The sequence below is a fragment of the Streptomyces sp. NPDC005784 genome, from assembly GCF_042871525.1.
GTDB lineage: Bacteria > Actinomycetota > Actinomycetes > Streptomycetales > Streptomycetaceae > Streptomyces.
The window spans coordinates 147,943-205,149 of record NZ_JBIAIQ010000013.1 but is presented as its reverse complement, the minus strand read 5'-3'; the positions used below and the strand labels follow the sequence as shown (position 1 = coordinate 205,149).

The 57,207-nt window shown below is 71.6% G+C and carries 46 protein-coding genes (1 of these 46 only partly in view); 20 read left to right on the top strand and 26 right to left on the bottom strand.

The genetic code is table 11. The annotated features are described in order from the left end of the window. Positions 1–2,645, bottom strand: a 2,645-nt coding sequence (locus ACFYR3_RS22305) for a nitrate- and nitrite sensing domain-containing protein (RefSeq protein ID WP_389284466.1), incomplete at its 3' end; no start/stop codon positions are given. Positions 2,646–3,013: 368 nt separating this feature from the next. On the opposite strand from ACFYR3_RS22305, the gene ACFYR3_RS22300 reads away from it, so the two are divergent. Next, the gene (locus ACFYR3_RS22300) at positions 3,014–3,802 is read left to right on the top strand and encodes a protein phosphatase 2C domain-containing protein (protein WP_389284464.1); all 789 of its coding nucleotides are present in this window, start codon (positions 3,014–3,016) and stop codon (positions 3,800–3,802) included. A 64-nt stretch (positions 3,803–3,866) separates the two neighbouring features. Here the strand turns inward: ACFYR3_RS22300 and ACFYR3_RS22295 are convergent, their stop codons facing one another. Beyond that, positions 3,867–4,385: a MarR family transcriptional regulator gene (locus ACFYR3_RS22295; RefSeq protein ID WP_355844478.1), complete on the bottom strand. Its 519-nt coding sequence runs from the start codon at positions 4,383–4,385 to the stop codon at positions 3,867–3,869. Positions 4,386–4,683: 298 nt separating this feature from the next. Here ACFYR3_RS22295 and ACFYR3_RS22290 point away from each other — a divergent pair, with 298 nt between their 5' ends. Next, positions 4,684–5,502 carry a lysozyme gene (locus ACFYR3_RS22290; RefSeq protein ID WP_355844481.1) on the top strand — a complete coding sequence of 273 codons (819 nt, stop codon included), beginning with the start codon at positions 4,684–4,686 and terminating at the stop codon, positions 5,500–5,502. A 130-nt stretch (positions 5,503–5,632) separates the two neighbouring features. Here ACFYR3_RS22290 and lon read toward each other — a convergent pair whose 3' ends face one another. Then, complete coding sequence (lon, locus tag ACFYR3_RS22285) at positions 5,633–8,047, bottom strand: endopeptidase La (RefSeq protein ID WP_355844484.1); 2,415 nt, start codon at positions 8,045–8,047, stop codon at positions 5,633–5,635. A gap of 336 nt (positions 8,048–8,383) precedes the next feature. Here lon and ACFYR3_RS22280 point away from each other — a divergent pair, with 336 nt between their 5' ends. Then, the gene (locus tag ACFYR3_RS22280) at positions 8,384–8,662 is read left to right on the top strand and encodes a hypothetical protein (protein WP_355844487.1); all 279 of its coding nucleotides are present in this window, start codon (positions 8,384–8,386) and stop codon (positions 8,660–8,662) included. Between the two features lie 307 nt (positions 8,663–8,969). On the opposite strand, the gene ACFYR3_RS22275 is transcribed toward ACFYR3_RS22280, so the two are convergent. Next, the gene (locus ACFYR3_RS22275) at positions 8,970–9,968 is read right to left on the bottom strand and encodes a rhomboid-like protein (RefSeq protein ID WP_389284461.1); all 999 of its coding nucleotides are present in this window, start codon (positions 9,966–9,968) and stop codon (positions 8,970–8,972) included. Between the two features lie 346 nt (positions 9,969–10,314). On the opposite strand from ACFYR3_RS22275, the gene ACFYR3_RS22270 reads away from it, so the two are divergent. From ACFYR3_RS22270 to ACFYR3_RS22255, 4 genes are all read left to right on the top strand, one after another. Further along, positions 10,315–10,992: a spermidine synthase gene (locus tag ACFYR3_RS22270; RefSeq protein WP_389284493.1), complete on the top strand. Its 678-nt coding sequence runs from the start codon at positions 10,315–10,317 to the stop codon at positions 10,990–10,992. Positions 10,993–11,105: 113 nt separating this feature from the next. Continuing rightward, entirely contained in the window at positions 11,106–11,843 is a 738-nt protein-coding gene (locus tag ACFYR3_RS22265; RefSeq protein ID WP_356785375.1) for a response regulator transcription factor, read from the top strand. A gap of 62 nt (positions 11,844–11,905) precedes the next feature. Then, positions 11,906–13,066: a HAMP domain-containing sensor histidine kinase gene (locus tag ACFYR3_RS22260; protein ID WP_355844494.1), complete on the top strand. Its 1,161-nt coding sequence runs from the start codon at positions 11,906–11,908 to the stop codon at positions 13,064–13,066. 281 nt (positions 13,067–13,347) lie between these two features. Continuing rightward, the gene (locus tag ACFYR3_RS22255; protein ID WP_389284459.1) at positions 13,348–17,139 is read left to right on the top strand and encodes a multifunctional oxoglutarate decarboxylase/oxoglutarate dehydrogenase thiamine pyrophosphate-binding subunit/dihydrolipoyllysine-residue succinyltransferase subunit; all 3,792 of its coding nucleotides are present in this window, start codon (positions 13,348–13,350) and stop codon (positions 17,137–17,139) included. Between the two features lie 102 nt (positions 17,140–17,241). On the opposite strand, the gene fxsT (ACFYR3_RS22250) is transcribed toward ACFYR3_RS22255, so the two are convergent. The 13 genes from fxsT (ACFYR3_RS22250) to ACFYR3_RS22190 all read right to left on the bottom strand — a co-directional run bounded on the left by fxsT (ACFYR3_RS22250) (position 17,242) and on the right by ACFYR3_RS22190 (position 39,216). Then, positions 17,242–20,718, bottom strand: coding sequence for an FxSxx-COOH system tetratricopeptide repeat protein (gene fxsT / locus ACFYR3_RS22250; protein ID WP_389284457.1), 3,477 nt, complete (start codon positions 20,716–20,718; stop codon positions 17,242–17,244). Next, on the bottom strand, positions 20,715–22,022 hold the full coding sequence (locus ACFYR3_RS22245; protein WP_389284455.1) for a CHAT domain-containing protein: 1,308 nt from the start codon (positions 22,020–22,022) through the stop codon (positions 20,715–20,717). Before ACFYR3_RS22245 ends, fxsT (ACFYR3_RS22250) begins: the two co-directional genes overlap by 4 nt. Then, a complete protein-coding gene (locus ACFYR3_RS22240; RefSeq protein WP_389284453.1) occupies positions 22,012–23,784 on the bottom strand; it encodes a magnesium chelatase in 1,773 nt (590 codons plus the stop codon). The genes ACFYR3_RS22245 and ACFYR3_RS22240 overlap by 11 nt, the downstream gene beginning before the upstream one ends. A gap of 9 nt (positions 23,785–23,793) precedes the next feature. Then, on the bottom strand, positions 23,794–24,690 hold the full coding sequence (locus tag ACFYR3_RS22235) for an AAA family ATPase (RefSeq protein ID WP_355844509.1): 897 nt from the start codon (positions 24,688–24,690) through the stop codon (positions 23,794–23,796). A 59-nt stretch (positions 24,691–24,749) separates the two neighbouring features. Beyond that, a complete protein-coding gene (locus ACFYR3_RS22230) occupies positions 24,750–25,145 on the bottom strand; it encodes a CU044_2847 family protein (RefSeq protein WP_355844512.1) in 396 nt (131 codons plus the stop codon). Between the two features lie 106 nt (positions 25,146–25,251). Further along, complete coding sequence (gene fxsT, locus ACFYR3_RS22225) at positions 25,252–28,263, bottom strand: FxSxx-COOH system tetratricopeptide repeat protein (protein WP_355844515.1); 3,012 nt, start codon at positions 28,261–28,263, stop codon at positions 25,252–25,254. A 273-nt stretch (positions 28,264–28,536) separates the two neighbouring features. After that, positions 28,537–30,240 (bottom strand): aKG-HExxH-type peptide beta-hydroxylase, encoded by a 1,704-nt coding sequence (locus ACFYR3_RS22220; protein WP_389284450.1) that lies wholly within the window; start codon positions 30,238–30,240, stop codon positions 28,537–28,539. Then, the gene (locus ACFYR3_RS22215; RefSeq protein ID WP_389284491.1) at positions 30,237–31,349 is read right to left on the bottom strand and encodes an FxsB family cyclophane-forming radical SAM/SPASM peptide maturase; all 1,113 of its coding nucleotides are present in this window, start codon (positions 31,347–31,349) and stop codon (positions 30,237–30,239) included. Before ACFYR3_RS22215 ends, ACFYR3_RS22220 begins: the two co-directional genes overlap by 4 nt. 405 nt (positions 31,350–31,754) lie before the next feature. Then, on the bottom strand, positions 31,755–32,090 hold the full coding sequence (gene fxsA, locus ACFYR3_RS22210) for an FxSxx-COOH cyclophane-containing RiPP peptide (RefSeq protein WP_355844521.1): 336 nt from the start codon (positions 32,088–32,090) through the stop codon (positions 31,755–31,757). A 54-nt stretch (positions 32,091–32,144) separates the two neighbouring features. Further along, positions 32,145–35,456, bottom strand: a complete 3,312-nt coding sequence (locus ACFYR3_RS22205; protein ID WP_389284448.1) for an SAV_2336 N-terminal domain-related protein — start codon at positions 35,454–35,456, stop codon at positions 32,145–32,147. A 7-nt stretch (positions 35,457–35,463) separates the two neighbouring features. Then, positions 35,464–36,492 (bottom strand): MoxR family ATPase, encoded by a 1,029-nt coding sequence (locus tag ACFYR3_RS22200; protein WP_355844527.1) that lies wholly within the window; start codon positions 36,490–36,492, stop codon positions 35,464–35,466. A gap of 157 nt (positions 36,493–36,649) precedes the next feature. After that, complete coding sequence (locus ACFYR3_RS22195) at positions 36,650–38,773, bottom strand: trypsin-like peptidase domain-containing protein (protein ID WP_389284445.1); 2,124 nt, start codon at positions 38,771–38,773, stop codon at positions 36,650–36,652. Continuing rightward, entirely contained in the window at positions 38,770–39,216 is a 447-nt protein-coding gene (locus tag ACFYR3_RS22190; RefSeq protein WP_355844533.1) for a CU044_2847 family protein, read from the bottom strand. The genes ACFYR3_RS22195 and ACFYR3_RS22190 overlap by 4 nt, the downstream gene beginning before the upstream one ends. A gap of 153 nt (positions 39,217–39,369) precedes the next feature. Between ACFYR3_RS22190 and ACFYR3_RS22185 the strand changes: the two genes are divergently transcribed. Continuing rightward, positions 39,370–39,555 (top strand): DUF6104 family protein, encoded by a 186-nt coding sequence (locus tag ACFYR3_RS22185; protein ID WP_010061466.1) that lies wholly within the window; start codon positions 39,370–39,372, stop codon positions 39,553–39,555. A gap of 262 nt (positions 39,556–39,817) precedes the next feature. Here the strand turns inward: ACFYR3_RS22185 and ACFYR3_RS22180 are convergent, their stop codons facing one another. Beyond that, positions 39,818–40,657, bottom strand: a complete 840-nt coding sequence (locus ACFYR3_RS22180; protein ID WP_355844536.1) for a hypothetical protein — start codon at positions 40,655–40,657, stop codon at positions 39,818–39,820. A gap of 165 nt (positions 40,658–40,822) precedes the next feature. On the opposite strand from ACFYR3_RS22180, the gene ACFYR3_RS22175 reads away from it, so the two are divergent. Beyond that, positions 40,823–41,830, top strand: coding sequence for a DUF4097 domain-containing protein (locus tag ACFYR3_RS22175; protein ID WP_389284443.1), 1,008 nt, complete (start codon positions 40,823–40,825; stop codon positions 41,828–41,830). A gap of 1 nt (position 41,831) precedes the next feature. Further along, the gene (locus ACFYR3_RS22170; RefSeq protein WP_355844542.1) at positions 41,832–42,911 is read left to right on the top strand and encodes a helix-turn-helix transcriptional regulator; all 1,080 of its coding nucleotides are present in this window, start codon (positions 41,832–41,834) and stop codon (positions 42,909–42,911) included. A gap of 78 nt (positions 42,912–42,989) precedes the next feature. On the opposite strand, the gene ACFYR3_RS22165 is transcribed toward ACFYR3_RS22170, so the two are convergent. The 4 genes from ACFYR3_RS22165 to ACFYR3_RS22150 all read right to left on the bottom strand — a co-directional run bounded on the left by ACFYR3_RS22165 (position 42,990) and on the right by ACFYR3_RS22150 (position 46,419). Further along, positions 42,990–43,559, bottom strand: a complete 570-nt coding sequence (locus ACFYR3_RS22165) for a Clp protease N-terminal domain-containing protein (RefSeq protein ID WP_355844545.1) — start codon at positions 43,557–43,559, stop codon at positions 42,990–42,992. Then, positions 43,559–43,768, bottom strand: coding sequence for a helix-turn-helix domain-containing protein (locus ACFYR3_RS22160; protein WP_010984411.1), 210 nt, complete (start codon positions 43,766–43,768; stop codon positions 43,559–43,561). The genes ACFYR3_RS22165 and ACFYR3_RS22160 overlap by 1 nt, the downstream gene beginning before the upstream one ends. A 126-nt stretch (positions 43,769–43,894) precedes the next feature. Continuing rightward, positions 43,895–44,860, bottom strand: coding sequence for a zinc-binding dehydrogenase (locus ACFYR3_RS22155; protein WP_355844547.1), 966 nt, complete (start codon positions 44,858–44,860; stop codon positions 43,895–43,897). Between the two features lie 335 nt (positions 44,861–45,195). Continuing rightward, positions 45,196–46,419 (bottom strand): NADP-dependent malic enzyme, encoded by a 1,224-nt coding sequence (locus ACFYR3_RS22150; protein ID WP_389284440.1) that lies wholly within the window; start codon positions 46,417–46,419, stop codon positions 45,196–45,198. A gap of 539 nt (positions 46,420–46,958) precedes the next feature. Between ACFYR3_RS22150 and ACFYR3_RS22145 the strand changes: the two genes are divergently transcribed. From ACFYR3_RS22145 to ACFYR3_RS22135, 3 genes are read left to right on the top strand one after another with little or no spacing between them, the layout of a single operon-like run. Beyond that, entirely contained in the window at positions 46,959–47,924 is a 966-nt protein-coding gene (locus tag ACFYR3_RS22145) for an ABC transporter substrate-binding protein (protein ID WP_355844553.1), read from the top strand. A 33-nt stretch (positions 47,925–47,957) separates the two neighbouring features. After that, the gene (locus tag ACFYR3_RS22140; protein WP_355844556.1) at positions 47,958–48,887 is read left to right on the top strand and encodes an amino acid ABC transporter permease; all 930 of its coding nucleotides are present in this window, start codon (positions 47,958–47,960) and stop codon (positions 48,885–48,887) included. Continuing rightward, positions 48,884–49,684, top strand: a complete 801-nt coding sequence (locus ACFYR3_RS22135) for an amino acid ABC transporter ATP-binding protein (RefSeq protein ID WP_355844559.1) — start codon at positions 48,884–48,886, stop codon at positions 49,682–49,684. The genes ACFYR3_RS22140 and ACFYR3_RS22135 overlap by 4 nt, the downstream gene beginning before the upstream one ends. A 95-nt stretch (positions 49,685–49,779) precedes the next feature. Here ACFYR3_RS22135 and ACFYR3_RS22130 read toward each other — a convergent pair whose 3' ends face one another. Continuing rightward, complete coding sequence (locus tag ACFYR3_RS22130; protein WP_355844562.1) at positions 49,780–49,968, bottom strand: hypothetical protein; 189 nt, start codon at positions 49,966–49,968, stop codon at positions 49,780–49,782. Positions 49,969–50,053: 85 nt separating this feature from the next. Then, positions 50,054–50,812, bottom strand: coding sequence for a class I SAM-dependent methyltransferase (locus tag ACFYR3_RS22125; protein WP_389284437.1), 759 nt, complete (start codon positions 50,810–50,812; stop codon positions 50,054–50,056). A gap of 100 nt (positions 50,813–50,912) precedes the next feature. Between ACFYR3_RS22125 and ACFYR3_RS22120 the strand changes: the two genes are divergently transcribed. Further along, entirely contained in the window at positions 50,913–51,542 is a 630-nt protein-coding gene (locus ACFYR3_RS22120; protein ID WP_355844568.1) for a CGNR zinc finger domain-containing protein, read from the top strand. Here the strand turns inward: ACFYR3_RS22120 and sodX are convergent. Next, a complete protein-coding gene (gene sodX / locus ACFYR3_RS22115; RefSeq protein WP_355844571.1) occupies positions 51,446–51,880 on the bottom strand; it encodes a nickel-type superoxide dismutase maturation protease in 435 nt (144 codons plus the stop codon). The genes ACFYR3_RS22120 and sodX overlap by 97 nt on opposite strands. A 145-nt stretch (positions 51,881–52,025) precedes the next feature. Between sodX and sodN the strand changes: the two genes are divergently transcribed. Beyond that, entirely contained in the window at positions 52,026–52,421 is a 396-nt protein-coding gene (gene sodN, locus ACFYR3_RS22110; RefSeq protein ID WP_261707948.1) for a superoxide dismutase, Ni, read from the top strand. Positions 52,422–52,559: 138 nt separating this feature from the next. Here sodN and ACFYR3_RS22105 read toward each other — a convergent pair whose 3' ends face one another. Next, on the bottom strand, positions 52,560–52,757 hold the full coding sequence (locus tag ACFYR3_RS22105; RefSeq protein WP_261707949.1) for a hypothetical protein: 198 nt from the start codon (positions 52,755–52,757) through the stop codon (positions 52,560–52,562). A 327-nt stretch (positions 52,758–53,084) separates the two neighbouring features. On the opposite strand from ACFYR3_RS22105, the gene ACFYR3_RS22100 reads away from it, so the two are divergent. The 5 genes from ACFYR3_RS22100 to ACFYR3_RS22080 all read left to right on the top strand — a co-directional run. Then, a complete protein-coding gene (locus ACFYR3_RS22100; protein WP_355844575.1) occupies positions 53,085–54,371 on the top strand; it encodes a DUF2254 family protein in 1,287 nt (428 codons plus the stop codon). Positions 54,372–55,003: 632 nt separating this feature from the next. Further along, complete coding sequence (locus ACFYR3_RS22095; protein ID WP_355844578.1) at positions 55,004–55,417, top strand: PLDc N-terminal domain-containing protein; 414 nt, start codon at positions 55,004–55,006, stop codon at positions 55,415–55,417. A 185-nt stretch (positions 55,418–55,602) separates the two neighbouring features. Continuing rightward, entirely contained in the window at positions 55,603–55,983 is a 381-nt protein-coding gene (locus ACFYR3_RS22090) for a helix-turn-helix transcriptional regulator (protein WP_355844739.1), read from the top strand. Positions 55,984–56,045: 62 nt separating this feature from the next. Then, positions 56,046–56,465, top strand: coding sequence for a VOC family protein (locus tag ACFYR3_RS22085; protein ID WP_355844581.1), 420 nt, complete (start codon positions 56,046–56,048; stop codon positions 56,463–56,465). A 341-nt stretch (positions 56,466–56,806) separates the two neighbouring features. Next, positions 56,807–57,207 carry the 5' end (the start) of a hypothetical protein gene (locus ACFYR3_RS22080; protein WP_355844584.1) on the top strand. Its footprint extends 472 nt past the window's final position, so only the first 401 of its 873 coding nucleotides appear in the window; the start codon lies at positions 56,807–56,809; its stop codon lies off the right edge, out of view.

Genomic DNA, 57,207 nt, shown 5'->3' with positions numbered 1-57,207 from the left:
GGTGAGACGACCGCCGGTGCGGAGGATCCCTGTGCGGCGGCCGCCGGTGCGGGGGCTGCCAGTTCGAAGTCCTCCGGTGCGGGGGCCGTCGGTCCGAAGGACTCCCGTGCGGGGGCCGGCAGCTCGAAGGACTCCGCTGCGGAGGATCCCGGTGAGACGACCGCCGGTGCGGAGGATCCCTGTGCGGCGGCCGCCGGTGCGGGGGCTGCCAGTTCGAAGTCCTCCGGTGCGGGGGCCGTCGGTCCGGAAGTGTCCGGAGCGAGCTCCGGGAGCAACAGCTCCATCGTCGTCTCGGACGTGAGTTCCGGCTCGGGCCCGCGGGGGGCCGGGATGACCGGGGTCTGCGCGGCCGGCTCGGGCGTGGCGTCCCGTACGGCCGCCTGGGCCGCCGCGATCAGCGGGTCCTCGTCGTCGGCCGAGGCCGATGCCGAGGCCCTGAGGATCGAACGGCCGCGCAGGACATTGGAGTTGGCCTCGGCGTCGGCGCCGGGCAGGGTCACCGCGGGGGCCGCGCCGGCGAGCCGGGTGGCGGCGGGGACGGTGGACGAGGGCGCGGCAGCGAGCAGTGCCTTCGGGAGGACGACCACGGCGGCCACCCCGCCCTGCTTCTGCTCACGCAGCTTCACCCGTACGCCATGCCGGTGGGCGAGCCGGGCCACCACGTACAGGCCGAGCCCGAGCCCCTCGCCGCTCTCCTGGTCGTACGAATCCTCCGGGTCGAACTCGGAGAGGCGGGCGTTGAGATGACGCATCCGCTCGTCGGTCATGCCGATGCCCTCGTCCTGCACGGAGAGCATCACGTCACCGCTCTCCAGCAGCCAGCCGGAGACCTCGACGGGCACGTCGGGCGGCGAGAACGAGGTGGCGTTCTCCAGGAGTTCGGCCACCAGGTGGCTGATGTCGTCGGCGGCGAACCCGGCGAGGTGCGCGTGCGGGGGCAGCGCGGCGATCCGCACCCGTTCGTACCGTTCGATCTCGCTGACCGAGGCACGGGCGACATCGACGAGCGGGACCGGACCCGCGTGGTGCTGGACGTGCTCGGCGCCCGCGAGAACGAGGAGGTTCTCGCTGTGCCGCCGCATGACGGTGGCGAAGTGGTCGAGCTTGAAGAGGGTGGAGAGGCGGTCGGGGTCCTGCTCGCGCTCCTCCAGGCCCTCGATGACGCCGAGCTGGCGCTCGACGAGGCCGAGGGTGCGCAGCGCGAGGTTGACGAAGGTGCTGTGGATCGTGCCGCGCACCTGCTCCAAGTGGGCTACGGACTCGGCGAGTTCGCCGCGCAGCTTGTCGCGCTCGTCGGCCATCAGCTGGCGCTGGCCGATGAGGTGCTTGCGGTCGCCTTCGAGGGTGGCGAGCCGCTCGTGCAGCGTGGCCGCGTGCGCGTGCAGCGCGTTGACGGAGCGGACGACCTGGGCGAACTCGTCGTTGCGGCCGGTGAACTTGACCGGTTCCTGGGAGCCCGGGTCGGCGGCGAGCCGGGCCGAGCCGAGGCGCAGGACGGCGAGCGGCCGGGTGAGGGTGCGGGCCATGGCCATCGTGACGCCGGCCGCGACGAGCAGCAGGACGCCGAGGAGGGTGATGCGGATCTCCAGTGCGGTGACGTCGTCGTCCCGCAGCTGTTCGAGGCTCTTGGTGCGGTGGTCGTTGAGGGAGGCCTCCGCGCCGCGCATCAGGTCGATCCGGGCGGACAGGGCGGCGTCCAGCTTCTTGGCGCTGGTGCCGAGCGCGGAGTCGGAGAGCTTCGGCTGGCCGGTGAGGTTCGCCAGGTACCGGTCGGCGGAGCCGACGTCGGGGCCGGTGACCGTGGAGTCGTAGGACGCCACGGCCTGCTTGGGCGCGTTCTCGCGGAAGTCGGCGAGGAGCGCGTCGGAGCGGACGCGGGCCTGCTGGGCAGCGGCGCTCAGCACGTCGCGCTGCTTGGTGTCGGCGTCCGACGACGTGCTCGTGGTCGTCATCAGACCCGTGACCGGGTTGTAGACGGTCTGGGTCGTACGCGGGATGCCGAGGGCCGCCAGGAGCAGTCCGCGGGCGGCGGCGGACTGCTGGACGGCGGTGTCCAGCTCGGCGAGGGCGTGCGCGCCGGAACCCGCGCGCGGCGGCATCCGGTCGGCCAGGTCCTCGGCGAGGGCGTGGAGTTCGGTGATGGCCCCGGAGTACGCCCGGTGCGCTTCGAAGGCGGAGCTCTTCCCGGTGAGCGCCGCTCGCCTGAGGGCCGCGATGCCGTCGAGGTCCTTGAGCAGCGCGGAGGGGGCGTCCGCGTCCGCGCGCAGCTCGTCGACCTGCCGGTCGACCAGGGCGCTGCGCTGCTCGGAGGGCGCCTTGGCCTTGGGCCTGCCCGCGGCGACGTACGAGGTGACCTCGTCGCGCTCGTCGGCCAGCGAGTGCGCGAGGGTCAGCGCCTGCTGGGTGCGCTGCGCGAGCGTCACCAGGTTCTGGGAATCGTTCAGTTGTTGCGAGGCGGACAGCACCGTGGGCGCCCCGGCTCCGGCGATGGCGGCCGCGACGACCGCCACGGCCACGATCAGCCGGTTGCGTACGTGGGCGGTCCTGCCCCGGCCTGTGGAGTCGGTGGCGTCGCCGACGGCGCCACCCTCTGTGGAGTTGGAGGCCGTCTTCTTGCCTGTGCGCCTCGGCCGCGTCTTCTGCACCGGTGCTCGCATTCCTGACTCGTGTACCCATTTGGGGCCCGGGTGACGTCCCGTCAATCGCGGCGTCCGCCCGGTACGGCTCCCGACCCTCCCAGTGCCGGTGGGCAGTGGTCCCGCATCATCCGACCCGCCACCCGAAGGAGTGAACATCGGAGGGGAGTTGGCGGGCAAGTCCCTGGCCGCCCGCCGCGGGCGCCCGCGGCGGGCCGGTTGGACGTCCGGGACGCGCTTTGGCAGTATTCGCCGCCACGCGTTGCCGGAGTCGATCATTCCTTGCCAAACCGGGCGCCTGAGCTGCTGGTCCGCATATCGAGCGTTCCCTGCCGACCTTTCGGGGACCTTGTGAAGGGCTCGTGCAGACTGACGGAATGCGCACTGAACTCGTATCGGAGCCCGGGGACCCTGGCCGCCCCAATGAGGACTTCGCATCGGTCGGGCTTCCCGCTTCAGGACAGGGCGGTTCACTGGTCGTGCTCGACGGGGTGACACCTCCTCGGGGCGACTACGGCTGCGTGCATTCGGTCCCCTGGTTCTCCGCTCGACTCGGCGGAGTGCTGACCGAACTGTCCGTTTCGCAGGGGGATTTACCCCTGTCCGAGGTCCTGGCGCAGGCGATTCGCCGCGTCGCCGACGCACACGCCGCCACCTGTGACCTTTCTCACCCGCGCACACCCCAGGCAACCGTGGTCCTCGCGCGGTGGTCCGCGCCGGAGGTCGAATACCTGGTCCTCTCGGACTCGGCCCTGCTGGTGGAATCCCCGGCCGGCGAGGTCACCGTCCTGCTGGACGACCGCCTTTCCCGCCTCCCTCGTGGCACGCTCACCACGGACGCCGTCGCCGACACCGTCGCCCGCAACAAGGAGGGCGGCTTCTTCACGGCGGCCGCGGACCCGTCGGTGGCCTCGCGCGCGGTGACGGGCAGACTCCCCCGCTCCTCCGTCCGCGCCCTGGCGGCCCTCACGGACGGCGCCACCCGCTGGGTGGAGAGGTTCCACGCGGGCGACTGGGCCGAGCTGTTCGCCCTCGTGCGCGAAGAGGGCTCCCTGTCGCTCGTCGAGCGCGTACGGGCGCTGGAGCGCGAGGACGCGCGGGAGCGGTCGCGTCCTCGGCGGGGCAAGACGCACGACGACGCGACGGTGGTGTTCGCGGAGCTGTGAGGAGAGGTGGACGGCGGAGGGGCGGTGGACGGTGGAGGAGCTGCGGACGGCCGTCGGGCGGGAGCTACTTCTCCATGCCGCGGTTCAGCTGATGCAGCAGCCGGGCGAGTTCCGCGACCTCGTTCTGGTCCCAGTGGGCGAGTTGGCGGACATAGCGGGCGCGGCGGGCCTCGCGGACGCTGCTGACGCGGCCGCGGCCCTCTTCCGTGAGATGGACGAGCCAGGCGCGGCCGTCGGCGGGGTCGGGTTCGCGCGCGACCAGGCCCAACTCCTCCAGGGCGCGCAGCTGCCGGGACATGGTGGCCTTGCCGACGCCGATGTAGGCGGCGAGTTCCGTGGCGCGCTGCCGGCCGCACTCCTCCAGACGGACGAGGAGTCCGTACGCGGCGGACTCCAGGTCCGGATGGACCTCGCGGGCCATCTCCCCCTGGCTGGCACGGGCGCGGCGCAGGAACACGGTCAACTCGCGCTCCAGGGAGAGGAACTCGCGCTCCACGCCGCCGTGCGTCGCGCGCCGGTCCACACCATTTCCCGACACACCGGATTCGACCGGACTTCCGCCGTCGTTTCCGCCCTCGTGCACGTCAGCACCCCTGACTCGGTTTCCCGATCCTGAAAGTTTCTGCCAGAACTCGCCGTTGTCGCAGCTCCGCCAGTATTTCGCAGGCGTAGACCAACGGCAGCCTCCGGCCCCTCTTCCACGTCGCCGTCTACGTGCGTAGCTTCTTTATCAGACACTTATCTGCTGGCATGCGCACGCCACCCCAGGCCAAGGACGACCTGATCCCCCCTACGGCACGCGTGCCCGCGCTCTCCCCCCACCGAGTTCCATCGGGCTCCCCCGGGCCCCCGGAGCTCCATCGCCCTTCGGAGGCACGCACATGCCCGTGCACAGATCCGGAACGGCCCACCGCCTGCGAGCGCTCGCGGTAGGAACCCTGCTCGCCGCCTTCTCCCTCCTCTCCACCCTCCCCTCCTCCGCCGCCGACACCCCCGCCCGGGGCTCCGCCCGGATGGGCATGGGGGTCATCGCCCACGACGGTCAGGACGGGACGCCGTCCACCGGTGACGCCACCCAGACGGAAGGCGTGGACGTCTCCGGCTACCAGGGCAACGTCGCCTGGTCGACGCTGTGGAGCAGCGGGGTCAGGTGGGCCTACACCAAGGCGACCGAGGGGACGTACTACACGAACCCGTACTTCGCCCAGCAGTACAACGGCGCGTACAACATCGGCATGATCCGCGGCTCGTACCACTTCGCGACCCCGGACACGACGACCGGTGCCACCCAGGCCAACTACTTCGTCGACCACGGCGGCGGCTGGTCGGGCGACGGCAAGACGCTGCCCGGCACCCTCGACATCGAGTGGAACCCGTACGGGGCCGCCTGCTACGGCAAGACGCAGAGCGCGATGGTCAGCTGGATCAGCAGCTTCCTCACCCAGTACAGGGCCCGTACCGGCCGTGACGCGGTGATCTACACGGCCGCCAGCTGGTGGACCCAGTGCACGGGCGACTACAGCGGTTTCGCCTCCGCCAACCCGCTGTGGATCGCGCGCTACGCCTCCGATCCCGGGACGCTCCCGGCCGGCTGGGGGTACTACACGATCTGGCAGTACACGTCGTCCGGCCCGACGGTCGGGGACCACGACAAGTTCAACGGCGCCCTGGACCGCGTCAAGGCGCTCGCCACCGGCTGAGGCCCGGCACCTCACTGCCGTACGGGATGCCGTACGGCAGTGACGTACCGCGCTGACGTGCACAACTGTCGTACGGCGAAGGCCCGGGCCTCCCTCACGGGACCCGGGCCTTCCCTTCCGGCAGCGTCCGTCACGCCGCTACCGGAACCTCCGGCACAGCGCCGTTCGTAGCCGGCGCCAGTGCCAGCTCCAGGACCTGGCGGACGTCCGTGACGGCGTGGACGTCGAGCTTCTCCAGGACCTCGGCCGGTACATCGTCCAGATCGGCCTCGTTGCGCTTCGGGATGATCACGGTCGTGACACCCGCCCGGTGCGCGGCGAGCAGCTTCTGCTTCACGCCGCCGATCGGCAGGACACGGCCGGTCAGCGACACCTCACCGGTCATGGCCACATCGGTGCGGACCAGCCGGCCGGACAGGAGCGAGGCCAGGGCGGTCGTCATCGTGACGCCCGCGCTCGGGCCGTCCTTGGGGACGGCGCCCGCGGGGAAGTGGATGTGCACACCCCGGTCCTTCAGGTCGCCGACGGGCAGTTCGAGCTCCGCGCCGTGCGAGCGCAGGAAGGAGAGCGCGATCTGCGCCGACTCCTTCATCACGTCGCCCAGCTGACCGGTGAGGGTCAGACCGGCCGCGCCCGTCTCCGGGTCGGCCAGCGACGCCTCCACATAGAGGACGTCACCGCCCGCGCCGGTGACGGCGAGACCCGTGGCGACACCGGGCACCGCCGTACGGCGCTCGGCCGGGTCCTGGGCGGACTCGGGCACGTGGTGCGGGCGCCCGATCAGGTCGCGCAGGTCAGAGTCCTTCACCGTGAACGGCAGCTCCCGGCGCCCCAGTTCGTGCTGGGCCGCGACCTTGCGCAGCAGCCGCGCGATGCCCCGCTCCAGGTTCCGCACGCCCGCTTCCCGGGTGTACTCCCCGGCGAGCCTGCGCAGCGCGCTCTCGTCGAGGACGACCTCGTCCTTCTCCAGGCCCGCCCGCTCCAACTGGCGCGGCAGCAGGTGGTCCCGGGCGATGACGACCTTCTCGTCCTCGGTGTAGCCGTCGAGGCGGACCAGCTCCATACGGTCGAGCAGGGCCTCCGGGATGGCTTCGAGGACGTTGGCCGTGGCCAGGAACACGACGTCGGAGAGGTCGAGTTCGACCTCCAGGTAGTGGTCGCGGAAGGTGTGGTTCTGCGCCGGGTCGAGGACTTCGAGCAGGGCCGCCGCCGGGTCGCCCCGGTAGTCGGAGCCGACCTTGTCGATCTCGTCGAGCAGGACCACCGGGTTCATCGACCCGGCCTCCTTGATGGCGCGCACGATCCGGCCGGGCAGCGCGCCGACGTACGTACGGCGGTGTCCGCGGATCTCGGCCTCGTCCCGTACGCCACCGAGGGCGACGCGGACGAACTTGCGGCCCATGGCGTGCGCGACGGACTCGCCGAGCGAGGTCTTGCCGACGCCGGGCGGGCCGACGAGCGCGAGCACGGCACCGCCGCGCCGGCCGCCGACGACTCCGAGACCGCGCTCGGCACGCCGCTTGCGCACGGCCAGGTACTCGGTGATGCGCTCCTTCACGTCCTCCAGTCCGGCGTGCTCGGCGTCGAGCACGGACTGGGCGCCCCTGATGTCGTACGCGTCCTCGGTCCGCTCGTTCCACGGCAGCTCCAGGACGGTGTCGAGCCAGGTCCGGATCCAGCTTCCCTCGGGCGACTGGTCACTGGACCGCTCCAGCTTCTCGACCTCCTTGAGGGCGGCCTCGCGGACGCTCTCCGGAAGGTCGGCGGCCTCGACGCGGGCACGGTAGTCGTCGGACTCGTCCTCGCCGTCCTCGCCCTTGAGGTCGCGCAGCTCCTTGCGTACGGCTTCCAGCTGGCGCCGCAGCAGGAACTCGCGCTGCTGCTTGTCGACGCCCTCCTGGACGTCCTTGGCGATGGACTCGGCGACATCCTGCTCGGCGAGGTGCTCGCGGAGCTGCTCGGTGGCGAGCTTCAGCCGGGCCACCGGGTCGGCGGTCTCCAGCAGCTCGACCTTCTGTTCGACGGAAAGGAACGGTGAGTAACCGGAATTGTCGGCAAGAGCGGAAACGTCGTCGATCTGCTGCACCCGGTCGACGACCTGCCAGGCGGCGCGCTTGCGCAGCCAGCTGGTGGCCAGGGCCTTGTATTCCTTCACCAGGTCGGCGACCCGGCCGGGCAGGGGGTCGGGCACGGTCTCCTCGACCCGGGTGCCCTCGACCCAGAGTGCGGCACCGGGACCCGTGGTCCCCGCGCCCACCTTCACGCGCCCACGCCCTCGAATCAGCGCGCCCGGGTCGCCGTCGGCCAGTCGGCCGACCTGCTCGACGGTACCGAGCACTCCGGTGCTCGCGTAGGTCCCGTCGATGCGTGGCACCAGGAGTACCTGGGGCTTGCCGGGCGTTGAACGGGCAGCGGCCTGAGCGGCCTCCACCGCGGCGCGTACATCGGTGTCGTTCAGATCCAGCGGAACGACCATTCCGGGCAGCACGACCTCGTCATCGAGCGGCAGCACGGGCAAAGTGAGTGATGCGGACGTCGAAGCCATGATCTCCCCTTCGGCATTCAAGTTGAGCTATGTCGACTCAATGCATGGGAGCCCCGCAATGTTCCCGGGGGACTGTTCGCTGTGAGCGATCACTTCCGATCTCCCGGACCCGTACGGATCGCCGCTGGTCATCCGCCATGCGCGGACCGGGTACCGATCGAGCGACGCGCGGGACCCGGTACCGATCGAGTGGCTGTCGTCGCCGGAACGTCCGGTTCGGTCACGGATCACCTGCTCGCCCGCCACCAGGCCGCACGTGCCACTGCTCGGCCGGCCCGGCTTCTTGCGCCGTCGCTCGGGATGCGGGGTGACCACTTGCCGTTGGAAGGTGGAGTCATGAACCATCACCACTCCCAGCCCACGTTCGACATCGACCGCCGGCTCGTCACGACCGGTGCCGTGCTCACCGCGGCCGGTGCCCTGGTGGCATTCAGCGGCATGGCCATCGCGGCCGTCGCCGTGTTCTCCGCAGGCCGGAGCATGATCCGCGCCATGGACGTGCCTCCGACCCAGCAGGCCGCCATGAAGTGGCGGCAGGCCAAGGAGGCGTCCCTGGCGGGCGTACAGGCATGGCAGTCCGCGTCCGACGCCCAGAACGGGTCGCCCGCCCGCTAGCTAGGCCCTGTGCCGGATATCCCCGGCCGTTGCTGTCGGGCGCCGTCGCTGCGGACCTCGCCCGACGGCCGGGCGCTGCCGTCACCAGCAGCAGGACGCGTGGAACCCGAGGGTCGGCCGTGCGGCCCGCGCCGGCGTGCGGCCACCCGCGCGAGCACACCGGGTGCGGTCGGGTCACGCACGGCGTTCATGGGTGAGCGCGTCGGCCGTCACCCCGACGGCTCAACGGGTCGCCTCGCGTCCGCGACGACAGGGACGCGACGCCCCTGAGCCGATCGGAGCGTCTTCCGATCGGGGAGCCCGCGGCTCAGCGCCGCGCGACCGGCCCGGGGAATCGGTGCCGGTGCCGCTGCCGTACCAGTGGCCAGGTCGCGACGCCGATCGCCAGCGCGATCAGGTGGCCCCCGTCCGTCACGGGGTCGGTCATGAGGATCAGGTCCTGAACGAGGACCGCGCCGAAGCCGATCAGGAGCGGTCGGCGCAGCCAGGGAGAGAGGAGTCCCGCGAGCGAACCGACGCTCGCGGCGACGCCGAAGCTGATGCCGTAGTCGAGCCTGTGCAGTGAGCCGACGGGCAGGACGCCCGCCAGCACCGCCAGACCGACCGGCACTTCGGTGGCCAGCGTGGCCGCCACATGGCCGAGCAGGAAGACACCGGCCGCCCACGCCGTGCCCGTACGACGCTCCAGCGCCGTCAGCACGAGCAGAAAGCCGACCGCGTACGGCGAGGCGATCCCGCCGACGATCCACAGCGCGCTCGCGATCAGTACGAGTACCGGGTGGCGCGCGAGGTGCGCGACGTCCGTACTGGACGCCTGGTGCAGGGCGTGGACGAACGCGGGGTGCGCGTGGTCGGCGAGGTAGGACGTGGCGGCGAGGACAGCCGCGTACCCGAAGGTGAAGGGCGTACCCAGAGGGGTGGGCAGAAGCCGCCGGACAGGGAGTCCGCCGAGCCGGCCGGGGAGTGCACATGGGGCGGAGCCGGAGTCGGTCGCGAGGGCCTGCGCGGTGGTCGGGCCGGGCGCGGGCATGCCCGCCGGTTCGAGCCGGCTCGGCGCTTCCAGTACGTCCACCGATCCGGGCGTGCCCGCCGACCCGAGCATCGGTGTGGCCGTCGACAGGGCCTCAGCCGTGACCTCTGCCGTGGCCGCGGGCGTGGCGCCCGGGGCCGGTTGTGGCGTGGAGCCGTCGCGCTGCTGCGGCATCCCGGGGAGACGGTTCAGGGGAGGTGTGCCCGGCGCCGGCCCGGTGGACGTACCGGCTCGGCCGGTGGGCGCGTCGGCTCGCCCGGTGGTGCTCGGGTCCACAGTGCGTCGCTCCTTCCGTCGCAACCCACCCTTCGCGTCCCCTTTATCGCTGTCTATGACCGGCGCCACGTACAGAACGATTCTCAGCAACTCCTCAAGAAAGGGGCCGAGACGTCGGGGCCTCCACCTGAGATCCCCGGTCCGTCACCGCGTCAACCTCGTACGGCCCGCCGTCACCCCCTGAATCGGAGAACCGCCCCGATCACGCCCCGCGCGGCCCGCCCCGTACGGCGCAGCGGAGCCCGGCCCCGCACCGCCCTGGGTCCGGGCCGCGGGGCCGGACCCGGAGGCCCGGTCCCCGATAATTCCGGCCACCCCTGCCGGCGAAAATGCCAGGATGGCGGCCATGACTGCCTCGTACGACACTCCAGTGGTCATCGACCGCCGTCAGGGCCCGTACGGCGAGGTCGTGCTGCGGAGCCACGGCACTCTGCTGCAGATCATCGCCAACGGGTGCTTTCTGATGGACACCTCCGACGGGCGTTCCGAGCGGCTGCTCGTGGACGCGGCGTACGACGCCCTCGACGGGCGCCCGGAGCCGAGTGTGCTGATCGGCGGGCTCGGCGTCGGGTTCTCGCTCGCGCACGCCGCCGCGGACCCCCGCTGGGGGCGCATCACTGTTGTCGAGCGCGAACAGGCCATCGTCGACTGGCACCGTGACGGCCCCCTCGCCGCGCTCTCGGCGCAGGCGCTCGCCGACCCGCGCACCGACATCGTCGAGACCGATCTCGTGGAATACGTCAATGAGATTTCCGACACGTTCGACGCGCTGTGCCTCGACATCGACAACGGACCCGACTGGACGGTCACCGAGGGCAACGCGGGACTGTACGGGAAGTCCGGACTGGCAAGCTGCGCAAGGGCGTTGAGACCGGGCGGCGTGCTCGCCGTGTGGTCGGCCCAGCCCTCTCCGGAATTTGAAGAATCCTTGCGGAATGCCGGATTCCATCGGGTTCGTACCGAAGAGATCCCCGTTGCCCGGGGCGTTCCCGACCTCGTGTACCTCGCGGTAAGGCCTGGATAGCCGAGGCACGGTGACTGCCCGTACCCTGCTTGCCTGACGCGGATCATTCAAGCGTCAAGCGCAGTCATGGGATCACCCCACGGATTCCGGAAAGCACACTTCAGGGGCGGGCGATGGAGCAGACACACACCTCCCAGAACGGTACGGCGGCGACCCCCGGCGCTCAGCGCCGGGTTTTGGTCGTCGAGGACGATCCGACGATCGTCGACGCCATCGCGGCCCGGCTGCGAGCCGAGGGATTCCTCGTGCAAACCGCGGGCGACGGTCCGGCCGCCGTCGACACCGCCGAGGCCTGGCAGCCCGATCTGCTGATCCTCGACATCATGCTGCCCGGCTTCGACGGTCTGGAGGTCTGCCGTCGTGTGCAGGCCGCCCGCCCGGTGCCGGTGCTGATGCTCACCGCGCGCGACGACGAGACCGACATGCTGGTCGGGCTCGGGGTCGGCGCCGACGACTACATGACCAAGCCTTTCTCCATGCGCGAGCTGGCCGCTCGGGTGCACGTCCTGCTCCGCAGAGTCGAGCGCGCGGTCGTCGCGGCCTCCGCTCCGCGCAGCGGCATCCTGCGCCTCGGCGAGCTGGAGATCGACCACGCGCAGCGCCGGGTGCGGGTCCGCAGCGAGGACGTGCACCTCACTCCCACCGAATTCGACCTCCTCGTCTGCCTCGCGAACACCCCGCGTGCCGTACTCTCGCGCGAGCAGCTTCTCGCCGAGGTGTGGGACTGGGCGGACGCCTCCGGTACCCGGACCGTCGACAGCCACATCAAGGCGCTGCGCCGCAAGATCGGCGCCGAGCGGATCCGCACGGTGCACGGCGTCGGCTACGCACTCGAGACCCCGACTCCCTGAGCCGGGCCTCCGTAGGAACGTCGGGACCCGCGTGATCGGGAACCGCGTGAGGGGCTGATGTGATGAGCGGACTCGGAGAACGGGAACGCAGGCTCGGCGAGCGAGGACGCGGACTCGGCGAGCGCGCGTCCGGTGAGCGCAGGGGCACGGGCTCCTGGGGTGACGTGCGGCCCTTCTCGATCAACACCAAGCTGGGCGCGCTGGTCGTCATCTCCGTGCTCATCACCACGGGTCTGTCGATGATCGCGGTGCACACCAAGACGGAGCTCCGCTTCATCACGGTCTTCTCGATGATCGCCACCCTGCTGATCACGCAGTTCGTGGCGCACTCGCTGACCGCGCCGCTGGACGAGATGAACGCGGTGGCCCGCTCCATCTCGCACGGCGACTACACCCGCCGGGTGCGTGACGACCGGCGGGACGAGCTGGGCGTCCTGGCCCAGACGATCAACCTCATGGCCGACGAGCTGGAGGCCCAGGACCGTCAGCGCAAGGAGCTCGTGGCGAATGTCTCGCACGAGCTGCGCACCCCCATCGCGGGGTTGCGCGCGGTCCTGGAGAACGTCGTGGACGGCGTCTCGGCCGCCGATCCCGAGACGATGCGCACCGCGCTGAAACAGACGGAGCGCCTCGGGCGGCTGGTGGAGACCCTCCTCGACCTGTCCCGGCTGGACAACGGCGTCGTACCGCTGCGCAGGCGCCGCTTCGAGGTGTGGCCGTATCTGTCCGGCGTACTGAAGGAGGCCAACATGGTCGCCTCCGCGCGCGCGGACCTCAGCTCGGGCTCCGGCGGCGGCCACACCCGCACGGACGTCCATCTCCACCTCGACGTGTCCCCGCCGGAGCTGACGGCGCACGCGGACCCGGAGCGGATCCATCAGGTCGTCGCGAATCTCATCGACAACGCGGTCAAGCACAGCCCGCCGCACGGCCGGGTGACGGTGCGGGCACGGCGGGGCGACCATCCCGAGTCACTGGCCCTGGAGGTCCTGGACGAGGGACCCGGTATCCCGAAGTCGGAGTGGCACCGCGTCTTCGAACGGTTCAACCGGGGCGGGGTGCCCGCGCCGCACGGTCCGGGCAGCGACGGCGGCACGGGCCTGGGCCTGGCCATCGCCCGGTGGGCGGTCGATCTGCACGGCGGCCGGATCGGTGTGGCCGAATCTCAGCGGGGTTGCCGGATCCAGGTCATCCTTCCGGGACTCCCTTCTCTGCCAAGTTGACGTAAAGTTCGAACCGGAGCCGCAAGATCCATCGCTGTCGCCGTCGGCGTACACGTGTGATCAGGCACGGGACCGTGTGAAGGGTGCCGCGGCCCTCGGTCGACGTACCCAATCCGAAGCGGAACCCCGCTTGTTTCCCGCCATTTCCATGGGCGAAACACGGATTCCGATGTGACTTACACGACGTTGGACCGGCCCGGCCTGACCTTCTCGGCCAGGGAGGCGTAGCCTTTATTCCCGCTGTCCATCACCTTGTGAAGCGGAAGAGGGCGGTTGCCGCCGTGTCGCCACAGTCCCCCAGTAACTCGAGTCTCTCGACCGATGACCAAGCCGCCGGGAAGAACCCCGCGGCCGCCTTCGGTGCCAACGAGTGGCTCGTCGACGAGATCTATCAGCAGTACCTCCAGGACCCGAATTCGGTAGACCGAGCCTGGTGGGACTTCTTCGCCGATTACAAGCCCGGGGCGCCAGCCGCCTCGGCTCCGGCGGGTACTGCGGCCGCGGGGGCCGCAGGGACCACCCCGGCCGCTCCGGCCGCCCCCGCGCCGCCCGCGGCGCGCCAGGCTCCCCCCCAGCCAGCCCCGGCCGCGCCCGCTCCGGTGGCCGCTCCCGCGGCCCCGAAGCCCGCTGCCGCCGCCCCGGCTCCCGCGAAGGCCGCTCCGGCCGTCGCGAAGCCGCAGGCCGCTCCGGCCGCCGAGGCGCCCGAGGGCCCGGAGTACGTGACCCTGCGCGGTCCCGCCGGTGCCGTCGCGAATAACATGAACGCCTCGCTGGAGCTGCCCACGGCCACGTCCGTGCGCGCGGTCCCGGTGAAGCTGCTCTTCGACAACCGCATCGTCATCAACAACCACCTGAAGCGCGCCCGGGGCGGGAAGATCTCCTTCACCCACCTCATCGGGTACGCGATGGTGCAGGCCATCAAGGCCATGCCGTCGATGAACTGGCACTACGCGGAGAAGGACGGGAAGCCCACCCTCGTCAAGCCGCCGCACGTCAACTTCGGCCTCGCCATCGACCTGGTGAAGCCCAACGGTGACCGCCAGCTCGTCGTCGCGGGCATCAAGAAGGCCGAGACGCTGAACTTCTTCGAGTTCTGGCAGGCCTACGAAGACATCGTCCGCCGCGCCCGTGACGGCAAGCTGACGATGGACGACTTCACCGGTGTCACGGTCTCGCTGACCAACCCCGGCGGCCTCGGCACCGTCCACTCGGTCCCGCGTCTGATGCCCGGACAGTCGGTCATCATGGGCGTCGGCTCGATGGACTACCCGGCGGAGTTCCAGGGCACCTCCCAGGACACCCTGAACAAGCTCGGCATCGCGAAGGTCATGACGCTCACGTCGACCTACGACCACCGGGTCATCCAGGGCGCCGCCTCCGGCGAGTTCCTGCGCATCGTCGCGAACTCCCTGCTCGGCGAGACCGGCTTCTACGACGAGGTCTTCGAGTCGCTGCGGATTCCCTACGAGCCGGTCCGCTGGCTCAAGGACATCGACGCCAGCCACGACGACGACGTCACGAAGGCCGCCCGTGTCTTCGAGCTGATCCACTCCTACCGGGTCCGCGGCCACGTCATGGCCGACACCGACCCGCTGGAGTACAAGCAGCGCAAGCACCCCGACCTCGACATCACCGAGCACGGCCTCACCCTCTGGGACCTGGAGCGCGAGTTCGCCGTCGGCGGCTTCGCGGGCAAGTCCCTGATGAGGTTGCGCGACATCCTCGGTGTGCTGCGCGACTCGTACTGCCGCACCACCGGTATCGAGTTCATGCACATCCAGGACCCGAAGCAGCGCAAGTGGATCCAGGACCGCATCGAGCGCCCGCACACCAAGCCGGAGCGCGAGGAGCAGCTGCGCATCCTGCGCCGCCTGAACGCGGCGGAGGCCTTCGAGACCTTCCTGCAGACGAAGTACGTCGGCCAGAAGCGCTTCTCCCTGGAGGGCGGCGAGTCCGTCATCCCGCTCCTCGACGCCGTCATCGACAGCGCCGCGGAGTCCCGCCTGGACGAGGTCGTCATCGGCATGGCCCACCGCGGCCGGCTGAACGTCCTCGCGAACATCGTCGGCAAGTCGTACGCGCAGATCTTCCGCGAGTTCGAGGGCAACCTCGACCCGAAGTCGATGCACGGCTCCGGCGACGTGAAGTACCACCTGGGCGCCCAGGGCACCTTCACCGGTCTGGACGGCGAGCAGATCAAGGTCTCGCTGGCCGCCAACCCGTCCCACCTGGAGACGGTCGACCCGGTCATCGAGGGCATCGTCCGCGCCAAGCAGGACATCATCAACAAGGGCGGCACGGACTTCACGGTCCTGCCCGTCGCCCTGCACGGTGACGCGGCCTTCGCCGGCCAGGGTGTGGTCGCCGAGACGCTCAACATGTCGCAGCTGCGCGGCTACCGCACGGGCGGCACGGTCCACATCGTCATCAACAACCAGGTCGGCTTCACCGCCGCCCCGGAGTCGTCGCGCTCCTCCATGTACGCCACCGACGTGGCCCGCATGATCGAGGCGCCGATCTTCCACGTGAACGGCGACGACCCCGAGGCCGTCGTCCGTGTCGCGCGGCTGGCCTTCGAGTTCCGCCAGGCGTTCAACAAGGACGTCGTGATCGACCTCATCTGCTACCGCCGCCGCGGACACAACGAGTCCGACAACCCGGCGTTCACGCAGCCGCTGATGTACGACCTGATCGACAAGAAGCGCTCGGTGCGCAAGCTCTACACCGAGTCCCTGATCGGTCGCGGCGACATCACCCTCGAAGAGGCCGAGCAGGCGCTGCAGGACTTCCAGGGCCAGCTGGAGAAGGTCTTCACCGAGGTCCGCGAGGCCGTCGCGCAGGTGCCCGAGGCTCACATCCCGGACGTCCAGGCCGAGTTCCCGGTCGCCGTGTCCACCGCGGTCTCCCAGGAGATCGTGAAGCGGATCGCCGAGTCCCAGGTCAACATCCCCGACAACGTCACCGTGCACCCGCGGCTGCTCCCGCAGCTCCAGCGCCGTGCGGCGATGATCGAGGACGGCACGATCGACTGGGGCATGGGCGAGACCCTCGCCATCGGTTCGCTGCTCCTGGAGGGCACGCCGGTCCGGCTGTCCGGCCAGGACTCGCGCCGCGGCACCTTCGGTACGCGTCACGCGGTGCTGATCGACCGGGTCACGGGCGAGGACTACACCCCGCTCCAGTACCTCTCGGACGACCAGGCCCGCCTGAACGTCTACGACTCGCTGCTCTCCGAGTACGCGGTCATGGGCTTCGAGTACGGCTACTCGCTGGCCCGCGCGGACGCGCTGGTCATGTGGGAGGCGCAGTTCGGTGACTTCGTCAACGGCGCGCAGACGGTCGTCGACGAGTACATCTCGGCCGCCGAGCAGAAGTGGGGCCAGACGTCCGGCGTCACCCTGCTGCTCCCGCACGGCTACGAGGGCCAGGGCCCGGACCACTCCTCGGCCCGTATCGAGCGCTTCCTCCAGCTGTGCGCGCAGAACAACATGACGGTCGCCCAGCCGACGCTCCCGTCGAACTACTTCCACCTCCTGCGGTGGCAGGTGCACAACCCGCACCACAAGCCGCTGGTGGTCTTCACCCCGAAGTCGATGCTGCGCCTGAAGGCGGCGTCCTCGAAGGCGGAGGAGTTCACGTCGGGTCAGTTCCGCCCGGTCATCGGTGACGACTCCGTCGAGGCGTCCGCCGTGCGCAAGGTCGTGTTCTGCGCCGGCAAGCTGTACTACGACCTGGAGGCCGAGCGGAAGAAGCTCGGCAGCACGGACACGGCGATCATCCGTATCGAGCGCCTGTACCCGCTGCCGGGTGCCGAGCTCCAGGCGGAGATCGCCAAGTACCCGAACGCCGAGAAGTACCTGTGGGCCCAGGAGGAGCCGGCGAACCAGGGTGCCTGGCCGTTCATCGCGCTCAACCTGATCGACCACCTGGACCTGGCGGTCGGCGCCGACGTCCCGCACGGCGAGCGTCTGCGCCGCATCTCGCGTCCGCACTCCTCCTCCCCCGCCGTCGGTTCCGCGAAGCGGCACCAGGCGGAGCAGGAGCAGTTGGTGCGTGAGGTGTTCGAGGCGTAGGCCTCCGGCACACCACCGACAGGCCTGGCCTGTACGGCTTCGGAGACCCGGTTCCCTTTCGAGGGGGCCGGGTCTCCGGTTTGTGCGGCGGGCCGGCCCGGATCAGGTCGTCAGGGGTTCGAAGTCCCAGCAGGGGCGTACGCGGGCTCGCGCGGCGCGGGTGCGGGGGTGGTCGGGGCCGATTGCCGCCGCCAGGTCGTCGAGGGCCCGTGCCTCCAGACGGTCGGCCTCGGTGCGGTGGCCGGTGGCCCGCAGGTCGGCGCAGAGGGCGATACGGGCGGCCAGCGTCAAGGGGTGCGAGGCGCCGAGGACTTCGCCCGCCTCAGCCCTGGACAAGGTGTCCCGGCCCATCGCGAGGGCCGTCTCGTGGTCACCGGCGAGTGCGGCCGAGGCGGCTGCGTTGAGGGCGCAGCCGAGCGCCCAGGGGTGGCCCGGTCCGACCGCTCGCGCCATGACGGCCGACGCGTGGTCGGCCAGGACCACGGACGCCTCCCGTTCGCCGACCGCACGCAGGATCAGGGCCTTGTTGGCATGGGCCCCGGCAACGTACGGATGCGTGGGACCCAGCATGCGTTCGTAGCGGGCGACGACGGACTCCATGGTCTCGCGTGCCTCGGTGAGGTCCCCGTGCTCCCGCGAGAAGCAGCTGTGGGCGGTGGCGAGGATCAGGCTCAGCGGGTCGTCCTCGCCGACGACCCACTCACCGCGTGCACGCACGGACGCGAACAGGGAACCGGCCTCGGCGAACTGCCCCGCCTGGTCATGGCACATGGCCAGGTTGTGCTCGGCCTGCAGGGTCTGCGGGTGATCGCGTCCCATCTGCGCACGGTGCCGTTCCACGCAGTCCTTCTGAGCAGCGAGGGCTTCCCGCGCTTTGCCCAGGAGACGCAGATCGATGGCGTAGAACGTCTCGGAGAGCAGTGTCCAAGGGTGGCCACGACCCAGGACCTGGTAGCGGGCGTGCAAAGTGCTCCGGTCGGTGTCCAGCGCGCCCTTGTAGTCGCCGAGCAGGCGCAGCGAGACCGCCAGGTTGTTCCGCGCGGCCAGAACGTCCCGGTGGTTCTCGTCCTCGAGGAACTCCTCGTTGGCGTCGCAGACCTCCCGCGACAGGCCGTACGCCTCCTCGTAACGACCCAGAGCCCGTAGGTCCGCCGCAAGGCCGGCCGCGGCGCGCAGGTACAGCTGCGGGCCCGCTCCGCGGTTCCGGGTGCCCCGGTGGCGCTCGGCGGCGGAGCGGCTCACGGTCTCGCTGTGCCGGTAGTCACCGACCGCGCGCAGGAGGTTGGCGTAGTGGTGGCTGAGGTCCCACAGTCGGGGATGGTCCGCGCCGAGGCGTGACTGCCAGGCGGGAACCGCCTGTTCGGCGAGGCGAAGCCCGGTGGCGTACTCACCGAACAGGTAGAGGTAACGCAAGCAGTCGAGAACCAGATTCAGCGAGGCCGGGTCTGTGTCGTACAGGGCGTCGGCGTACTCCAGATGAGGAACAATCTCGGCGTAGACAGGCCACGACTCGGGGTCGCCCGGTCGGCCTCGAGCTGTCGCGGCGAGCGAGGCGCGGGCCGCGGCAGCATATTCCTCGGCTACTTCTGCCGACATGTCCTGACGGGTCACCTGATGCACTATCCGGTGCAAGTACAGGACGGTCGCCTGGGACTCCAGCCGGGCCACTGAGTACTGCGACAGTTTCCGGATCGTCCTGTCCCACAGGTCTGTGTCGTTCATGAGTCCGACCAGGGCCTCCGGCCGTGCTCCGGCCGGCACGCCCCGCAGGAGGCGCACGGGTACGGAGCCCGGCGAGAAGAACGCGCACAGGCGCAGCAGGTCGACGGATTCGGGAGCGGTCTCGCGGAGCCTGTTCAGGAGGATCGCCCCGGCGGTCTGGTAGGTGACCGGGAAGTCCGCGGAGACGGCGAGGATGTCGCGGTCGGCGCCGCCTTCCAGCAGGGCGATGTACTCCTGGACCGGCAGGCTCGAATCGTTCAGCCAGCCCGCTGTCTGGTCGAGCAGGAGGGGCAGGTCCTCCAGGGCTTCGGCGAGTTGGTACGCCTCGTCCGTGGTGAGCCGGGGCGCGCGGCGGCGGATGAAGTCGATGGATTCGCCTCGGTCGTAGAGCGGAACCTCCAGCAGGTCGACACCGTGGAGCGCCCAGTCGGAGTTACGACTGGTGATCAGGACATGACCGGTTCCACTCGGTACCAGGCCGGCCATTCCGTCGACTTCGTCGGCACTGTCCAGGACGAGCAGCCAGCGCCGGTGCGGCACACCGCGGCGCAGCGCCTGCTGGACGGCGCGGATGCGTTCGCCGTACTCCTGGCCCGTTCTCAGCCCCAGCGCCGGGGCGAGCTGGGCGAGTCGCTCACGAAGCGTGCCGAGCTGGTCGGCGGTCGCCCACCACACGACGTCGTACTCGGAGCCGAACCGGTAGATGTACTCGGCGGCCAGCTGTGTCTTGCCGACACCCGACATGCCGCGCAGCGCCACCGTGCCGGATTCCGCGTCCCGAAGCCGCGTGCCCAGTTCGTCGAGCAGCGCGTCGCGGCCGGTGAAGTCGGTGTTGCGGCGCGGCACACCGCCCCAGACGGCTGGGTCGTCGGCGGGGAAGCGTGGACCCGAGCGGTCGGCGTCGTCCGGCAGGGGTGAGGTCGGCAGGCCCAGACGGATCAGCAGACGCCGCTCGGCCTCCTGGGCACCGAGCCCCGACAGGTCGACCGGTTCGAGTGCGGCCACCGCTGACGGCAGGGGCGACGCCGTGACCATGACGGGGACGAAGCGGTCTGCGTTCGGGACGACGACCTCGCGCAGGGCCGTGTTCCAGTCGTCGTGACCGCGCGGTCCGCTCCGGAAGTACCCCGCGTGCGGGATCAGGAGCACCGAGCCGGACGTCAGCAGGTACTCACGAAGTGAGTCCGCCGTGGACATGACTTCCGGCGGATCCCAGCGGTGCAGCGCGACCGCCTGACCGCGCCGCTCCAGCCGGTCCGCGATCCATGCGGCCCAGCCCCGGTTGAATCCGGCATAGCTGATGGTGACGGTCTGGGCGCCGGTTCTCACGGGGACGGACGCGGGCTCGGTGGTGACGACGGTCGACGGCTCGGCATCGCGTGTCCGTGGCTGCCGTCGGTGGGGCGCGGGCCCCGACTGCCGGGCGCGTACGACCTCCGCGAGCTGGGCCGCCGGAGCGCGGCCCGGGTCCCGTTCCCAGATCTCCGAGCGCAGTTCGGCCTTGCGGACGGGCACGCCCCACTGGTTGCTGACCGTCAGCCACAGCGCGGCGGGACCGGGGATCGAGCCGGTGGAGACACGGAAGGCGGCCGGGCCGTAGGTGCCTCCGAACCGGTGCAGGACGACGCTGGGGTCGTCCAGTGCCGTACAGACGAAGTGCGGGGAGCCGTCGAGGGCGACGGTGAAGGTGAACTCCTCGTCGGGGTAGGGCCATCCGGGATCTCCGTCGTCCGCGGGCAGCGGTCCGCGCAGGTCGACCGTGACGAGGTAGTCGCAGTCGGTCTCGGCGCGGTGCGGCCAGGCGACGACGGGTTCGATGAGGAGAGGGAGCCCTTCGGGGGCGGGCGGGGGACTCATCGCGCTCCGCCTTTCCCGGCTTCCCGGGCCGTGAGTCGCAGCGTGGTCAGGGGGTGACCGTAGTAGTGGAACATGAAGGCGTACAGCAGTCGCAGGATCCGTTTCTGGCCCACCTCGTCCACCAGGCCGTCGTCGTCGCGGATGGGTGGGACGGCGGACGGCGGGCCGAAGTCCTCGGCCGCGCGGGCTCTGAAGGACAGCAGGGTGTGGGTGACGGGCCGGTGGGGGTGTTCGGCGACCTGCTCGACGAGGCCGCGCACCAGCACGCGGGCCTCCTTGTCGCCGACCTGGCCCGCGGTGACGATGCAGCCGCCGGCCCCCTTGCGCAGGAAGAGTTCGGCGAAACCGCGCAACGCCTGCTCTCCTTGCGCACTGTTGAGGACGGCCCGCCCGGAGTGACAGGCGTTGAGGCACACCAGGGAGCGGTCGGCGCGCAGGGCGCCCATGGCCTGGCCGTTCAGCTCGGCCCAGGTGCGGTTGCCGAGGGTGAGGCGCGGGACGGTCTCGCCGTACGTGCCGTGGCAGCCCATGTAGACGAGTCCGGTGGGTTCGCCCGGGGTGTCGAGGGCCTGGAGGAACGTGCTCATCCTGGCGTGGAGTTGGTGGGCGTACGGGCGGAAGACCCGTCCGTCGTCGGCCATTTCGTGGTGAAGGTAGCCGAGTACGCGACCGCAGCAGTCCGTGGTCTCGCGGGGCAGGTCGTGACCGCTGTCGTGCACGGTCGTCCACCGGGACATGACCACTTGAGCGCCCAGCCATGCCTCGCGGAGTCCCCGCGCCCGGTCCTCGGGCAACAGGAAGAGTTCCCAGGGGAGTTCGTAGCCCGTGTCGTCCCAGACGAGGAGCCGCAGGGTGGCGCCGTGCCGGGCACGGACGCGGTTCAGCCAGTCGCCGAGCTCCGGCTGGTTGCGCGACCACAGATGGATGGCGTGCAGAACATCGGCCGGGTACTCGCCGTCGCGGCGGATGTTGCCCAGACCCGCTCCGGGGGCGTTCAGCCGGGGCGATTCGGCCGCGCCCCGGACAGTGAGGTCCCCGCACCAGCCGGTCACCCGGTAGGCGTCGCGGCCCGCGCCGTCGTGGGCGCGGACCAGGTAGAGCACGGCGTCCCCGTCCTGGAGACGCCGGTACGGATGCGCGACGGCGCCTCCGACACCGAACCCGGCCTCGCGTGGCTGCCGGAGGTTGCGCAGGGAGGCGGGGGCGCGGCGGGCCGCCTCCTTCAGACCGGGCAGCGCTGCCCGGCGCACCATGGATCCGGTCCCGGAGAGCCATCGGGCGCCGTGTTGTGCGTCAGCTCCCATGGCCCTCCCGTCCCTCGACGACGGTGGCGTCCAGCGTCTCCGCCAAGGCGAACGGGAGGTCCCCGTACGGCGTTCGTGCCGCGTCGACCACCGCCACACGCAGCCTGCCGCGGTCCAGGGCGGCGAGGGGCGCGGCCGCGGCGAGGCTGTCCTCGACACCCTGTGCGCCCACGGGCCCGCGCAGCCGGCCGGTGTGGCTGGCCCGCAGCGGAACGTTGCCGCGACCGTCGGTCACCACCACCAGCCAGGCCTCCGCGAGGGCGCTGCCCTGGAGGCGAAACGCCTGGCGCAGCGCCCGTCCGGCCTGTTCGATGCCGTGGGCGAGCGGTGTGGCCCGCCCCTTGGCCCGGTACAGGGCGGCCAGCACCCTCGGGTCGAGCACGCCGCGCGCGGCGAACGATTCGGCACGCAGCTCGTCCCTCGCGTCGGCGCCGCCGACCTCGACGACATGGAGGGCGGCCCGCGTGGTGTAGGCCCACTGGAGGAACGGGGTGAGCGCGTCCTGCCAGTCCCAGTCGCCCCGGCAGGTGTGGTCGAGGAGGAGGGTGAGCAGGCGTTCGGGGGCAGGGGCACGGATGTTGCTGTGCAGGTCGACGGGGGTGACGGTGAACTCCGTGTGGCCCCGGACCCGTTGGTGCATGGCGGCCTCCCGTACGGTCCGCACCAGTGCGAGGTCCCGCAGGTCTCTCGCGCGCCGGGTGCCCACGACGGCACCGCGCGCCGAACCGGGCCCGGAGCGCCGTTGCCAAGGGTTGCGCAGCGGTGTGAACTCGCGCAGCGCCGCCGCCTCGTCCTCCGGGTACGGCGTGCCGGCCGGAGCGCCCGGCGCCGGGCCGACTCCCTGGGCGGGGCCCGACGCGAGCAGCGGTGCCTCGTCCGCCGGGCGGGGCCTCTTCTCGCTTCGGGCCCCCCGGGGCGCGGTGTCGCCGGGTGGCGGCAGCGGTGGGGGCGGCGGGCGGGGCGTCCCGTCGTCCGTGCGGTCGGAGGCCTGCGGTGTCTCGGTGATCCGCAGCCCGATGAGCCGCGCCGCCTCGTCGCAGTGCGCCGCCGTCACCTCGCGTTGCCCGCCCAGGGTGGCGAGCGCTCTCGCGAGCCGGGCCAGGGCGAGGCTGCGGCGCGGGCCGGCGCCGGGACCGACGATCTCTTGTACGCGAGTGACGGCTTCGTCCGTGCTGACGGCCAGCGCGCCCGGCACGGAGGGCGTCTTGTGAGGCCATTCCGCCGGGACCGTGCGCAGTCCGGGCACGGCGAGCCGCAGTGCGAAGCGGTCGAGGAGGTGCGGGGTGACGCGCCCCGCGTCCTCGGAGCGGCACACCGCGAGCCAGCGGGCCCGTGGCCGGTCCAGGAGCCGTAGCCCCGGCTGTTCGACGCAGACGACGTCGGCGCCGAGGAGCTGCACGGCGGCCCTCGTGCCGGCGAAGCTGAGATGGGCCAGATCCGGCACTACGGCCAGGGGTGGCGGACCCGCGGCGGCGACGAGGGGGCCGGGCACGACGGTGAACGCGATGCCGTCCCGTTGCCGTTCGAGCCGGGAGGTGGTCCACAGCTCCTCGTCGCGGGTTGCGGCGCCGAGCGGGATGCGGGCGGCGGGGGGTCCCGGCTCGCCCAGGATCGCGGCGAAGAGCCCGGCGACCGGGCGGACGAGCCGCGGCTCCAGGTCGAAGAGCAGCACGCCGGACAGGGCCGGGTCGAGGGCGGCGCACCGGAAGGCGCGCTCCAGCCGTCGCACGTCGTCAGGCGGTTCGGAGGCCGTGAGGGTCATCGGGCGGGTTCAGCCGGCGTCGAAGAGGTCTCTGATCCGGTCATGGTCCTTGGACCCCCAGTCGAAGGTGCCGTTGTGGGCGGCCTCGGGCCGGCGATGGCGCAGGGCGAGTGGCAGGACCCGGAGCAGATGGTCCGGGGTGACGCGGTCGGAACCGTCCAGAGCGGCAAGGGCTCGGGCGGCCTGGACGGCGACGATCTCACCGCGCTGCCCTACGGCGTCGAGCCGCCCGGCCGCCTCGGCGCACAGCCGCATGACGCGGTCGGGAACGTCGACCTGTGGGAGCCGTGACCTGGCGGTCTCCAGACGGTCGCGCACGGCGGCGTTGTCCCGCTCGGCCTGCGCGAGCCACTCGGAGGTGTCCAGGGACCGCTCCTCCTCGAAGGCCAGGACCGTGCGGATCATGCGGTGCCGGGCCTCCGCGTCCAGATCCGTGGCGCTCACCATGAGCCCGAACCGGTCCAGCAACTGCGGTCGCAGTCCGCCCTCTTCGGGGTTCATGGTGCCGACGAGACCGAAGGCGAGCGGCTTTTCGGTGGCCATCCCCTCGCGCTGCACGGTCAGCACTCCGGTGGAGACGACATCGAGGATGATGTTGACGACGTGGTCGTCGAGCAGGTTCACCTCGTCCACGTAGAGGATTCCCTTGTCGTGCGCCTCCTCGAGGAGTCCGGGCTGTTCGAGGGTCTCACCACGGATCAGGGCGTCGAGCCGCCAGCCTCCGACGACCCGGTCGTCGGTCGCGTTGATGGGCAGGGTGACCGGCAGTTCCCCGTGCGCCATGAGCCCGAAGCCTCGTACCAGGGTGGACTTGGCCGTACCGCGCTGCCCGGACATGAGTACACCGCCGATGCGGGGCGCCACCCGGTTGAGCTCCAGGGCCAGCTTCAGGCCGTCCTGTCCCACGACACGGCTGTACGGCAGGATCGACCCGCGCCAGCGCCTCTCCCGTGGCGCGGCGCCGCTCATGAGGCGGCCCCGGCCGCGCCCCCCGCCGCTTCCGGTCTGCCGGAGGCCTGCCATCGGAAGGTGATCTGCAGCTGCGCCTCCGCGCCGCTCTTGACGAGGGCCGCCACACCCGCGTCGACCTTGATGGAGAGCTGCATCTCGATCTCGTCGGGCCGCAGGCTCGCGTCAAGATCCTCGAATCTCCGTACGGCCTGTGCGGCGCACCGGCGTGCCAGGTCCAGTCCGTCGGTGTAGACGTCGCGGGCGACCTCGACGACACGGCGAGCGGCTCCTTCTCGCGTGTCCTCGTCTCCGTAGACGAGGTCGAGGCCGTCGGTGGCCAGGTCCGTTCCGACTTCGACAGGGATGGGTCCGTCCGCGCCCGCCGGGACAGGCCCCACTAAGATCACCACGCGCCCCCCTGGTCCAACTCTCGCGCATTGCATGGTCGTTGTGAGAGATCTGGGTCATTCCCCGGCACACGGACGGTTATGCGCACCGGGGATCGGCATCGTGGGATCAGGTGGACAGTGGCTCGAAATCCCAGTAGGGCCGGTTGCGGGAGCGGGCCGAGATGGTGTGGACATGCCGGGGACCCAGCGTGGCGTCCAGGTCGGCGAGGGCTTCCTGTTCCGTCTTCTCGGCCTGGCGGCCGTCCCGCAGGGCCCGTAGGTCGGCGGCGAGGGCGATACGGGCGGAGAGTGTCAGCGGGTGGGTGCGGCCGAGCGTCTCGGTGGCCCGGGTGACCGACTCCTGGCTGAGGGCGGCGGCCCGCTCCGGGTCGCCGACCAGGTTGCGCAGGGCGGAGGCGTTGATGGCGCAGCCCAGCGTCCAGGGGTGGCCCTCACCCACCGCCGCGGTCATGCCGGCCAGCGCCTGTTCGATGACGACATGGGCCTGGTCCCGTTCGCCGACACTGCGCAGCACCAGGGCGTGGTTGGCGCGGACACCGGCGATGTAGGGGTGCCCCTCGGCGAGCATCACCTCGTACCGGGCGACGACGGACTCGCCGAGTTCCCGCGCTTGGTCGATGTCGCCGTGCTCACGCGTGAAACAGCTGGTGGAGGCGGCGAACCTCAGCGTCTGCGGATCGGTCTCGCCGAGGGCGCGCTCGCAGCGCTCCAGTACCCGGGCGAGCAGGGTGCCCGCCGCGGCGCGGTCTCCGGTGCGGTAGTGGCACAGGGCGAGGTTGTGTTCGGCCTCGAGGGTCTGCGGCGCGTCGGCCCCCATGACGAGGCGGTACTCGCGGACGTTCTTGGCCTGGATCGACTCGGCCTCGGTGTAACGGCCGAGCAATCGCAGATCCATGGCGTACGAGAGCTCGGAGTTGAGCGCCCATGGATGCCGCGCCCGCAGCAGCAGTCGGCGCGCCTCCAGCGTCCGCCGGTCGATGTCCAGTGCCGCGCCGTAGTGGCCGAGCAGCCGCAGGGACACCGCCAGGTTGTTCTGGGCGCCGAGGGTCCGTGAGTCCTGTTCGCCCAGGAGGTCGCGGTACGTCAGCACGAGTCTCTGGGAGAGCTGCAGCGACTCGTCGTAGCGGGCGAGGCCGCGCAGGTCCGCGCCGAGGCCGCTGACCGCTCGCAGATGGTCGAAGTCCTGCTCGCCGCGCTGCTCGCGCAGATGGTCGACGGCGGCGCGCTCGATCGTCTCCGTGCGCTCGTAGTCGCCGACCGCCCGCAGCAGGTTGGCGTAGTGGTGGGTCAGCTCCCAGATCCTCGGGTGGTTCTCCCCGAGCAGCGTCCGCCAGGCGACGAGGGCGCGTTCGCCGAGCTTGATGCCCGACCGGTACTCGCCCGAAATGTACATGTAGCGAAGGCAGTTGAAGACCAGCGTCTGAACCGCCGAGTCCTTGCTCTTCAGTACGTCCGCGTACTTCAGATGCGGGACGAGCTCCGCGTAGCCGCTCCACAGCCGGGTGTCCGTGGGCCGCCGGGGGTCCGCCGCGGCCAGTGCGCGCCGGACCACGTCGATGAACTCGCGGCGGTCCTCGTCGGGCATGTCCTTGTGGACGATCTGGTGGACCATGCGGTGCAGGTACAGCGACTCGCCGGAGGACGCCGCCTCGTCACCGGCCGCCTCATGGGACTCCAGCCGGACGACGGAGTACTGGCGGAGCTGGTTGATCGCCCTGTTCCACAGCAGCGGGTCGTTGAGCAGACCGGCGATCTGTTCGGGCAGCTGGTCGTGCGGCATCTCCTTCAGAAGGCGTACGGGGATGAAGCCCGGCGCGAAGAAGGTGCACAGGCGGAGCAGGTCGACGGACTCCGGGACGGTGTCGCGGAGTTTGTTCAGCAGTATCGACCAGGCGGTCTGGAAGGCGACCGGGAAGTCGGCGGAGATCTTGACGACGTCCTGGTCGATGCCACCGTCCAGGAGGGCGATGTACTCCTGGACGGACAGGTCCGAGTCGTTGAGCCAGCCGGCCGTCTGGTCCAGCAGGAGGGGCAAGTCCTCCAGCGCGTCGGCGAGTTGGTCGGCCTCCGGTTCGGTGAGACGGGGTGCGCGGCGGCGGATGAAGGCGACGGACTCGTCACGGGCGTAGACCGGCACCTCCAGCAGCTTGCTGTTGTGCTCGCTCCACTCGGGGTTGCGGGAGGTGATCAGGACATGGCCGGGCCCGGTGGGGACGAGGTCGTAGATCTGGTCGGGCTCGTCCGCGCCGTCCAGGATCAGCAGCCAGCGGGAGTGCGGGTCGCCCCGGCGCAGCGAGTCGCGTACGGCGCGCAGCCGTTCGCCGTACTCGGCGCCGGTCGAGAGCTCCAACTGCGGCGCCAGTTCCGCCAGTCGGCGCCGGTAGGTGACCCGTTTCTCGGCGTTGACCCACCACACCACGTCGTACTCGGAGCTGAATCGGTAGACGTACTCGGCGGCGAGCTGGGTCTTGCCGACGCCGGACATGCCGTGCAGGGTGACGACGCCCGCGCCCGCCTCGGCGCCCTGGAGCAGGTGGTAGGCGTCGTTCAGGAGCGGCTCGCGGCCGGTGAAGCGGGTGTTGCGGCGCGGGACGCCGCCCCAGACCTCGGGCATGGCGGCCGGGAAGCGGGGACCGCGCCGGGCGTCCTCGACGGACTGCGGGAGGGGTTCGGAGGGCAGGTCGAGGCGGTCGAGGAGGCGGCGCTCGGCCTCGTCGGGGCCCGTGTTGTTCAGGCCGACCGCGCCTAGCACGGTGGTGGCCGTCGGCACCGGGCTGTTGGTGACGGAGACGGCAGCGAAGCGGGACGGGTCGGGCGCGACGACTTCGCGCAGCGCGGCGTTCCACTCCTCGTAGGTGCGCGGGCCGAGCTGGAAGTACCACTCACTGACGATGATCAGGATCCGGCCCCGGGCCAGTGTCAGGTCGCGCAGCAGGTCGACGAGGGGCACCTCGGCCGGGGCGTCCCAGCGCTGGTACACCACACGATGGCCACGCCGCTCCAGACGGTCCCCGATCCAGGCCGCCCAGGCCCGGTTGAAACCGGCGAAGCTGATGGTGACGGTCTGCTTCGCGGACCCCCTCTCGGCTGGCCCGACCGGCGTACGAGCTCCAGACATGCAGCGGCCTCCCCGCGCGTGATTTTAGAACCGTTGCGAGGGTCGGCGATAGGGCGCCGACGCACGCCAGTCGCTTGCTCCACGGTTCCTTCTCGAACGTGTTCAGCGACGATCTTGGCGCACCGACCGTCCCGCGTCCGGGAACCCGCGGCTTTCGGCGAGGATGGCTCAATCGAGACGTGGCATGGCGCGTTCGACGGGCGCGCGGGGCGCGTTCGGCGGGCCCGGTTCGACTCGACCGGCCCGTGGCGCGCCCCCCTCGGGGTGTGCGGTTCATTCGCCCGGTGCGTGGCGCCGGGCCCACAGCGTACGGGCGGCCTGTACGTACGCCGTCGCGCGCGCCGCGTGTCCGCGGGGCGGCGGCTGCTCGGCGAGCCGTTCGTACACCTCGACCATGCGGTCGACGAACCGGCGTCCCCGCACGGTGAGATCACCCGATCCGACGAGGGCCGGCAGAACGGCCCCGACCTGCTCCTGGTAGCGCGCGTGCTGCGCCCAGGCCGCGTCCCGGCGGGCGGGAAGGGTGGCGGCGAGGGCGCCGCGCTGGAAGAAGTCCGCGAGCGCGAGGTGGGAGTAGGCGCCCTGCAACAGGCCGTCGTACGGGCGTGGATCGGGGCGCCAGGGCGCGAAGTGGCGTGCTTCCGGGCCTGCGTGATGGAGCGTCACCATGTCGCTGAGCGCGGCGAGTTTGGCGTGCTGGATCTCGTGGACGAGGGTGGCCGCGAACGCGGTCGCCGTCGCCGGCGCGCTGCTGAGGACCGCGCCGAAGGCCTCGCGCCGGGTGCCGCTGCAACTGCCGGCCGCCCTGCCCGGCACCGAGCCGGGCGGCGCGGACAGCGGAACCAGACAGCGCAGCAGGGTCACCGCTTCCTCGAGCCGCCGTTCGCCGCCGAGTCCGAGCGCCGCCGCGGTGCCCGACCAGACGTGCAGCCAGTGCTTGCGGTCGGCGTCGTCGAGGGCGACCGGGCCGCTCAGGGTGTCCGGGCGGGGTCCGCCGCGTGCGGTCCGATACGGGTCGAGGTCGTCCAGCGGTACGGCGGCGGAGCCCGGCACCAGACCGGGCAGCGCGTACGCCGACGTCCAGGCCGCGGCCTCCGACCAGGCGCCGGTACCGCTCTGCAGGCGAACGACCACGTCCGCCTCGCCGGGCCGCCGGAGGGTCAGCCGCCCCCGCCGGTGCACGACGCCCACCTCCGTGTCCCCGGAACCGCAACCGCCCGTCCGCAGCGCACCGAGCGAGGGCAGCGTCAGCACGCCGTCGTGGGCGGTCAGCCGCACCGCGTAGGACACCCCGGCACGGGCTGCGGCCACGGCGGCGAGCGACCCGAAGTGGGCGAGCGCGCGGGCCGGTTCACGGGTGTCCCGGTCGGCGCGCGGGCCCGTTCCGGACCCGAGCGCGCGCAGGGTATCCCGGGCCCAGGGGCCGATGAACGGGTGCAGGAGGAGGGCCCGGACGGGGGACACCGGAGGGCGGTTCCCGGACGCCGCGTCCCCCTCGGACACCGGCTCGGAACCACCTGACCGACCAGTCCCCGGCGCGGAATCGTCCGGCCTCGCGAACGCCGACGCGGAACCACCCGGCCCCGCGAACGCCGCAGCGGAACCGGCCGGCCCCTCGGACACCGACGAGGCAGCACCTGGCCGGACGGGTCCCCGCGCGGAACCGTCCCGCAGCCCTGATGCCCGGCCACCCGGCCGCTCCGCCCCCGGACCACCCCGGTGGGGCCGTACCCGGCGGTGGGCGGACGGTTCCAGTCGTTCGACCTCCTCCAGCAGGGCCCAGTCCTCGCGCAGCCGGGTCAGGGCGGCGGCGGGGCAGACGCCCGGGCCGGCCGACTCGGCCGCGTCGAGGACCGCGCGGAGCAGGAGCAGCCGTCGGGTGTGCTGGTCGCGGACGAGGAGCCCGAGGGTCTCGGGGCCGCCTTCGGTGCGGCCGAGTTCGGTCAGGGCCCGTTCCGGGACCGCCGAAAGGATCACGGGACGCCTCCTTCGGAAGCGGCGGGGACGGCGGCCCCGGCCAGCCCGCGAGCGACGTGGTGGATGAGGCGCTGGAGGTCGGCGCAGTACACGGAGGGGTTGGCGAAGCCGTGTCCGGCCCGGTATCGATGCGCGTAGTGTCCGCCGCCGCAGACGTGGAGCAGCGGGCAGGCCCGGCAGCGCGCGGCCAGCGAGGCGGCGCCCGCCTGCCGGGCCGCGACGCCGGGGTGGCGCAGCGCCTCGTCGAACCGGTTCCGGAAGACGTCGAGGCCGGTCCTGGCCGCCCCCTCGTAGCAGGACTTGAGGGAGTCGACCTGCTCGATGGAGCCGTCCGTCTCGATGACGAGGGCGTCGAAGGGCGCGAGGCCGAGCGACTCGGTGGCGGCGGGCAGCCCGAGGAGCAGCGCGACGCACTCCTCGAAGAGCCGCACCCGCGTCTCGCGGCGCCCGGCCTGCCACCAGCGGTCGAAGACGGCACACAGCCAGTCGCCGTAGGGGGTCCCCGGGCCGTCCCGGTGCGGCGGCCGCGCGGACCAGTTGCCGTGCGGGAGCAGCAGGTCGAGGGCCGGCGGCCGCAGCGCGAGCAGTGACTCGTACAGCTCGACCGGGTCCGTCGTGGGGTCCACGACCGTGAGGATCCCGGCGTACGCGTCCGGGCAGCGTTCGGCGATCAGGCGGGCGCCGCGCGCGGCGGCGGGCCAGGACGGGCGGCCGGCACGGTCGGTGCGCAGCGTGTTGTGCTCGGGCAGGCCGCCGTCCAGGCTGATGCCGACGCGGATGGCGTGCCGGGCCAGGACGGCGAGCCGCCGTTCGGTGAGCAGGGTGGCGTTGGTCTGGACGGTGGCGTGCACGGTGCAGTCGTCCGGGACGCGGTCGCGTACGAGGCCGGTGAACCGGGCGAGGGTGTCCACGCCCGCCAGCAGCGGTTCGCCGCCGTGCAGGACCAGGGACAGGGCCGTCATGCCGTGGGCGCGGGCGTGTTCGCCGATCCTGAGCGCGGTCCGTTCCAGGACGCCGGGCGGGGCGGCGGCGGGGCGGGTGCGCCAGGTGCGGTCGGGGCCCTCGTAGAGATAGCAGTAGCGGCAGGCGAGGTTGCAGTGGCCGTGCATCTTGACGATGAACTGCCGGATGGGGAACGGCGGTTCGGACCGGGCCAGTTCGAGCAAAGGCCGTTCGGACAAAGACCGTTCGGGCAAGGCGCGCTCGGACAAGGGCCGCCCGGACGAGGGTCGCCCGGACAAGGCCCCTTCGAGGTGCGGCACGGAGGTCACGGGTATCGGGATCGGGATCGGGGAGGTCACCTCTGCAGACACTCCGGCACCCCCATGATGTACGGCCGCGCGATCCCACGCCGCGAACCGCGCCACGGCCCCCTGCCCGTACGGGGCGGCATTCCCGGACGCGGGCCGGACACAAACGCCGCCCACTCGAAGTTGTCCGGTTCAATCACGAGGGTGGTCCGGAACTGGCTGCTCGTGAGCGACGGTTGACCGGGCCATTGCTCACTTCGCCGCTCAGAAAGCGTTGTTGAATCCCCACAGGATCTCGCTCGGCTGTCCGGACCGCTCCCGCAGATCGGCCAGCACCTCTGCCAGCACCGGGTGTTGAACGGTCCGCAGCTCCGCCAGGTCCAGGTCCAGCAGATCGGGGAGCTCCGCGGGATCCGACGCCTCCGTCGGACCGTCCCACGTTCCTTCGGGCTCCGGTGCCTGCTCCGGACCCGCTGCCGGTGCCGGGTCCAGTGCCTGTGCCAGGCCCGATGCCTGCGACGGGCCCCGCGACCACGGCTGCCGCTCCCCCGCGGCATCGCAGTCCTGTGCGTCGTCCCGTGCGTCGTCCCGTACGCCCATGTCGTCACCCTCACCTTCGCTGACTCCGCCCCGGCGGCCGCCGACAGGCGTTCCTCACTCCAGCTCGGCCAGCCGCTGCGCCGTCTGCCTGGCCGTCGGCTCACCCGTGCTCACAACACCGTCCGGCAGCCTGGACCACTCGGTCCGGGCGGCCCGGTAGGCCTCGCGCGCGGCACGCGGACGCGCCGCCGCCTCGTAGGACATACCCCGCCAGTGCTGCGCCCGAGCACCCAGTTCCACGGCCTCCTGGCGCGCGCGCCCCGTCTCCGCCTTCTCCTCGGCCTCGCGCGCCGACTCGGCCGCGGCCCGGAAGGCGTCGACGGCCTCGTCGAGCCGCGCCTTGCGGCCGAGGCTCTGGTGCGCCTCGAACTGCGCCTGTCCGAGCTCCAGCCAGCAGCGCGCGGTGATCAGCGGTGGGCCCTCCTCCAGCGCCGCGAGCCCAAAGAGGTGCTCGGCCTCCCGCAGGTCGACCCGGTCGCCGCGGGCCCGGTAGCGCAGCATCAGCGCGCGGCCGAGCAGCAGCAGGCGGTGCGCCAGTTCGGCGCTGCCCGCCGCGGTCTCGGTACGGCAGTCCCGCAGCACCCGGATGGCCCGGGACAGCGACTCGCGCGGGGCGGGTCCGGTGTCCAGCACGGCACGCCGCAGCAGGGCCTCGCCCCATTCGGCGAGGACGTCCGCGTGCGCGGGGGCGTCCCGCGGCACCCCCCGGGAGGCCTGCTCGAACCGCGCGGCGGCGTCCTGGAGTTCACGCGGGTCGCCCGAGTCCGCGTACCGGGCGACGTGGATGCGCCCCGCGCGCACCAACAGGGCGGAGCGCAGCCCCTGTTCGCGGGTCAGGCCCAGCGCCTCGTCCACATGGACCTGGGCGTCGTCCAGCTCACCGCCGGACTTCAGGAGCGAGTCGACGAGGTCGAGCAGGATGCGGACGCGCGAGGACTCACCGGCGACGGCGGGCGCGTTCTCGGGGACGGTTTCCAGGGCGGCACGCAGGGAGTGCGCGCCCTGCTCCGCGTACAGCCTGGCCTGTTCGTGGTCGGCCGTGGCGCCCGACAGCCGCAGCAGGATACGGCCGTGGGCGAGCGGGAGTTCGGGCGGCCGGCTGCGCCGGTCGGGCCAGGCGTCGGCGAACGCCTCCAGCATGCCGACCGCGCCCTGGAGGAGCGCGCTGTCGCCGCCCAGGCGCCACTGTGCCTCCAGCGCCCGTACCCGCTCCAGAGTGAGCCGCAGGGCCCCGGTGGCGTCCAGGTCGGGCGCGGCGCAGGCCACCGCGTACTCGCGGTCGGCGCGTTGCAGCAGGTCGAGCGCGCCGCGCCGGTCGCCGCGCCGCCTGCGGTCGGTGGCGGCGGCGTGCAGCACCCGGGCCAGGACGGCCCGTTCGCGCAGGGCGCGGGGGTGCGCGACGGCCCGTTCGGCGGCGGCCTCCGCCTCGCGCAGCAGCTCCGCGCCGCCCTGCACCTCCCACAGCAGCAGCACGCAGTTGGCGTACTCGGCCCACAGTTCCGGGTCGGCGCCGGGGGGCAGTTCGTGTTCGGTGGCGCCGCGCAGCAGTTGTACGGCGTCGATGAGGTCCTGCACCATGCCGTCGCTGCCGAACTGGCCGGCCAGCGAGCGGGCCCGGATCACCGCGGTGTGGGTCGCCCGCTCGTCGGGCAGGTCGTCGCGGCCGCGGCCCCCGTAGAGCGCGAACTGTTCCGGCAGCGGCATGAAACGCTCCAGTACTCGTGCGGCGACCTCGGCGAAGGGCTGCGGGACGAGGGTGCCGCCGCCGTTGTCGCCGTTCTCGCCCGGGTATCCGGCACCGGGTGTGTACGGCCGTCCGGAGCCGCCCTCGCCGAGCTGCGCGAGCGCCAGGGCGGGGAAGTTGGGGCCGCCCTTGCCGAAGCGGTACTCGATGTACTCGGAGCAGTGCTTGAGCACGAGCATGGCCTCGTCGAGGCCCAGGGGTGACAGCAGGGCTTCCCGCGCGCCGGGCGCGAACTCGTACCACTGGGTGCCGTCCGCGCCGTACTCCTCTGGCTTGGCGCGCGAGACCAGGCCGCTGAGCAGGACTTCGGCCAGTTCGGAGGGGCCGGAGTCGGGGAGCATGGTGCGCTGGACGAGTTGCATGACGGGAAGGCTGAGCGGGGCCGCGGCCAGATAGCCGGCGAGCCGCCCGGCGGCCTTCGAGGCGTTGGAGCGGAACCGGCTGACCACTTCGAGTCCGGACATCCGGCGTCCGGGGCGGGCGCTCCGGGCGGACTCGTGGTCGTGGCGCACCCAGCCGACGGCGCCGGCCACGGGTCCCGCGCCGGCTCCGGACAGCAGCCGGGCCCAGGCGCCGAGCGCGGCGGGCTCGGGTGGCAGGACGGGCACCGGAAGCGCGCCGTCGCGGGCCTCCGGCGGGGTGCCGGAGGGCAGCCGGACCTTCAGCGTGGCGGCTCCCGCGAGGGCCTCGCCGCGCGTCAGTTCGCCGTACGACACCGGAAGCCGGGTGCGGTTCCACATGCGCTGCGGCAGCGGCTGGAGCACGGCGGCGGGGCCGAGCCGGGACAGGTGGTGCAGCAGCCGGTGGGCGTGGCCGCTGTGCCACAGGGGGCCCGCGCAGTCGCTGACGAGGAGGGTGACGCGGCGGCCCGTCGGGTCGCTCAGCCGGTCGGCGGAGTGCAGCGGGGCCGCGCCGGGCTCGGGGCTGCGGCTGACGGCGGGTTCTCCGTCCGGGCCCTGGTGGAGATGGCTGACCTGGATGTCCCAGAAGGCGCCCAACCGGCTGAAGACCTGCTCCAGTTCGGCGAACATCCGGTCCCACACGCGCATCGACGAGGAGGCGTCCATGACCAGCTGGAGTGCGGCGTCGGCCCGGGTCACCCCGCGGAACACCGGCAGGACCAATCCGCCCGCCCGAGCGCTCAGTTCGGCGGTCGCGGTCTCGTCGAGGACGGTGCGCAGGGGCGGCGCCGCGGTCCGGTACCCCTGCAACGGGCGTAATGCGCGCTGGAGTTCGAGCGGGGCGGGGAACGCGGGCGCGGCCGGTACGCCGACCGGCAGCACCGCCGACCGGCCCTGACCGTATCCGCGGGGCGCGCCGTCCCGCGGCACCGGGTACAGCGCGACGCGCCGGTCCGCGTCTGTGTCCCGCCAGGCCGGCTCGGGCGGGTCGCCGGACGGTGGCCGCTCGGTGCCCCGCCGGTCCGGACGCCCGGGAACGGTGTCCTCGCCCGCCGTCGTCCGGCCAGCCGGCGGCGCGCTCTCCCGCTCGCTTCCGACCGCGTCCGTACGGCGCGACCAACGCGCCAGCCACAGCGCGTCGGCCAACTGCCGGGCATCGGGATCCAGTCCGGTCTGCCGCATCCGGGCGATGAGTTCGGCGATCGGGTCGCCGCCGGGCATCAGCGCGTCACCTCGGGCGGTCGAGTCGCTGGATGAGCAGGTCCGCGAGCCGGTCGCGGCTGGGCGGGGCGGCGGCGTCGGTGAGGTAGATGGCGTTCAACAACTGGTCGGCGGCGACGAGTTCGCTGCGCGATCGCTCCAGGAAGTGGGTGATCAGATCGTCCCCGGCGCGCGCCGCCTCGTCGCCCAGGTGGGCGCGTACGAAGGTGGCGAGCCGCTTGTGGTCCGGGCGGCCCAGTTCGAGGTGGATGCAGCGGCGCATCAGCGGGGCGGGGAAGTCGCGCTCGCCGTTGCTGGTGAGCACCACGAAGGGGAAGGCTCGGCAGCACACCCGGCCGTCGCGCACCCGCGCCTTGGTGCCGTCGGCGGTGAGTACCTCGGCCTCGCCGCCGGGCAGCCGGTCGGCGACGCGCTCCAGCTCGGGAATCGCGAACTCGCCCTCCTCCAGGACGTTCAGGAGGTCGTTGGGCAGGTCGATGTCGCTCTTGTCCAGCTCGTCGATGAGCAGCACGCGCGGGGTCTCGGAGGGCAGCAGCGCGGTGCCGAGCGGGCCGAGCCGGATGTAGCTGCCGATGCCCTCGACGGAGCCGGGGGCGCCGGGCGCGGCCGGGTCGGCGCCCTGCGGCGCGGCGATCTGCACGTCCTGGAGCCGGGCGATCGCGTCGTAGTGGTAGAGCCCGTCCTGCAGTGTGGACCGGCTGACGATCGGCCAGCGCAGGACGTTGCCCAGACCGAGTTCGTACGCCACCGAGTGCGCGAGCGTGCTCTTGCCCGCGCCGGGGCTGCCGGTGACCAGCAGCGGGCGGCGCAGATAGAGCGCCGCGTTGATCATTTCGAGTTCCTCGGCGCCCGGCCTGTGCAGTTCGGCCAGATGCCGGTGCGCGCCCAGCCTGCGGTCCTCGGAGCCGTCGCCGTCGGTCCCGGCGGCCTCCCGGCTCGCGAAGTCGCGCCACGGCGGCGGGGCCGGAAGGCGGTTCAGGCCGTCGTGGGGTTCGCCTGCGCCTCGGTAGATGAGCCACTCGCTGGATTCGGTCATTGCCCAGTCCTCGTCGTCACTCGTCCACCACGGCAGCCGTCGATCGTTGCCTCACCGTATCGACCCCCGGAGGGCCCCGTAAGGTCCCAAGAGGGGCTCATAGCAGCCCACTTCGGCCTGATTCGAGCATCGCGCGACAGCGGCTCCACGGATGCGTTCATGGCGCCTCCAGCAGGTCCCCGGTCCCGGGCAGGGGCCGGCGCGGGTCGTCGTAGAACAGGGCGATCCCGTCGGCCCAGTAGGTCTCCGGCCGGCCCGCGCGCAGCCCGGCCCGCAGGGCGTGCACCAGCTCGGGGAGCCGGTCCGCGCGGCCCGCGCCCGCCACCGTGTCGCCGGCTCTTCGGTGGAACTCTCCGCAGACCGCGTCCGACTGCCCGCGCCAGCGCCGCCACAGCGCGACGCCGTACCCGCCGTGCACGATCCGTACGAGCGCCACCGGATCGTCCTCGAAGCGGTGGTCGCCGTAGCGGCAGAGCACCGGGACGGTCTTGTGCGGCAGCCCGCGCAACGACTCCGCCGCCGGTACGGGTACCCGCAACCCGTCCTCGCAGTCGAGGACTTCGGCCTGGGCGCCGTGCGCGTGGATCCACCGCCAGCGCGCCTCGCGCTCGTGCTGTTCCTCGTCCGCGGGGAGCTGCTTTCCGGCCGGGGCGACCGCGTCGGCCGGCTCGGGCAGTTGTTCCCGGTCCGCGCAGCGCACGACGACGGGCCGGTGCGCGCCGAGCGGCGGCTCGCCGGGCCCGAACTGCCAGGCGTCGACGTCGAGTCCGAGGAGCAGATGGGGCAGCGCGACCTGGAGGTCGGCGGGCCGCCCGGGTTCGTCGCACTGGCGGAAGGCCTCGGCGAGGGCCGGCGCGAGAGCGGCCGGCAGCTCCTCCAGCGGGGTGCGCTCGCCGTCGCGCAGCCGCATCACTTCCCCGGTCGGCCGGCCCACCGAGACGTGCCAGTCGCAGCGGCCCGGCTCCCAGCCCAGCTGCTCCAGTTCGAGCAGAACGAAGAGACGGGGCGCACGGTCGGCGCTGTGCGCGGTACCGTGCGCCGCCTCTGCTTCCGCCGCCGACGGGCCACGAGGCGCCAACTGGAGCCGCTCGATCCACTGTTGCCCGAGGCGCCGCCGGTACGCCGGGCCCGGCCTGCCCTCGGCGGTCTGCCGCACCCACTCCCACAGCGCCCGCTCGGCGGCCTGCGTGCCCGGCGTGACGAAGGGTCGCTCGGCGGACATGGCCCGCATCGCGTAGTCGAGAACGAGGTCCAGGGCGGCGTCCTGGCGCGAGTTCTCGTACAGCGCGCCGAGCCCGTCGCGCCAGCCGCGCGGCGCCGGATGCGGGATCGCGGTCTGGTCGCCCACCAGGGACTCGAGCAGGCCGAGCAGGGCGCGGGTGCTGACCGGCGGCGGCAGATCGGCGAGCCTGCCGAGCAGCTGGGTCCGCTCCTCCGGGCTGAGCGCCCGGCCGGGCCGGGCGCCGAGCTGGTTCTGGACGTCGGCCCAGGTGCTGCGGTCGGTGTCCGGATGGCGCTGCCGGTCGCGGTGGTAGCGGTCGTGGGCGTGGAAGACGGCGTGGTAGCTGTCGTCGTGCTCGGCCCGCATCTCCTCGGCGGGCACCGGCAGGGACCGCAGCTGCTCCACCCCGGTGCAGGTGCCGCCGAGCCCCCGGTCCGTGCGCGACTTCAGGACACCGACGACCTCACCGCGTACGGGGTCGACGACAGGACCGCCCGAGACGCCGGGCGGCAGCACGTCGCCGCCCAGCCGGATCTGCTCGTCGTCGGACCAGCCGCCGAGCGTGCCCTGCACCGTGCAGGTGCCGCTCAGCCGGCGCAGCTCCCCGCCGACCACGGACCAGCCGGAATACAGGACGACCGCCTCCTCGTAGTAGGCGGCGGGGCGTTCGGTGACGTAGGCGCAGTCGTGGTCCACCGGCTCGCGCAGCCGCACCAGGGCGAGGTCGGGGGACGGCCAGGTGCCCCGCACCGGGAGCCCGACCCGGTCCGGGAGAGCCGTCGCGACCTCGCCGGCGACGGCGGACGTACCGCGGCCCGGCCCTGTCTCGTACACCACCGTCACCTCGTTCCCCTCCCCGCTCCGGACCACATGCGCGCAGGTCAGAACCCAGTTCGGAGCGATGAAGAAGCCGCTCCCGAGGAACGTGCCGGGTTCGCCCTGGGCATACCCGGGGCCCGCGCGATGGATGCGCACGGTGGCGGCCATGACGAGATCACGCAGCGCACGGTGACCGTTCCCGGGGCCACCCGGTGCGCCCGGGGCGTGCCCGTCCGTCATGCTCCGCCCCCGCCGGAGGCGTCGGTGGCGCCGCTGTGCGCCGGGGCGCCGGGAGACGCGCCCGCTTGCGGGGCGGCCCCGGTCTCCTCCAGGTCGGGCGGACCGCCGTTCCAGGTCAGCGTCACCGTGATGCCGGCCTTGGCCTCGCCGTCCGCGAGCAGCCCGACCACCTTGCCGGCCTTCGCCGTCAGCTCGATGCCGAACTCGACGCTGACCTCGTCGGGCCGCACCGCGCGCAACGGTGCGGCGAGCGAGCGCGCGACACTGGTGATCACCGACTGCAGGCTCTCGACCTGCGCCTCGACGCGCTCCCCGAAGCCGACGTCGGTCAGCGACAGCTCGCCGCCCGGATCCTCCAGCTCGTCGGCCCCCGAGATCCGGGCCCACACCGGTGTTCCGTCCGGCATCTCGATCCGTGCGATGCGGGTCACCGCGTCACTCATGACATCCCCCGTTCCCCCACGCCCCCGTGGTACAGCCGACCTTGCAGGCTAGCCGCAGGGGGTCGCGCACGACAGAGGCCCTCCATGGGCCCCGCGCCCCCGCCTATCCTTTTCCCAGCGTTCCACTTCCCTTTCACCCACGGAGCACCATCCATGTACTTCACCGACCGCGGCATCGAGGAACTTGAGAAGCGGCGCGGCGAGGAAGAGGTCACCTTCGAGTGGCTCGCCGAGCAGTTGCGTACGTTCGTCGACCTCAACCCGGACTTCGAGGTGCCGGTGGAACGGCTGGCGACCTGGCTGGCCCGGCTGGACGACGAGGACGACGAGGACGAGTAGCCCCTCCGGCACTCCTCTTCTCCGGGTGGGCCGGCGCTCTCCGCGCGGACTGGCGGGCCCTCTCCCCGCGGAATGACGGGCCCCTTCCGGACGGGATGACGCGTCACCTCCGGGCAAGGGCGGCCGGGCCCTTCTTTACGAGGGCGGCGGGCCTTCTTGCCGAGGCGGCAGGGTGGGCCTTCGTGGCAAGGCGGCCGGTCCCCGTGACGGGGCGGGCTCGGCTCCGGGAGGCAGGCCCCGTCCAGGGGGGACGGCGTCCGTGTCAGTCGTAGGCGCGCAGGTGGTCGTACGCCAGGCCGAGGGCGCCGCGGAGCACCAGGACCGCGCCGAAGACGATCCAGCCGCCGCTGTGGCGCCGTACCCCCCAGGCGGTGAGCGGGAGGCCGACGGCCAGCTGGGCCACGGCGAGGGTGCGCGCCCTCGGGCCGCGCAGCCAGGGCCCGAGGCCGCCGCTCTCCACGGCATCGAGTTCGGCGCCCACGGCGGCACGCCAGCCGGTCCACTCGATCTGCTCGGCGTCCGGCCGGATCCGGACCGCGGCACGGAGCCGGTCCGCGGATCGGCCGGGCTCGATCCCGGCCGGCAGCAGCATCCCCGCGCGTGTGAGGACGGCGAGCAGCCCCGTCACGCGCGCGTGGGCGTCGGCCGCCGGATCGGGCTGGGTCAGCGGTTCCAGCGCCTGCATGTCGAGCACCGGGTCGAGGCCGAGCCGTGCCGCGAAGGTGCGCATCGCCTCGTCCTCGCCGACCGGGGTGCCGTTCGCCAGCCATTCGTAGCCCACGGTGCGACGGAATCCCGAGGCCAGGGTGAAGCCGCTGCGGTCGGTGTCCCACCACAGGGCGAGGACGGGCCAGGGTGCGCCGACGGCGAGCGCGGTGGCCCAGCCGGTGAGCACGCGGTCGACGGGTTCCGCGCCGTCCCGCCAGGGCCTGCCCTCGGGGACCAGCACGCTCCACTCGGAGCCCGCCCCGGCGAGCAGCATCCGCTCGCGCAGCAACTGGGCGGCGGGACCGACCGCCTCGGGATGGGCCCGGCACAGCAGGAGGGCACCGGGGGCCTGGACCGGGTGGTCGTCCCGGGATGCGCCGGAGGCAGTCGACATAGCCCCACTTTAGGGCGATTTGCCTACTTCAACGCACCGATGATCCCCAGAACGGGTGTCTTGACTTTCCGTATCCGCGATATATCGTGAATAACGGAAGACGCGATATGGCGCGTCGAGCTCGGACTCGTATCGGGGTCCGGTCCGGTCGAGGAGGTCAGCACCATGTCCGAGTGGTCCGTGACAGAGCCGAAGAAACTCTCCTTCGACGGCCCCGTGCAGACGCTGCACGTACGCATCGTCAACGGAACAGTGAACGTCGTGGGGACCGACGAGGGTTCCGCCCGGCTGGAGGTGTCCGATCTGGACGGCCCCCCGCTCCAGGTGACCCAGGAGAACGGCACACTCACGGTGGCCTACGAGGACCTTCCCTGGAAGGGTTTCCTCAAGTGGCTCGACCGCAAGGGCTGGCGCCGTGCTGCGGTCGTCTCGCTGGCCGTTCCGACCGGCACGCACGTCGAGGTGGGCGTGGTCGGCGCCGCCGCCGTGGTCTCCGGGATGGACGGGCGGGTCCAGGTGAAGGGCGTCACCGGCGACACCACCCTCGTGCGCGTCGCCGGCCCCGTACGCGTGGAGACCGTCTCCGGGAACCTGGAGGCCCAGGCCGTCACCGGCGACCTCCGCTTCAACTCGGTCTCCGGCGACCTGACCGTCGTCGAGGGCTCCGGATCCTCCGTGCGGGCCGAATCGGTGAGCGGCTCGATGATCGTGGACCTCGACGCCGCGGGCGCGCCCACCGACGTCCAGTTGTCGAACGTCTCGGGCGAGATCGCCATCCGGCTCCCCCACCCGGCGGACGCCGAGGTGGAGGCCAACACCGCGAGCGGCAACGTCTCCAGCGCGTTCGAGGACCTGCGGGTCAGCGGGCAGTGGGGCGCCAAGAAGATCACCGGCCGCCTCGGCGCGGGCAACGGCAGGCTGAAGGCGATGACCGTCTCCGGCTCCATCGCCCTGCTGCGCAGGCCCCCGGCGGAGGACGAGCCCTACGAGGACGCCCCGAAGCCCCCGGACACGGCCCCGCCCATCGGCCCGGACGACACAGTGGACAGCACAGCGGACGACACGGCGGACAACGGTGCCGCCGAGAGCCGGCCGACCGGCACCGCGACCGATGACACCGCGACCGACGGCACTTCGACCGATGGCACCGCGACCGACAAGAAGGTGCTCTGACATGGCTCCCGTCTTCGCCCACGGCCGACTGCGCCTGTACCTCCTCAAGCTGCTGGACGAGGCGCCGCGCCACGGGTACGAGGTGATCCGTCTCCTTGAGGAGCGCTTCCAGGGCCTGTACGCGCCCTCGGCGGGCACCGTCTACCCCCGGCTGGCGAAGCTGGAGGCCGAGGGGCTCGTCACCCACACGTCCGAGGGCGGCCGCAAGGTGTACGCGATCACCGACGCGGGCCGCGCCGAACTGGCCGACCGCAGCGGCGAACTGGCCGATCTGGAGCTGGAGATCCGCGAGTCGGTCGCGGAGCTCGCGGCGGAGATCCGCGCGGACGTGCGGGGCGCGGCCGGTGACCTGCGCCGCGAGATGCGGGCAGCGGCCACGGAGGCACGACACGGCTCCGCGGGCGGCGCCCGGGCGAAGCAGCAGGACAGCACGGCGGGCGGGCCCGGCGGCCTCGACGACTTCCAGGACAAGGAGTCGTGGCGGGCGGCGAAGGAGGAGATGCGGCGCGTCCGGCAGGAGTGGAAGGAGCAGGCCCGCCGCGCGAAGGACGAGAGCCGCCGTGCCCGCGACGAGGCACAGCGCGCCCGCCGTCAGGCCAAGGAGGCGCAGGAGAAGGCCCGCGCGCAGGCCCAGGAGGAGATGCAGCGCATGGCCAAGCATGTCCAGGACCAGGTCCAGGACCATTTCGCGCGCGGCGACTGGCCGACTGGCGTGCGCGAGGGACTGACCGAACTGGCCAAGGAGTTCGGCGACTTCGGGAAGAACTTCGGCAAGGACCTGGGGAAGGACCTCGGCAAGGAGTTCGGCTTCGGGCGTCCGCCCTCCGGAGCGCCAGCGGAGCCGGAGTACTCGGCCACCCCGGACGACTTCCCCGCCGAGTACGAACCCGCCTGGGCCCACGAGGACTCGACCGGCAACCCCGGCCGCGACCTGGACCGCCTGCTGGACCGCTTCCGCGACGACATCCGTGACGCGTCCCGCGACCACGGCGTCACGGACGATCAACTCCGCGACATCCGCCGCCACTTGTCGGAGGCGGCGGCCCACATCGGATCGACCCTGCGGAGCAAGCGGCCGTAACTCCCCCGGCACTCCCCACCCGAGGACCGCCCGAGCCGACGGGGCCGCACACAGAGCCCCGTCGGCTGTTTGCGGCGCTCACCCCGCCTCTGCCACGCCGTCCTCCCCGTACAGCACCCGTGTCACCGACTGGTACGTGATTCCGTGATCGGCCAGCGCCTCTCCGGCGACCCCGCCGCGCAGGGTGATGGCCAGCAGCAGGTGTTCGTCCCCGATGTGGCGGTCCCGTCGGGCGACGGCGACCCGCAGGGATCGCGTCAGCGTTTCCTTCGCGCTCTGCCCGAAGGGCCGGCGCCGGGTCCGCCTGCCGTTCCCGCCGCGCTTGCCCGACTCCAGCGCCCCCTCCCCGTGCGTCTCCTCGATCCGGGAGACGATCTCGGAAAGGTCGATACCGAGCCCGGAGAGGGCGTCCGCGTCGGCGCGCGACAGCCCGCCCCGGCGGCGCGCCTCGGCGAGGTCCCGCTCCAGCGACTCCCGGAACCCGGCCGCCCCGAGCGACGTCAGGACGAAGGAACCCCTGCTGCCCTCCCGGTCGAGAAGGGCCAGCAGCATGTGCTCCTCCTCGACGGTCCCGGCCCCCACCCGCTCGGAGTGCGACACCGCGCCCTCGACGACGGCACGCGCATCCTTCGTGAAGCGTTCGAACATCACTGCCTCCCGTACTTCTTGTGCACGGCCTGCCTGCTCACTCCGAGTTCCGCGGCGATCTCCTGCCACGACCAGCCCTGATTGCGCGCACTGCGCACCTGTACCGCTTCCAACTGCTCCAGCAGCCTCCGCAGCGCGGAGACCGCCCGCAGCCCGATCCGCGGATCACGATCACCCGCGCGCTCGGCAAGATCCGTTGCTTCGGTCATGACGTCAACTTACGTTGACACATCTCCCGTGTCAACCGAAATTGACATTCCTGCCCGCCCCGGCACACCAAACGGCGGGCCCGGAAACCCGGACCCGCCGTTTCGTGTGACCCGCAACCCCGGGCATCAGCCCGTGGTCAGCACGATCTTGCCGAACTGGTCGCCGGACTCCAACCGTTCGAACCCTTCGCGGGCCCGGTCGAGCGGCAGCACCTCGTCGACGACGGGCCGCACCCCGGTGGCAGCGCAGAAGGCCAGCAGGTCCTCCAACTCGTCCTTCGTTCCCATGGTGGAACCGACCACCTTGAGTTCGAGGAAGAAGATCCGCGTCAGTTCGGCGTGCGAGGGCCGGTCGCCGCTGGTGGCACCCGAGATGACGACGGTGCCGCCGGGACGCAGCGACTTCACCGAGTGCGACCAGGTGGCGGCGCCCACCGTCTCGATGACGGCGTCCACCCGCTGCGGCAGCCGCGCCCCGGACTCCAGCGCCTCGACGGCGCCGAGTTCGAGCGCCCGCTTCCGCTTGGCCTCGTCACGGCTGGTGGCGAAGACCCGCAGCCCGGCGGCCTTCCCGAGCACGATCGCGGCGGTGGCCACACCCCCGCCCGCGCCCTGCACGAGCACGGAGTCACCGGGCCGCACCCCGGCGTTGGTGAACAGCATGCGGTACGCCGTCAGCCAGGCGGTCGGCAGACAGGCGGCCTCCTCGAAGGACAGTTCCCTGGGCTTCGGCAGTACGTTCCACGCCGGTACGGAGACCTGCTCGGCGAAGGTGCCCTGGTAGCGCTCGGTGAGGATGGACCGGGGCTCCTCGGGGCCGACCCCGTGCCCGCTCTGGCCGATCACGGAGTGCAGGACGACCTCGTTGCCGTCCTCGTCGATTCCGGCGGCGTCACAGCCGAGGATCATCGGCAGTTTGTCCTCGGCGAGGCCGACCCCGCGCAGCGACCACAGATCGTGGTGGTTGAGGGAGGCGGCCCGTACGTTCACGGTCGTCCAGCCCGGCCTCTGTTCGGGGGCCGGACGCTCCCCCAACTCCAGGCCGTTCAGCGGCTGGTCACGGTCGATTCGGGCGGCATAGGCAGCGAACATGACCTTGACGATAGGCTCCGCCCCCGGCCGGGGGAACCGCCTCCCCGTGTGACACGCGTCCCGCAGCGCCCAGACGGGAACCCCGCCGAGCAACAGCCTGCTCCTGCCCCTTCGCGGGAAAAGTTCAGCCCCTCCGGCGCTCGAGGAGCGGAGGTCCGGGTGCCCGCCCCGGTACGGGGCGGGCAGGAGCGGGGGTCCGGGGGCAGCGCCCCCGAAACGGGGCGGGCAGGGGCGGAGGGGGCGAGAACCACCCGCCCGGACTCTCCCCCGGGTAAAAAAATTTGGCCCCGCCGGGAGGGAAACCATCCCGGCGGGGCCAAGCAGGGCACACCACGTCAGCGGCGGGCGACGCCCTCGGCGCGAGCGGCCGCGGCCACCGCGGCCGTCACCGCCGGAGCCACCCGCTCGTCGAACGGCGAGGGGATGACGTAGTCCGCGGCGAGGTCGTCCCCGACGACCGCGGCCAGCGCGTCGGCGGCGGCGATCTTCATGCTCTCGGTGATCCGGGAGGCCCGGACCTGAAGCGCACCGGCGAAGATCCCCGGGAAGGCCAGCACGTTGTTGATCTGGTTCGGGAAGTCCGACCGCCCGGTCGCGACGACGGCCGCGTACTTGTGGGCGATGTCGGGGTGCACCTCGGGGGTCGGGTTGGCCATCGCGAAGACGAAGGCGCCCTTCGCCATGGAGGCGACCGCCGGCTCCGGCACCGTACCGCCCGAGACCCCGATGAAGACGTCGGCGCCCGAGAGCGCGGCCTCCAGCGAACCGGAGAGTCCCGCCTTGTTGGTGATCTCCGCCAGTTCCCGCTTGACGTCCGTCAGATCGTCCCGGTCCCGCGACACGACACCCTTGCGGTCGGTGACCGCGACATCGCCGAGGCCCGCCTCCAGCAGGAACTTGGCGATGGCGATGCCGGCCGCGCCCGCGCCGGAGATCACCGCGCGAAGGTCGCCGAGCGAGCGCCCGGTGAGCCTGGCGGCGTTCCGCAGGGCCGCGAGGGTGACGACCGCTGTCCCGTGCTGGTCGTCGTGGAAGACGGGAATGTCCAGCTGCTCCTGGAGCTTGCGCTCGATCTCGAAGCACCGCGGTGCCGAGATGTCCTCCAGATTGATGCCGCCGAAGGAGGGAGCGAGCCGGACCACCGTCTCGACGATCTCGTCGACGCCGGTGCAGGCGAGTGCGATCGGCACCGCGTCCACACCGCCGAACTGCTTGAACAGGATGGCCTTGCCCTCCATGACGGGGAGCGAGGCCTCCGGGCCGATGTCACCGAGCCCGAGCACTGCCGTGCCGTCGGTCACCACAGCGACCACGGACGACTTCCACGTGTAGTCGTGGACGAGTTCCGGCTGCTCGGCGATCGCGCTGCACACCTTCGCGACGCCGGGCGTGTAAGCCAGGGACAGGTCGTCCTTGTTGCGGACGGGCACAGTGGCTTGCACAGCCATTTTGCCGCCGCGGTGCAGCGCGAAAGCCGGGTCGAAGGCATCGAGGGGCTCGGCCCCGCCTTCGAGATCCGTACTGCTGTCGCTGCGAGGATTGACGATCTCCGCTGCCACTTTAATTTACCCCTTAAGTCTTTATTGTTTGAGGGTGACCACTCCTGGTTGAGGGGTGGGCGGGCACCGCGCAGGCCCTGCCGCCGTGGTTGCGTACGGGCCGCTGCGCGACGGGCGCGCCGCACACGCGCCCTGAGCCCCGGATGAGGGGTGTAAAGAACCTTCTTACCGGACGGACGGCGTCGAGGACGAGTCCATAACGCCAAGATCACACGTCGGTGAGATGACTCATGCCTTGATCCACTGACACTTCCGGACATGTCCTCGTTCGGCCATGAGTGCCGCGTAGCGGTCGTCCGCATCGCGCGAAGCGCCGAAGATCTTCCGGCCGGAAGGAGGGATTCCCGCACAAGATCCGGCCGCGACCTACCGGCCCGTAACGGTTCGGGGGTCACCCGTTATCCGATTTTGACATGGCGGGCACCGTGAATCACGCAATCCGAATGGCAAGATGCCGTCATTACACGAGGTCGCGACACTCGAAGGTGTGTGTTCTCGTCGACCTATCGGCTACTCCCTCATCCGCCGGAGGAACCCTCATGACCGCACGCACCACCCGTCGTACCACGGCCGCGCCGTCCCGGATAGCAGCGGTCGGTGCGATCGCGGTCGCCGGCGCTCTGATCCTCACCGGCTGCGGTGACCAGACGGACAAGAGCAGCGACACCAGCAGCTCCGGCACGTCCACGTCCTCGGCGCCGCTTGCCGACAAGCTCCCTGCCGACATCAAGAGCGCGGGTGTCGTCAAGGTGGGCTCCGACATCGCCTACCCGCCGGTCGAGTACATGGAGAACGGCAAGGCCGTCGGTATCGACCCGGACATCGCCGACGCCCTCAGCAAGCAGCTCGGCGTCAAGTTCGAGTTCCAGAACGGCAAGTTCGACCAGCTCATCGTGGGTCTGCAGTCCAAGCGCTTCAACGCGATCATGTCCGCGATGAACGACACGAAGGACCGCCAGAACGGCATCGACTCGGACACCGGCAAGAAGGCCGGCAACGGCATCGACTTCGTCGACTACTTCACCGCCGGCACCTCGATCCTCGTCCAGAAGGGCAACCCCAAGGGCATCAAGTCCCTGGACGACCTGTGCGGCAAGGTCGTCGCGCTGCAGAAGGGCACCACGTCCGAGGGCATCGCGAAGGCCCAGAGCACGAAGTGCACGAAGGACGGCAAGAAGGCGATCACGCTCCAGACCTTCGACACCGACCCCGAGGCGCTGCTCCGCCTGAAGCAGGGCGCGTCCGTCGCCGACCTGAACGACTTCCCGGTCGCGGCCTACAACGCCAAGACCTCGGGCGGCGGCAAGGACTTCGAGGTCGTCGGAGACCAGATCGAGGCCGGCCCGTACGGCATCGGCCTCAGCAAGGAGAGCACCCAGCTGCGGGACGCGATCTCGGCCGCCATGAACGCGATCATCAAGAACGGTGAGTACGCCAAGATCCTGGAGAAGTGGAACGTCACGGACGGCGCGCTGACCGAGGCCAAGATCAACGGCGGCTCCTGACCCTGCCTGACGCAACACTGAAGGGCAGTCACTGTGACTGACACTGTCGACAAGACTCCGGCGCCGTCCGTGCCGCCGGAGCAGATCAAGGCCATCCCGGTGCGCCACTACGGCCGCTGGGTGGCCGGCGTCCTGGTCATCGCGGTGCTGGTGCTGATCGGGCTCGCGTTCTCCAACGCGAACATCAACTACAGCATCATCCCGGACTACGTCACGGACGCGACGATCCTGTCCGGCGTCTGGCACACGCTGTACATCTCCGTGCTCGCCATGGTGCTGGGACTTGTGCTGGGCGTGATCCTCGCAGTCATGCGGATGTCCTCGAACCCGGTGACCAGCACCGTGTCGTGGTTGTACATCTGGTTCTTCCGCGGCACTCCGGTGCTGGTGCAGCTGCTCCTCTGGTACAACCTCGCGCTGGTGTTCCCCGTGCTCAACCTGGGGTTCTACAAGGACGAGATGAACCAGGTGATGACGCCGTTCCTGGCGGCTCTCCTCGGGCTCGGCCTGAACGAGGCCGCGTACATGTCCGAGATCGTCCGGGCCGGCATCCAGTCCGTCGACGAGGGACAGATGGAGGCGTCGCACGCGCTGGGCATGACCCAGGGCAAGACACTGCGACGGGTGATCCTCCCGCAGGCCATGCGGGTGATCGTGCCGCCGACCGGCAACGAGTTCATCAACATGCTGAAGACCTCGTCGCTCGCCTACGCGGTCCAGTTCAACGAACTCATCAAGCGGTCCCAGGACATCTCCAGCACCTCGCTCGCGGTCGTCGAGCTCTACTTCGTTGCGTCGATCTGGTACCTGATCCTGACCAGCATCTTCAGCGTCTTCCAGTACTACCTGGAGCGCCGCTACGCCCGCGGATCGTCGCGCAACCTGCCGCCGACCCCGTTGCAGCGCCTGAAGAAGAACCTCCGTCTGTTCGGTTCCTTCCGCCGCCCGGAGGTGGCCCGATGACCAGTCTCAGCAAGGATGTCGCCGCGAGCACGAGCGGCCGTCCGATGGTCAAGGCCGAGGGGGTGCACAAGTCCTTCGGGCTCGCGCACATCCTCAAGGGCATCGACCTGGAGGTGAATCCGCGCGAGGTGTTCTGCCTGATCGGTCCGTCGGGTTCCGGCAAGTCGACCTTCCTGCGGTGCATCAACCACCTGGAGAAGATCAGCGCCGGGCGCCTGTACGTCGACGGCGACCTGGTGGGATACCGCCAGAAGGGCGACAAGCTCTACGAGCTGAAGGAGCGCGAAGTAGCCGCCCAGCGGCGGGACATCGGCATGGTGTTCCAGCGCTTCAACCTCTTCCCGCACATGACGGCGCTGGAGAACGTCATGGAGGCGCCGGTACAGGTCAAGGGTGACACCAAGGCCGTCGCGCGCGCGCGGGCGGAGCGTCTGCTGGACCGGGTGGGCCTCGGTGACCGCAAGGGTCACTACCCCGCCCAGCTGTCCGGCGGCCAGCAGCAGCGCGTGGCCATCGCCCGTGCGCTGGCGATGGAGCCCAAGCTGATGCTCTTCGACGAGCCGACCTCGGCTCTCGACCCCGAGCTCGTCGGCGAGGTCCTCGACGTCATGCGGGACCTCGCGGAGGACGGCATGACGATGATCGTCGTCACGCACGAGATGGGCTTCGCCCGTGAGGTCGGCGACTCGCTCGTCTTCATGGACGACGGTGTCGTGGTCGAGTCCGGCAACCCGCGCGACGTCCTGACGAACCCGCAGCACGAGCGGACGCAGGCGTTCCTGTCGAAGGTCCTCTGACCGGGACGTCGACACTCCTGAGCGCAGGCGGCAAGGGGCGGTACGGGTCTCCCGTACCGCCCCTTCCTCATGCCCGCGCCCGCACGCCCTCCCCGCTACGGCAGCAGCGCCGGGTTCCGGATCAGCTTGTCCAGCTGGGCCCGGGTCAGCGGCGGGGTCTTGAGCAGCGGGCCGAGCCGGCCCTTGCCCTGGAAACCGGTGCCGGCCCGGATGGCAGCAGAGCGGCTTCCTCGCCGCGCGTCATCCCGCCCCCTTCCCCGGCCCGCGCTCGCGGACCGTCTCACCCTTCCAGTGCGGCGGGAGGTGCCGCACGACGCGGCGGAGGCGGTACGGATTTTCCGTACCGCCTCAACAGAGCCTGCGGGTGGCCTACTTGACCGCGAGCACCAGCGCGTCCGAGGGGGAGCGCCACACCGGCCGGGCCTCCCCGAAGCCCTGCTCGCGCAGCACGCGCGCGTGCCAGTCGGCGGAGGGGGTGTCCCCGTCGGCGTGCTCGCCGTAGATCTCGAAGCGGCGGGCGGTGGGTCCGGCGAGGACGGGGTCCTGGGCGGCCACCTCCCACCATTCGGCCCAGTCGAGGGCGCCGTCCTTCTTGGCCTGCTCCATGCGGGCGTGCCGCTGGGCCCGGTCGGCGGCGTTGATCCGGGGTGTCGTCTCGTCGATCATGTGGTCGGCGTTCATGAACACACCGCCATCACGGACGAGTTCGGCGATCTGGCCGTAGAGGACGGTGAGGGGTTCGCTGTGCAGCCAGTGCAGGGCCGTGGCGGTCAGCACGGCGTCGTACGTGTCGTACGGCAGCGAGGCGCGCCACCGCGGATCCTTGAGGTCGGCCGCGACGAAGGAGACCCGGTCGTCGCCGGCGAAGGTGCCCTCGGCGATGGCGAGGAGGGCGGGGTCGAGGTCGACGCACGTGCTGGTGGCTCCGGGGAGGCGGGCGAGCAGCCGGGCGGTGATGGTGCCGGTGCCGCAGGCGAGGTCGAGGACGCGGGGCGCGGGCCCGACGAGGGCCTCGACCATGTCGAGCATCACCCGGAAGCGGTCCTCGCGGTCCGGCATGTACCACTCCTGCTGCCGGTCCCAGCTCCGCTGCCAGGCGTTCCAGTCGGTTCCGGTGCCGATGGCCATGAAAGCCCCTCCTCCAGTCGACCACGTAATACCCTGTAAGCGCGATCGTCTGTTACCTGACCACCGTCCCGACGATAGAGCGCCTCCGTAAGGACTACAAGTGGAACTGGCCTATTACTCGGACTATGCCGTCCGCCTCGTCAACACCGAGGAACCGGCCCGGGGCAAGGACTCGTTGACCTCGGTCGAGGCCGTCCGTGACCTGTTCGAGGGCAACTCCTCGGCGGCCCGCCGCGCCGCGGAGGCGGACGTCACCCGCTTCCGTTCGGTACGGGGGCGGCTGCGCGCGGTCTTCGAGGCGGCGGACGGCGGCGAGGAGACCCTCGCGGTGGACCTGCTGAACTCGCTGCTCCTCGAATTCCCGGTGAGCCCGCAGATCTCGGGGCACGACCACCGCGACGACGACGGCCGCCCACTGTGGCACATGCATCTCGCGGACCACCCGTCGAACGCGACCGCGGGCTACGCGGCGATCGCGGCGATGGGCCTCGCCTTCCATCTGACCGAGTACGGCGTGGACCGCCTCGGCCTGTGCGAGGCCGCCCCGTGCCGCAACGCCTACCTGGACACCTCGACCAACCGCTCCCGGCGCTACTGCTCGGACCGCTGCGCGACCCGCGCCAACGTCGCGGCCTACCGCGCCCGCAAGCGCCTGGAGGCGGACCGGACGGGAAGCACCGGCCTGGCTGCCACCAGCACCCAGCGGACGACGGCGAACGGCGAACGCTGACCCGCCTTCGGCGGCCGGAACCTGAACCGCACCTTCCCGAGGACGAGTTCCTCGGGAACGGTTCCGTAGTCGGTGCTGTCCCCGCCCGCGAACGCGTTGTCCCCGAGCACCCACCAGCCGCCCTCACGCCGCTCCGCGATCCGCTTCACGACGAGCAGGTCCTGCTGGAACGGATGCCGCAGGACGACGACGTCGCCCGGCCCCACCCGCGCCCCCCACTGAACGACGAGCCGATCCCCGTGCTGGAGTGTGGGCACCATGGAAGGGCCCGTCACCTCCGCCGCCCCGAACGGCAGCAGGGCCTTCCCCCGCTCGGTCTCCTGCGACAGCTCCGGCATCACCGGCACCTCCCCGGTCCTATCCTCCACCAGTCCCAGTTTCACCCCGGACTTTTGTCCTAAGCCCATGGGGGCACTCGCGAAAACGCCTCTCCCACGGAGTAATGTCCCACCTGAGAAGACGATCACGAGGAAGGACAGCTCAATGCTCTCCCGCCTGTTTGCCCCCAAGGTCAAGGTCAGCGCGCACTGCGACCTGCCCTGCGGCGTGTACGACCCGGCCCAGGCCCGCATCGAGGCGGAGTCGGTGAAGGCCGTCCAGGACAAGATGGCCGGCAACGACGACCCGCACTTCCAGGCTCGCGCCACCGTCATCAAGGAGCAGCGCGCCGAGCTCGCCAAGCACCACGTGTCGGTGCTCTGGAGCGACTACTTCAAGCCCCCGCACTTCGAGAAGTACCCGGAGCTGCACCAGCTGGTCAACGACGCGCTCAAGGCCCTCTCGGCCGCGAAGGCGTCCACCGACCCGGCGACGGGCCAGAAGGCGCTGGACTACATCGCCCAGATCGACAAGATCTTCTGGGAGACCAAGAAGGCCTGATCTATGGCTAGGCCGTTTGACCTGCGGTTTCGCGGGTCGCATCGCCTGCTTGTCCGCACCCGGTCCGCGGGCCGCCGCTCTCGGCGTCCCGACGGTCCGGGTGCGTACTGCTTTCCTGGGGCAGTCGGCGTATCTCGGTCACACGGGCAGTTGGCGCATCTCGATCACACGCAGGCCCAGTGCCTGGAACCGGGTGAGCAGTCCATACAGATGGGCGTCGTCGATCACGGTGCCGAAGAACAGGGTCTGTTCCTTCGTACGTACCCTGTCGAGTTCGGCGAAGGCCGAGGCGAGCGTGTCCGAAACAAGGCCGGCGATGCGGAATTCGTAGCGCATACGAGCACTTCCTCGGGGCCGGGGCGCGGGGTCCGCTGCGATCCCCTGCCATCGTCGGTCCCGCGCACCGATGTGGCATCCCCCGGTGCGGGCGACATCCGCCCAGCTCGGAACACTCCCGCTCACACCCTCGCCCCTCCACCTTCCACCCATGCCCCGGCGCTCCGCCCTCCGGGCGCGGAAAAAGGCCGAAGAAGGGTGAGCGGGCGGTGCCCCCGGCGTGGGGTCCTCACCTTCGGCGGGTGATGCGGGTGATCGCGCGGGCGGCGAACCTTGAGGGGCGGGTCCGCGTTCCGCCGGCCCCGGGACCGCCTCGGAGGATGCCCGATGAACGCTCTCGCGGCGGTCGGCCGGGGCATCTCCTTCCGCGCCGGTCGCGCCGCGTTGCGCCGTCGGCGGCGGTTGCGCGCGGGCCTCCTCCAACTGGTGTTCATCGCCGTCGGACTGGGCCTCGGCCTCCTCGTCCCGGAGTTCACCCAGGGACCCGTGCTGCCCTCCCGCCAGGTGTCCGAGATGCTGCTCGCGACCGGTTTCGGGGTGCTCGGCGCGGCCACCGTCATCTTCTCCGTGCTGTTCCTGGTGGTGCAGTGGGCGGCCACCACCTTCACACCGCGGCTCACCCTGTTCCGGGACGCGCCGATCGTGTGGCGGACGTTCGCCTTCGCCGTCGGGATGACCGTCTTCTGCGCCACCGCGGCGCTGACCATCGCCGACCGGGACGAGGCCTCGGTTGTCCTGCCGATCAGCGCGGGCGTCCTGCTGCTCCTGCTGCTGACGCTGCTGCGCAACCTGCTGCTGCAGGCCGTCGCCGCGATCCAGCTGGCCCCGGTGCTCGGTTCCATCTCCGAACGGGGCCGGCACAACCTCGACGTCCTCTACGCGAGCGGCCCGGGAGATCCGGGAAACCCAGGAGCCCCGGGAGCCCGGTTCGGTCCGGGCGGGCCGCGGTCGACGGTCAGCTGGCCGGAGCCCGGCGCCGTGCTGCAGCGCGTGGACGTGGGCCTGCTGGCGGGCGCGGCACGGGAGGCGAACGCGATCGTCGTACTGCGGGTGACCCCCGGCACCACCTTGCAGTACGGCACCACCGTCGCCGAGGTGTACGACGGCGAACTGCCCGCCTCCGCCGTCCTGCGCGGCCTGGAGACCGGCGCCGAGCGGGTCTTCGACCAGGACCCCGGACTCGCCTTCCGGTTGCTCGCCGACATCGCGCTCAGGGCGCTGTCCCCGGCGGTCAACGACCCCGCCACGGCGGTGCAGGCGCTGGACGCCATGGAAGATCTGCTGCGCCGGCCGGTCCCGGCGAAGGCCCGGCCGCGTGAGGTCGCCGACCGTGCGGGCACGTTGCGTGTCGTCGTCCCGCTGCCGGGGTGGGAGGACTTCCTGCGGACCGCTCTCGACGACGTGGTCCCGGCAGCCCGGAACTCCCCGATGGTGCTCATCCGCCTCCGGACGCTCCTGGAGGACCTGCGCGGGACGGGCCACGGCCGCGCCGACGCGCCGCTCGCCAGACGCCTGGCCTGGGTGGACGAAGAGCTCGGCGCCCGTTTCTCCCGGCTGCGGGGCGCCCTCGCGGAGGAACGCGAGTTGCAGGAGGAGCACCCGGACAGCGGATGAACGGGTCACCGAGGGGCCCGGGGACCCGACCGGCCCCTGGCTCAAAAGCCCGTGGCAGCGCATCCGCGAGCTCACCCGCGGAGGGTGATCCGGCGGGGCGGGGGGTGACCGCACTCTGGAGCCGAAGCAAGACGTCACGCGTCAGAGAGGGCACCGCTCATGGCCTGCATCCAGCGGCAGATCCGGCCCGTGCCGGGCGTGCCGCGCCCCGGGCCCGTCCGTCACGGCCCGAAGGACCCCGAACGGTCCTTCGCGTCGCCGTGGCCCTCGGGACCCCCGCGGCCCGCGCCGTCGATGCAGCCGCTGCCGCCCCCGGACGACGCCGCGAACGTCGCACCGATCACACCGATCACACCGGACGACGTCGTCCCGACGCGCCCCGTGTGTTCGGGGGGCCCTGCTCGCCCCCCCGCCTTCGAGCGTCTGTCCGCCGGCGGGCCCCGCAACCCCGCCCGGCACTCCACCGCGCTCTGCGCACCGACCCGCCAGGCCCCTGACCGGCCGCAACCCCCCGCCGGCCGGGCCCGGGCGGAATCCCCGAGATCGCGACCCGGCGCCCGGCGACAGTTCGATCCGCCCGACACCCAAGGCAACGCTCGCGGAGATGTCGCACAACCGACAGGAGTTCGACCATGAACGGCTCGACGCTCAATCTGGCAGCGGACTACCCCCTGCTGCAGGTCTTCTGGAGCATGATGTGGTTCTTCCTCTGGATCCTCTGGTTCATGCTGCTCTTCCGCGTCATCGGGGACGTCTTCCGCGACGACGAGCTGAGCGGCTGGGGCAAGGCGGGCTGGTGCGTCTTCGTCGTCATCGTGCCCTTCCTGGGCATCTTCGTGTACCTGATCGCACGGGGCCGCGGAATGGGTGAGCGCGAGATGAAGCGCATGCAGCGGAACCAGGAGGACATGAACTCCTACATCCGCGAGACCGCCGGGACCAGCGGCAAGGCCGACGAGCTGGCGAAGCTCGCGGACCTCAAGAGCCACGGCCACCTCACGGCCGAGGAGTTCGAGCAGGCCAAGGCCAAGGTCCTCGCCGCCTGACGGCACGGACAGCCCCGCGCACGCAAGACCGCCGCCGTCCTCCGGACAGTGATCCCCCGGAGGGCGGCGAGCCTTGTGGCCGGGGAGTTCGGGGCCCTGTTGTCGGTGGCGCGTGCCATTCTGGGGAGGTGGGAAATCCCAGACCCCTCGAAGACCTGGTCCGGCTGCGGCAGGCACGCGACCGGATGAACCGCGAGTACGCGGAGCCGTGGGACATGGCCACGCTCGCGCGCACCGCGCTGATGTCGCCCGGTCACTTCCAGCGGAGCTTCAGGGAGGCGTTCGGCGAGACGCCGTACACCTATCTGATGACCCGCAGGATCGAGCGCGCGAAGGCGCTGCTGCGGCGCGGCGACCTGACGGTGACCGAGGTGTGCTTCGCGGTGGGCTGTACCTCACTCGGTTCGTTCAGCTCGCGGTTCACCGAGCTGGTGGGCGAGACCCCGAGCGCGTACCGGGCCCGTCCGCACGACCACGGTGCCCCCATTCCGTCCTGCGTGGCCCGCCGCATGACCCGGCCGGCCCGCCACCGCAACCCGGAGGCGGAACCGGGCACGCGTCTTTAGGGGCTGCCGTCCGGTACACGCGGCGGACGCCTGAGCCGCCGGACAAGCCCTAGGTTGGACGCATGGATCTGAAACTCTTCCAGTGCTTCATCTCAGTCGACGACCACGACAAGGCGCTCGCCTTCTACTGTGGCGTGCTGGGCCTGGAGGTCCGGGGTGACGTCGGGTTCGAGGGCATGCGGTGGGTCACCGTCGGCTCGCCGCTCCAGCCGGACGTGGAGATCGTCCTTGAACCCCCGGCGGCGGACCCGGACGCGTCTCCCGCGGACAAGCAGGCCATGGCCGAACTGCTGGCCAAGGGGATGCTGCGCGGTGTGATCTTCTCGACGACCGACTGCGACGAGCTCTTCGAGCGCGTCCGCGCCTCGGGCGCCGAGGTCCTCCAGGAGCCCGCGGACCAGCCCTACGGCCTGCGGGACTGCGCCTTCCGCGACCCGGCGGGCAACCTCCTTCGCTTCGCGGAAGAACGCGCCACCACCTGACCCGACCGACGCCCCCGGCTCGGCGCAGTACCGCCCGACCGGACCGACGCCCGCCGACTGGGCGCGGTACCGGCTCACCGGGCCGACGCCCGCCCGCTCGGCGCAGAACCACCTGTCCCGGACCGACGCCCGCCGGCTCGGCGCCGCGTCGGCCGGTCCGGGCGACGCCCGGCCGGCTCGGCGTTCCGCCGGACGCGCGGGGGTCGGCCGTCGTTCTCGGGTGGCCGGGGGCGACGGGCGGCCGGAATCACGTGGGAGGGACACTACGTCCGTGTGTTCCGTGGGCATGGTCCTGTCCGCCCGCGGAGTGAACCGTCCGAACGCCTTCGAGGGAGTCACCCGTGCCGTCCGAGCGCCCCCGCGTCCTGTTCGTCACCGACCTGGCCTATCCGGCCAAGGGGCGGCGGTACTGCGACGAGGACATCGCCCTGACCTCGCGGCTGCGCGAGGAGTTCGACATCGCCGTGTGCCACCCGCTGGACGCGGCCGCGCTGATGACCGGCTTCGACGCCGTGGTCGTACGCAACAGCGGGCCGGTCCTGCACTACCAGGCCGCGTACGACGCGTTCCGGGAGCGGGCGCTCGCGGAGGGTGTCCGGGTCTACAACCAGCTGTCGGGCAAGGGGGACATGGCCGGCAAGGGGTATCTGCTGGAGCTGACCGCCGCCGGGTTCCCGGTCATCCCGACCGTCGACCGTGCACCTGACCTGGATCTGCTGCCCGAGGCCGACATGTATGCGGT

What these genes read in the sequence shown, in the direction of transcription:
- ACFYR3_RS22300 (WP_389284464.1), top strand. Translation starts at nt 3,014, where the DNA reads ATGCGCACTGAACTCGTATCGGAGCCCGGGGACCCTGGCCGCCCCAAT.
- ACFYR3_RS22290 (WP_355844481.1), top strand. Translation starts at nt 4,684, where the DNA reads ATGCCCGTGCACAGATCCGGAACGGCCCACCGCCTGCGAGCGCTCGCG.
- lon (WP_355844484.1), bottom strand. Translation starts at nt 8,047, where the DNA reads ATGGCTTCGACGTCCGCATCACTCACTTTGCCCGTGCTGCCGCTCGAT.
- ACFYR3_RS22280 (WP_355844487.1), top strand. Translation starts at nt 8,384, where the DNA reads ATGAACCATCACCACTCCCAGCCCACGTTCGACATCGACCGCCGGCTC.
- ACFYR3_RS22270 (WP_389284493.1), top strand. Translation starts at nt 10,315, where the DNA reads ATGACTGCCTCGTACGACACTCCAGTGGTCATCGACCGCCGTCAGGGC.
- ACFYR3_RS22265 (WP_356785375.1), top strand. Translation starts at nt 11,106, where the DNA reads ATGGAGCAGACACACACCTCCCAGAACGGTACGGCGGCGACCCCCGGC.
- ACFYR3_RS22260 (WP_355844494.1), top strand. Translation starts at nt 11,906, where the DNA reads ATGAGCGGACTCGGAGAACGGGAACGCAGGCTCGGCGAGCGAGGACGC.
- fxsT (WP_389284457.1), bottom strand. Translation starts at nt 20,718, where the DNA reads ATGAGTCCCCCGCCCGCCCCCGAAGGGCTCCCTCTCCTCATCGAACCC.
- ACFYR3_RS22245 (WP_389284455.1), bottom strand. Translation starts at nt 22,022, where the DNA reads ATGGGAGCTGACGCACAACACGGCGCCCGATGGCTCTCCGGGACCGGA.
- ACFYR3_RS22240 (WP_389284453.1), bottom strand. Translation starts at nt 23,784, where the DNA reads ATGACCCTCACGGCCTCCGAACCGCCTGACGACGTGCGACGGCTGGAG.
- fxsT (WP_355844515.1), bottom strand. Translation starts at nt 28,263, where the DNA reads ATGTCTGGAGCTCGTACGCCGGTCGGGCCAGCCGAGAGGGGGTCCGCG.
- ACFYR3_RS22215 (WP_389284491.1), bottom strand. Translation starts at nt 31,349, where the DNA reads ATGCACGGCCACTGCAACCTCGCCTGCCGCTACTGCTATCTCTACGAG.
- fxsA (WP_355844521.1), bottom strand. Translation starts at nt 32,090, where the DNA reads ATGGGCGTACGGGACGACGCACGGGACGACGCACAGGACTGCGATGCC.
- ACFYR3_RS22205 (WP_389284448.1), bottom strand. Translation starts at nt 35,456, where the DNA reads ATGCCCGGCGGCGACCCGATCGCCGAACTCATCGCCCGGATGCGGCAG.
- ACFYR3_RS22200 (WP_355844527.1), bottom strand. Translation starts at nt 36,492, where the DNA reads ATGACCGAATCCAGCGAGTGGCTCATCTACCGAGGCGCAGGCGAACCC.
- ACFYR3_RS22195 (WP_389284445.1), bottom strand. Translation starts at nt 38,773, where the DNA reads ATGACGGACGGGCACGCCCCGGGCGCACCGGGTGGCCCCGGGAACGGT.
- ACFYR3_RS22190 (WP_355844533.1), bottom strand. Translation starts at nt 39,216, where the DNA reads ATGAGTGACGCGGTGACCCGCATCGCACGGATCGAGATGCCGGACGGA.
- ACFYR3_RS22185 (WP_010061466.1), top strand. Translation starts at nt 39,370, where the DNA reads ATGTACTTCACCGACCGCGGCATCGAGGAACTTGAGAAGCGGCGCGGC.
- ACFYR3_RS22180 (WP_355844536.1), bottom strand. Translation starts at nt 40,657, where the DNA reads ATGTCGACTGCCTCCGGCGCATCCCGGGACGACCACCCGGTCCAGGCC.
- ACFYR3_RS22175 (WP_389284443.1), top strand. Translation starts at nt 40,823, where the DNA reads ATGTCCGAGTGGTCCGTGACAGAGCCGAAGAAACTCTCCTTCGACGGC.
- ACFYR3_RS22170 (WP_355844542.1), top strand. Translation starts at nt 41,832, where the DNA reads ATGGCTCCCGTCTTCGCCCACGGCCGACTGCGCCTGTACCTCCTCAAG.
- ACFYR3_RS22165 (WP_355844545.1), bottom strand. Translation starts at nt 43,559, where the DNA reads ATGTTCGAACGCTTCACGAAGGATGCGCGTGCCGTCGTCGAGGGCGCG.
- ACFYR3_RS22160 (WP_010984411.1), bottom strand. Translation starts at nt 43,768, where the DNA reads ATGACCGAAGCAACGGATCTTGCCGAGCGCGCGGGTGATCGTGATCCG.
- ACFYR3_RS22155 (WP_355844547.1), bottom strand. Translation starts at nt 44,860, where the DNA reads ATGTTCGCTGCCTATGCCGCCCGAATCGACCGTGACCAGCCGCTGAAC.
- ACFYR3_RS22145 (WP_355844553.1), top strand. Translation starts at nt 46,959, where the DNA reads ATGACCGCACGCACCACCCGTCGTACCACGGCCGCGCCGTCCCGGATA.
- ACFYR3_RS22135 (WP_355844559.1), top strand. Translation starts at nt 48,884, where the DNA reads ATGACCAGTCTCAGCAAGGATGTCGCCGCGAGCACGAGCGGCCGTCCG.
- ACFYR3_RS22125 (WP_389284437.1), bottom strand. Translation starts at nt 50,812, where the DNA reads ATGGCCATCGGCACCGGAACCGACTGGAACGCCTGGCAGCGGAGCTGG.
- sodX (WP_355844571.1), bottom strand. Translation starts at nt 51,880, where the DNA reads ATGCCGGAGCTGTCGCAGGAGACCGAGCGGGGGAAGGCCCTGCTGCCG.
- sodN (WP_261707948.1), top strand. Translation starts at nt 52,026, where the DNA reads ATGCTCTCCCGCCTGTTTGCCCCCAAGGTCAAGGTCAGCGCGCACTGC.
- ACFYR3_RS22105 (WP_261707949.1), bottom strand. Translation starts at nt 52,757, where the DNA reads ATGCGCTACGAATTCCGCATCGCCGGCCTTGTTTCGGACACGCTCGCC.
- ACFYR3_RS22100 (WP_355844575.1), top strand. Translation starts at nt 53,085, where the DNA reads ATGAACGCTCTCGCGGCGGTCGGCCGGGGCATCTCCTTCCGCGCCGGT.
- ACFYR3_RS22095 (WP_355844578.1), top strand. Translation starts at nt 55,004, where the DNA reads ATGAACGGCTCGACGCTCAATCTGGCAGCGGACTACCCCCTGCTGCAG.
- ACFYR3_RS22090 (WP_355844739.1), top strand. Translation starts at nt 55,603, where the DNA reads ATGAACCGCGAGTACGCGGAGCCGTGGGACATGGCCACGCTCGCGCGC.
- ACFYR3_RS22085 (WP_355844581.1), top strand. Translation starts at nt 56,046, where the DNA reads ATGGATCTGAAACTCTTCCAGTGCTTCATCTCAGTCGACGACCACGAC.